The sequence below is a fragment of the Eggerthella sp. AM16-19 genome, assembly GCF_003474385.1.
Taxonomy (GTDB): domain Bacteria; phylum Actinomycetota; class Coriobacteriia; order Coriobacteriales; family Eggerthellaceae; genus Senegalimassilia.
Genome location: NZ_QUCY01000002.1, coordinates 108684 through 166354, shown reverse-complemented (window position 1 = coordinate 166354; position 57671 = coordinate 108684). Strand labels below are relative to the sequence as shown.

The 57671-nt window shown below is 58.6% G+C and carries 47 protein-coding genes and 6 tRNA genes (2 of these 53 cut by a window edge); 37 read left to right on the top strand and 16 right to left on the bottom strand.

Features of this window, described 5'->3' with window-relative positions:
• On the bottom strand, window positions 1-322 hold the 5' portion of the coding sequence (locus DW178_RS01915; RefSeq protein ID WP_118349451.1) for a nucleoside deaminase. The gene continues 182 nt to the left of window position 1, outside the view; the window shows 322 of its 504 coding nt (coding positions 1-322); it begins with the start codon at window positions 320-322; the stop codon falls past the left edge of the window.
• 34 nt (window positions 323-356) lie between these two features.
• On the opposite strand from DW178_RS01915, the gene DW178_RS01910 reads away from it, so the two are divergent.
• Window positions 357-444 (top strand) — tRNA-Ser (locus tag DW178_RS01910).
• 229 nt (window positions 445-673) lie between these two features.
• On the opposite strand, the gene DW178_RS01905 is transcribed toward DW178_RS01910, so the two are convergent.
• The 5 genes from DW178_RS01905 to DW178_RS01890 form a co-directional block, all read right to left on the bottom strand.
• Window positions 674-2020 carry a citrate/2-methylcitrate synthase gene (locus tag DW178_RS01905; protein WP_118349425.1) on the bottom strand — a complete coding sequence of 449 codons (1347 nt, stop codon included), beginning with the start codon at window positions 2018-2020 and terminating at the stop codon, window positions 674-676.
• A 96-nt stretch (window positions 2021-2116) separates the two neighbouring features.
• Complete coding sequence (locus DW178_RS11370; RefSeq protein ID WP_042432320.1) at window positions 2117-2266, bottom strand: DUF5679 domain-containing protein; 150 nt, start codon at window positions 2264-2266, stop codon at window positions 2117-2119.
• Window positions 2267-2398: 132 nt separating this feature from the next.
• Window positions 2399-6097: an aminopeptidase gene (locus tag DW178_RS01900; RefSeq protein ID WP_118349424.1), complete on the bottom strand. Its 3699-nt coding sequence runs from the start codon at window positions 6095-6097 to the stop codon at window positions 2399-2401.
• A gap of 55 nt (window positions 6098-6152) precedes the next feature.
• On the bottom strand, window positions 6153-7103 hold the full coding sequence (locus DW178_RS01895) for a hypothetical protein (protein ID WP_158573965.1): 951 nt from the start codon (window positions 7101-7103) through the stop codon (window positions 6153-6155).
• Window positions 7104-7507: 404 nt separating this feature from the next.
• Window positions 7508-10573 (bottom strand): helicase C-terminal domain-containing protein, encoded by a 3066-nt coding sequence (locus DW178_RS01890; protein WP_118349422.1) that lies wholly within the window; start codon window positions 10571-10573, stop codon window positions 7508-7510.
• 155 nt (window positions 10574-10728) lie between these two features.
• On the opposite strand from DW178_RS01890, the gene DW178_RS01885 reads away from it, so the two are divergent.
• Complete coding sequence (locus DW178_RS01885; RefSeq protein WP_118349421.1) at window positions 10729-11373, top strand: hypothetical protein; 645 nt, start codon at window positions 10729-10731, stop codon at window positions 11371-11373.
• A gap of 468 nt (window positions 11374-11841) precedes the next feature.
• Here the strand turns inward: DW178_RS01885 and DW178_RS01880 are convergent, their stop codons facing one another.
• Window positions 11842-12795, bottom strand: a complete 954-nt coding sequence (locus tag DW178_RS01880; RefSeq protein WP_118349420.1) for a D-alanine--D-alanine ligase — start codon at window positions 12793-12795, stop codon at window positions 11842-11844.
• A gap of 109 nt (window positions 12796-12904) precedes the next feature.
• On the opposite strand from DW178_RS01880, the gene rlmN reads away from it, so the two are divergent.
• Entirely contained in the window at window positions 12905-13951 is a 1047-nt protein-coding gene (gene rlmN / locus DW178_RS01875; protein WP_502695380.1) for a dual-specificity RNA methyltransferase RlmN, read from the top strand.
• Window positions 13952-14287: 336 nt separating this feature from the next.
• On the opposite strand, the gene DW178_RS01870 is transcribed toward rlmN, so the two are convergent.
• From DW178_RS01870 to rpmH, 8 genes are all read right to left on the bottom strand, one after another.
• The gene (locus DW178_RS01870) at window positions 14288-15466 is read right to left on the bottom strand and encodes a ParB/RepB/Spo0J family partition protein (RefSeq protein ID WP_118349419.1); all 1179 of its coding nucleotides are present in this window, start codon (window positions 15464-15466) and stop codon (window positions 14288-14290) included.
• Window positions 15459-16460 carry a ParA family protein gene (locus DW178_RS01865; protein ID WP_353653286.1) on the bottom strand — a complete coding sequence of 334 codons (1002 nt, stop codon included), beginning with the start codon at window positions 16458-16460 and terminating at the stop codon, window positions 15459-15461. Before DW178_RS01865 ends, DW178_RS01870 begins: the two co-directional genes overlap by 8 nt.
• A gap of 153 nt (window positions 16461-16613) precedes the next feature.
• On the bottom strand, window positions 16614-17327 hold the full coding sequence (gene rsmG, locus DW178_RS01860; RefSeq protein ID WP_286168457.1) for a 16S rRNA (guanine(527)-N(7))-methyltransferase RsmG: 714 nt from the start codon (window positions 17325-17327) through the stop codon (window positions 16614-16616).
• Window positions 17328-17423: 96 nt separating this feature from the next.
• Window positions 17424-17963, bottom strand: coding sequence for a Jag family protein (locus DW178_RS01855; RefSeq protein WP_042432302.1), 540 nt, complete (start codon window positions 17961-17963; stop codon window positions 17424-17426).
• Between the two features lie 75 nt (window positions 17964-18038).
• A complete protein-coding gene (locus tag DW178_RS01850; RefSeq protein ID WP_118349417.1) occupies window positions 18039-18830 on the bottom strand; it encodes a YidC/Oxa1 family membrane protein insertase in 792 nt (263 codons plus the stop codon).
• A 54-nt stretch (window positions 18831-18884) separates the two neighbouring features.
• Window positions 18885-19118: a membrane protein insertion efficiency factor YidD gene (yidD, locus tag DW178_RS01845; RefSeq protein ID WP_118349416.1), complete on the bottom strand. Its 234-nt coding sequence runs from the start codon at window positions 19116-19118 to the stop codon at window positions 18885-18887.
• Window positions 19119-19130: 12 nt separating this feature from the next.
• Window positions 19131-19457 (bottom strand): ribonuclease P protein component, encoded by a 327-nt coding sequence (gene rnpA, locus DW178_RS01840; RefSeq protein ID WP_081468856.1) that lies wholly within the window; start codon window positions 19455-19457, stop codon window positions 19131-19133.
• Window positions 19458-19468: 11 nt separating this feature from the next.
• Window positions 19469-19603: a 50S ribosomal protein L34 gene (gene rpmH / locus DW178_RS01835; RefSeq protein ID WP_042432297.1), complete on the bottom strand. Its 135-nt coding sequence runs from the start codon at window positions 19601-19603 to the stop codon at window positions 19469-19471.
• A gap of 1137 nt (window positions 19604-20740) precedes the next feature.
• Between rpmH and DW178_RS01830 the strand changes: the two genes are divergently transcribed.
• The 7 genes from DW178_RS01830 to gyrA all read left to right on the top strand — a co-directional run bounded on the left by DW178_RS01830 (window position 20741) and on the right by gyrA (window position 31722).
• The gene (locus DW178_RS01830) at window positions 20741-21853 is read left to right on the top strand and encodes an ATP-binding protein (RefSeq protein WP_118349415.1); all 1113 of its coding nucleotides are present in this window, start codon (window positions 20741-20743) and stop codon (window positions 21851-21853) included.
• Window positions 21854-21934: 81 nt separating this feature from the next.
• A complete protein-coding gene (gene dnaA / locus DW178_RS01825; protein ID WP_118349448.1) occupies window positions 21935-23686 on the top strand; it encodes a chromosomal replication initiator protein DnaA in 1752 nt (583 codons plus the stop codon).
• Window positions 23687-24051: 365 nt separating this feature from the next.
• On the top strand, window positions 24052-25152 hold the full coding sequence (dnaN, locus tag DW178_RS01820; RefSeq protein ID WP_042432291.1) for a DNA polymerase III subunit beta: 1101 nt from the start codon (window positions 24052-24054) through the stop codon (window positions 25150-25152).
• Between the two features lie 15 nt (window positions 25153-25167).
• Complete coding sequence (gene recF / locus DW178_RS01815) at window positions 25168-26292, top strand: DNA replication/repair protein RecF (protein WP_118349414.1); 1125 nt, start codon at window positions 25168-25170, stop codon at window positions 26290-26292.
• Entirely contained in the window at window positions 26289-26879 is a 591-nt protein-coding gene (locus DW178_RS01810) for a phosphoadenosine phosphosulfate sulfotransferase (RefSeq protein ID WP_118349413.1), read from the top strand. Before recF ends, DW178_RS01810 begins: the two co-directional genes overlap by 4 nt.
• Before the next feature lie 139 nt (window positions 26880-27018).
• Entirely contained in the window at window positions 27019-28980 is a 1962-nt protein-coding gene (gyrB, locus tag DW178_RS01805) for a DNA topoisomerase (ATP-hydrolyzing) subunit B (RefSeq protein ID WP_118349412.1), read from the top strand.
• A gap of 201 nt (window positions 28981-29181) precedes the next feature.
• A complete protein-coding gene (gene gyrA / locus DW178_RS01800) occupies window positions 29182-31722 on the top strand; it encodes a DNA gyrase subunit A (RefSeq protein WP_286168460.1) in 2541 nt (846 codons plus the stop codon).
• 184 nt (window positions 31723-31906) lie between these two features.
• On the opposite strand, the gene DW178_RS01795 is transcribed toward gyrA, so the two are convergent.
• Window positions 31907-32416 (bottom strand): bifunctional nuclease family protein, encoded by a 510-nt coding sequence (locus DW178_RS01795; RefSeq protein WP_118349410.1) that lies wholly within the window; start codon window positions 32414-32416, stop codon window positions 31907-31909.
• Between the two features lie 205 nt (window positions 32417-32621).
• On the opposite strand from DW178_RS01795, the gene DW178_RS01790 reads away from it, so the two are divergent.
• The 27 genes from DW178_RS01790 to DW178_RS01660 form a co-directional block, all read left to right on the top strand.
• Window positions 32622-32698: transfer RNA gene (locus DW178_RS01790), tRNA-Ile, on the top strand.
• Between the two features lie 71 nt (window positions 32699-32769).
• Window positions 32770-32845: transfer RNA gene (locus DW178_RS01785), tRNA-Ala, on the top strand.
• A 114-nt stretch (window positions 32846-32959) separates the two neighbouring features.
• Window positions 32960-33520: a J domain-containing protein gene (locus DW178_RS01780; RefSeq protein ID WP_118349409.1), complete on the top strand. Its 561-nt coding sequence runs from the start codon at window positions 32960-32962 to the stop codon at window positions 33518-33520.
• Window positions 33521-33529: 9 nt separating this feature from the next.
• Window positions 33530-35341: a translational GTPase TypA gene (gene typA / locus DW178_RS01775; RefSeq protein WP_118349408.1), complete on the top strand. Its 1812-nt coding sequence runs from the start codon at window positions 33530-33532 to the stop codon at window positions 35339-35341.
• A gap of 288 nt (window positions 35342-35629) precedes the next feature.
• Window positions 35630-36844 (top strand): peptidylprolyl isomerase, encoded by a 1215-nt coding sequence (locus DW178_RS01770; protein ID WP_118349407.1) that lies wholly within the window; start codon window positions 35630-35632, stop codon window positions 36842-36844.
• 81 nt (window positions 36845-36925) lie between these two features.
• The gene (locus DW178_RS01765) at window positions 36926-37741 is read left to right on the top strand and encodes an ABC transporter ATP-binding protein (protein WP_118349406.1); all 816 of its coding nucleotides are present in this window, start codon (window positions 36926-36928) and stop codon (window positions 37739-37741) included.
• A gap of 73 nt (window positions 37742-37814) precedes the next feature.
• Window positions 37815-37906 (top strand) — tRNA-Ser (locus tag DW178_RS01760).
• Between the two features lie 76 nt (window positions 37907-37982).
• A tRNA-Ser gene (locus DW178_RS01755) sits at window positions 37983-38075 on the top strand.
• A gap of 247 nt (window positions 38076-38322) precedes the next feature.
• Window positions 38323-38796, top strand: a complete 474-nt coding sequence (locus DW178_RS01750; RefSeq protein ID WP_118349405.1) for a MarR family winged helix-turn-helix transcriptional regulator — start codon at window positions 38323-38325, stop codon at window positions 38794-38796.
• Between the two features lie 134 nt (window positions 38797-38930).
• Window positions 38931-39473 carry a hypothetical protein gene (locus DW178_RS01745; RefSeq protein WP_118349404.1) on the top strand — a complete coding sequence of 181 codons (543 nt, stop codon included), beginning with the start codon at window positions 38931-38933 and terminating at the stop codon, window positions 39471-39473.
• Between the two features lie 454 nt (window positions 39474-39927).
• Window positions 39928-40221 (top strand): 30S ribosomal protein S6, encoded by a 294-nt coding sequence (rpsF, locus tag DW178_RS01740; RefSeq protein WP_118349403.1) that lies wholly within the window; start codon window positions 39928-39930, stop codon window positions 40219-40221.
• A gap of 49 nt (window positions 40222-40270) precedes the next feature.
• Window positions 40271-40738 carry a single-stranded DNA-binding protein gene (locus tag DW178_RS01735; RefSeq protein ID WP_118349402.1) on the top strand — a complete coding sequence of 156 codons (468 nt, stop codon included), beginning with the start codon at window positions 40271-40273 and terminating at the stop codon, window positions 40736-40738.
• A gap of 18 nt (window positions 40739-40756) precedes the next feature.
• Window positions 40757-41017: a 30S ribosomal protein S18 gene (gene rpsR, locus DW178_RS01730; RefSeq protein ID WP_042432253.1), complete on the top strand. Its 261-nt coding sequence runs from the start codon at window positions 40757-40759 to the stop codon at window positions 41015-41017.
• 15 nt (window positions 41018-41032) lie between these two features.
• Window positions 41033-41560 (top strand): 50S ribosomal protein L9, encoded by a 528-nt coding sequence (gene rplI, locus DW178_RS01725; protein WP_118349401.1) that lies wholly within the window; start codon window positions 41033-41035, stop codon window positions 41558-41560.
• Window positions 41561-41715: 155 nt separating this feature from the next.
• Window positions 41716-43128: a replicative DNA helicase gene (gene dnaB, locus DW178_RS01720; RefSeq protein ID WP_118349400.1), complete on the top strand. Its 1413-nt coding sequence runs from the start codon at window positions 41716-41718 to the stop codon at window positions 43126-43128.
• Window positions 43129-43163: 35 nt separating this feature from the next.
• Window positions 43164-44450, top strand: coding sequence for a metallophosphoesterase family protein (locus tag DW178_RS01715; RefSeq protein ID WP_118349399.1), 1287 nt, complete (start codon window positions 43164-43166; stop codon window positions 44448-44450).
• Window positions 44450-46627: an ATP-binding protein gene (locus tag DW178_RS01710; protein ID WP_286168456.1), complete on the top strand. Its 2178-nt coding sequence runs from the start codon at window positions 44450-44452 to the stop codon at window positions 46625-46627. Before DW178_RS01715 ends, DW178_RS01710 begins: the two co-directional genes overlap by 1 nt.
• Window positions 46628-46672: 45 nt before the next feature.
• Window positions 46673-47983: an adenylosuccinate synthase gene (locus DW178_RS01705; RefSeq protein WP_042432241.1), complete on the top strand. Its 1311-nt coding sequence runs from the start codon at window positions 46673-46675 to the stop codon at window positions 47981-47983.
• Window positions 47984-48106: 123 nt separating this feature from the next.
• The gene (purD, locus tag DW178_RS01700; RefSeq protein WP_118349398.1) at window positions 48107-49399 is read left to right on the top strand and encodes a phosphoribosylamine--glycine ligase; all 1293 of its coding nucleotides are present in this window, start codon (window positions 48107-48109) and stop codon (window positions 49397-49399) included.
• A 113-nt stretch (window positions 49400-49512) separates the two neighbouring features.
• The gene (locus tag DW178_RS01695; protein ID WP_118349397.1) at window positions 49513-50841 is read left to right on the top strand and encodes a coproporphyrinogen III oxidase family protein; all 1329 of its coding nucleotides are present in this window, start codon (window positions 49513-49515) and stop codon (window positions 50839-50841) included.
• A gap of 334 nt (window positions 50842-51175) precedes the next feature.
• Window positions 51176-51251, top strand: a tRNA-Phe gene (locus DW178_RS01690).
• Between the two features lie 304 nt (window positions 51252-51555).
• Window positions 51556-52026 carry a 5-(carboxyamino)imidazole ribonucleotide mutase gene (gene purE / locus DW178_RS01685; protein ID WP_118349396.1) on the top strand — a complete coding sequence of 157 codons (471 nt, stop codon included), beginning with the start codon at window positions 51556-51558 and terminating at the stop codon, window positions 52024-52026.
• 146 nt (window positions 52027-52172) lie between these two features.
• A complete protein-coding gene (locus tag DW178_RS01680) occupies window positions 52173-54125 on the top strand; it encodes a thiamine pyrophosphate-dependent enzyme (RefSeq protein ID WP_118349395.1) in 1953 nt (650 codons plus the stop codon).
• Window position 54126: 1 nt separating this feature from the next.
• Window positions 54127-54723, top strand: a complete 597-nt coding sequence (locus DW178_RS01675; protein ID WP_118349394.1) for an indolepyruvate oxidoreductase subunit beta — start codon at window positions 54127-54129, stop codon at window positions 54721-54723.
• A gap of 301 nt (window positions 54724-55024) precedes the next feature.
• Complete coding sequence (locus DW178_RS01670) at window positions 55025-56266, top strand: phenylacetate--CoA ligase family protein (RefSeq protein ID WP_118349393.1); 1242 nt, start codon at window positions 55025-55027, stop codon at window positions 56264-56266.
• 148 nt (window positions 56267-56414) lie between these two features.
• Window positions 56415-56594: a hypothetical protein gene (locus tag DW178_RS01665; protein ID WP_147363788.1), complete on the top strand. Its 180-nt coding sequence runs from the start codon at window positions 56415-56417 to the stop codon at window positions 56592-56594.
• Window positions 56595-56794: 200 nt separating this feature from the next.
• Window positions 56795-57671, top strand: the 5' portion of a protein-coding gene (locus DW178_RS01660; protein WP_118349391.1) for a sodium:solute symporter family protein. The gene runs 677 nt beyond the window's last position; 877 of the gene's 1554 nt are visible here — the first part of the coding sequence; the start codon lies at window positions 56795-56797; the stop codon falls past the right edge of the window.

Sequence of the window (57671 nt, the reverse complement as noted above, 5' to 3'; positions counted from 1 at the left end):
GGTCGACCCGAGCCTGGTGCATGAGCCCGGCGCACATGATGCACGGCTCCAGGGTCACGTACACCGTGCAGCCCGTAAGCCTCCACACGCCAAGTTCGGCCGCCGCCATCTTCATGGCAACGAACTCCGCATGCCCTGCGGGATCTTGCTGCGTCTCGCGGATATTGCATGCCCGCGCAATCACGCGAGGCTCGGCAAGCGGTCGACGCGTTGCTTTGTCGATAGGGTGGTACACAACCACAGCGCCGATGGGGACCTCTCCCATAGCCGCCGCACGTTGCGCCTCCTCAAGCGCCATGTGCATGTATTCTTCGTCATTCATAAGCATCATTATATGGTATCCTAGCAAGCTACATGGAGGAATGGCCGAGTGGTTGAAGGCGGCAGTCTTGAAAACTGTTGAGCCGCAAGGTTCCGTGGGTTCGAATCCTACTTCCTCCGCCAGAATGCTATCGCCCGGGTCCCCGGGCGTTTTCTTTTTTGAAACCAAACCAGCCCCAGCTGCCCATTTGCAAAGCAGAGCCACGCGAACGTCGCGACCCGAAAGATAGCGATAGAACTGCTTAGTTTTATGTAACTTTAAACTCTTTCGCCTACTTACTCATCCTAAAACAACGCAAAAGCGCCCGGAAGAGATCCGGGCGCTTCAACAGGGTTTTGCGTTGCGTTGCGCTTAGCGCTCGTCCATAGGGATATACGCGCGCTTCTTGCTGTAGATCGACTTGTACGCGGGACGGATGATGCGCTTGCCCGAGACGATTTCCTCGAAGCGATGCGCAGCCCAGCCCGACATGCGAGCACAGGCGAACAGCGGGGTGAACAGATCCTCCGGAATGCCCAGCATGGAGTACACGAAGCCAGAGTACATGTCCACGTTCGCGCACATGTCCTTTCTCGTGCCTTTCTCATTGAGGATCACCTCGGGTGCCAGGCGCTCGATCTTCTCGAGCAAACGGAATTCGGCTTCGAATTCCGTGCCTATGGCCAGCTTCTCGGCAAAGCGTTTGCAGATGACGGCGCGAGGGTCGGACAGCGTGTACACCGCATGGCCCATACCGTAAACCAGACCGCTCTTGTCGTAAGCCTGCTTGTTCACGATCTTAGCGAGATACGCCGCAACCTCGTCATCGTTCTCCCAATTGACGACGTTGTCTTTGATCTCCTTCTGCATGGCAAGAACCTGGTGGTTCGCGCCACCGTGCTTGCGGCCCTTCAGCGACCCGATCGCCGCCGCGTACGTGGAATACGCATCCGTATCGGCGGACGTCAGCACATGCGTGGTGAACGACGAGTTGTTGCCGCCGCCGTGCTCGGCATGCAGGCACAGCATGATGTCGAGCATACGCGCTTCCTCAGGCGTGAACTGCCTGTCGGGGCGCAGCATGGACAGAATGGTCTCCGCCGTGGACTGACCCGGGATGAAACGATGCATGATCATGGACTCGTTGTTGTAACGCGCGCGAATCGCGTAGTACGTCAGCACCATGATGCGGGGGAGACGGGAGATAAGGGAGATGGCGGTGCTGATTTCGTGCTGGACGGATCGATCCTCAGCGTTTTCGTCGTAGGCGTACAAAAGCAGGATGGTCCGAGCCAGCACGTTCATGATATCGGGAGGGGTGTCGCGCATGATCATGGACGCGGTGAAACCATCGGGCAACTCACGCTGGGCATCGATGGTGGCGATATAGTCGGAAAGCTGCTGCTCCGTGGGAAGCTCGCCCATCAGCAGCAAATAGGACACCTCTTCATAGTTGAATCGGCGATCCTTCGCATCAACGCCCAGAAGGTCGTATAGGTCGTACCCGCGCAGGCGCAGCTCGCCCTCGTCGGCGCGTTTCTCGCCATCGGACATGACGTAGCCATGCACGTTGGAGATGCCCGTCAAACCCGCCAGCACGCCGGTTCCATCGGCATTGCGCAGGCCGCGCTTCACATCGTAGCGTTTGTACTTTTCAGCATCGATAGAATTGATGCTCTTGAAATTCTCGTACAGGTCGATTTTCTGCGTGCCGCCCATTACGTTCCCTTCCTTTCGTGTCATTCATTCCCGCCGCTTCAAAACCAGCAATGCCCGCGCGAGGCGGGCATTGCTGGTTGTTGCTCAAACGATATGCTATTTTGCAGCGCCGATGCGGCAGATGGTGGTGCCGCAGTCAGGGCACTTGCCCTTCGTGATAGGCTTGCCGTTCTTCGTGACGCCCTCAACGGGATCCTTCATGATCTTCTTCGCCTTGCATTTCACGCAATATGCCTCGATAGCCATAGTAAACCTCTCTAGTTGCCGTATAAGAGTGCAGGCGCCGTGAATCGGTGAATGCACTTTCAGTTCGTGCTCGCGCGGGCTGAAATTATAGGCCAGCGGCCGTCCAGTCTGATAACGAGCATGTTACAGGCCTTACATATTCTTCAACAACTCCATAAGAAAGTCCACGTTGGAGGCCAGTTTCTTCTCGTCGATGTTCTCGACGATGTCATCTTGCTGGCCATACAGCGCAGGCTTGCCGCCTTCCATGCCCACCAGATGGGTAACCTGGCAGCCATGCTTCGCCGCATACGATGCAGCGCTTTCCTCGCCGAGCAGCGCACCGGATGCCACCTTGATGCCGGTAGCCTGCGAGGCCTTGCGGATATAACGCTTCATACGCGACGATGCCTTCGAGGGCTTCAAGAAGCCCTCGCGCTCGATCATGGTCAGATCGCCGGCGCCGATAGCATCGATATCGACGATGAACGCACCTCGCAGCTCGGACTGATGAGCTTCCAGGAACGCCTTCATGCCGGAATTCTGAGCAAGCTCGGAGCCCAGAGCCACGAACCACACTTCGGCATCGATGTCCGGGTTGCGGAACTGGTACACCTCGTTGAGCTCCTCGTTGAGCTCAACAGGCGTGGGCACTGCCGCCGCGGCCGCTTCGTCGGCAAGCTCCTCGGAGGACAGGTTGCTGTTCTCCATACGACGTGCGGAGTAAGCGCCGCCATGCCACGGACGGAAGCGGTTGGACCCGGACTGCTCGTCGTCTGCCACGTCGTTGACATTGAACGAATCATCGTACGCAACTTGGGAAGCCTCTTGGCCTGCCGCCTCGACGTCGATCGGCTGAGGCTTCCATGCCTGAGTTGCGCCGAGGTCGTCGCTCTGCAAAGCGGGCAGAGCCTGCGTAGCCCCAGGATACGCTGCAACATTCTGATCGGCTTCGACAGCGTAATCACCCTGATACTCGCCCTGCTCGTAGTGCTCTTCCTGGAAGCTCTCCCAGCCGCCGCGCGCCTTTCCGGCGGCACGGGCCTCGAAGTTGTCGTCCACGTCAAGCCACTCCTGCGGCGTATCCTCTTCGTCGTCCTTGCGATGAAGGAACTTGTCGAACAGGCGGCGGAAGCGTGACTTGGGCATCTCCATGTAGCCAGGTCCCGCAAACGCACCCGTTTCGGTGAAGTGGTCGTCGTAAGCAGAATCATCCGCATCGTCGACGTACATGTCCTCAGGATCCATGGTGCTGGCAAGCTCGCTGCTCACCGGAGCGAACGAGCCGGTTGCACCGGCGGTGCCGAAGCTTGCGGCAGCGCTCACACCCGGCTGGGCCTGAGCAGCATCCGCTGCCTTGATCGAGCCGGACAGCGAAGGCAGGGATGCGAGCAGGGAAGACTTGGAATCCTTCTTCTCACCGGGTTCCCCAGCCTCTTCGCCCTCCTGCTCATGGGAGGCCTTGATATCGGAGGACCCGATGGAGGGAAGCAAGTTCAGTAGGCTGCGCGCCGCGGTCTTGCCGGCGGATTCGACGTCGGCAAGCGGAGCGCGCTGCTTCACTGCCGCCGCAACGGGGGCAGCAGGCGCAGTCGCGGAGACTTCCGGCAAGATGACGGGAGCCACCGGGGCCACGGAGACATCCGGGATATCAAGCGGCTTGGCCTGCAGCTCCGGCACCGTCTCATCTGCGGACTCAGACGCGGGTGCGGGCATAGGCACCGCGGGAGCGTTTGCCGCATCGACACGACCGGCCTCGTTGATGGAAGCCTGCGTCACGTCGACGCGATTGCCCGAGCGAGGAGCGTCGGATTGGCGGGACTGGGCCTCTTCCTGCACCTTGCGCGGATCCAGGAACGCCGGCATGGGAACATCGCCCATCGGGGGGACATCCTCAAGATGGAGCTTCGTGACGTCGATCGGGGGCGTAGCTGCCGTGGCGAAGGGATCGGCAACCTCGGCGGAAGCGACAACTTGGGCCTGAACAGGATCAGGTGCGGAAACCTGCGCGGGAGCAAACTGCGCGACGGGCTGCTGAGCGGTCATCTGCTCGAGTGCGGGCTCTGCCACGGGAGCAGAAGCCTCGGGGACGGGAGCTGCAACCACGGCATCGTTTTGAGGCGCTGCAGGCGCCGTCTCGTCAGCGGAAGCCGTCTCAACCTGCGCATCGAGCTGCACAGCCTGCTGAGATGCGGGGGGCTGGATAGCAGGATGCTCTTGAACAGGTGCCTGCTGCATCTGCGAAGCCTGCTCAACCGCCGACACCGCATTCACGGAGACTTCGGAGGATGCGGCGTTCGCGACCGGTTGCTCGGTTTCGGGCTGCACCGCGGGCTGCACGGGCGCGATGGTCGCCCACTGCGGAGCGCGAACCTCTCGGATAGTGTCGCGATCAATGTCGAAGGAGCGCTCGAGCTCATGCTCCACGATGTTGTTCGCCTTCGCGAAATGACCGGCACTTTCGGCAACCGCGGCATCAAGGGCGCTAGCGTAACGGGAGCGCTGCGCCGGCTTCTCGGCGTTGCGGGGCTTCTTGGCCTTTTCCTGAGCGCGGGCATACCAATCAGGCACGCTTGCCTGCGCTGCGCGCTGTTGCTCCGCGGCGGGCTGCATCTGCTGGGCAGCGGCCTGCTGAGCCGCTGCTTGCTGAGCCGCTGCCTGCTGGGCCTCGAATTCCGCCTGCTGCATTGCCGCCTGCTGGGCCTCGAACTCTGCCTGAGCCTTTTTGGCTTCCTCTGCCTGCTGGGCCTCAAGAGCCTGCTGCTCCTGCTCTGCCGCAAGACGAGCCTGCTCGGCATCGCGGCGGGCGCTCTCGATGGCGCGCGCCTCCATGCGCTGCATTCGAGCTTCCTCTTCAGCTTCTTCGCGATCATGTCGCTCGATCTTCTGGAGATTGCGCTCAACCTCTTCAGCGGTCATGCCGTCGACGGGCTTGCCCGACAACGCCGAGATTGCAGCCTTGGCGGCAATGAGGCTCTCCTCATCCTCCATGGAGGAACAGGGGTGGGAGGAATACACTAACTCGGCACCTTCAGGAACAAGGCCGCTCTCATACGCGGCCTCCGGTCCATGCATCAGGGCATCCTCGCGCTCGGCGATCTCGGCTTCGCTCACGCGGCCTGCGCCGATACGACGAGCCAGCTCAAGCAGGGCGGCAACGCCGGAAGCATTGCAGTTCGCACCCTCGTTGTAAGCAGCAGTCTGATGTAGCGCACCAAGAGCCAGCGGGATAGCAGTGAGCAGCATGGCGATAACGATCAGCAGCGTGAAGATCGTGGTAAGCGTACCTTCGGAAGAACCCAGTGCAACGCCCTTGATGAGTAGCAGCACGGGAAGGGCGACCATCGCACCGAAGGAGATCTTACCGACAAGCGGCATGACCTGAGCCGTGGGACCGGCAAGCTCAGCACGCACCTTGCCGGTGTCATAGCGAGCCACCAGGATAACCTTTCGGCGACGAGCACCTTCGCCATCCTCAGGCGCTGCGGGGGCGTACTTAGCCACAACGTTTTGGCTCACACCTTTTCCCAGAAGCTTCGAGATGATGGGCTTATCCAAATATTCCGCCGCGAACAAGCCGGCGGCTGCAAGGCAACCGATAACCCCGATGATGCTCAGCACGGGCACAATCAACGACAGCAAGGCGAGCACCACAGCTGCGCCGCAGCAAATCATGCTAGGCAGATGAGGGTCGCCGACCCCATTGAAATCCTCGATGTTAGCAGGCAAGCCTGCTTCCTTCTGGAATTGCTCGGTAATGTACAACGCAGCCTGCTGTTCCTCTTCGGTGCCAGCGGGACGGGCGCCGATCTCCTGCGACAGGTATGCGATATGCTCTTTAATATCCGGCATTTTTGTGCCTTTCGTTCCTCAATTACAGCAAGGCATATACGGATTGCAGTATACGCTATTTGCCTTGCGCGCCCAAATAATCACGTATAACTGCATCACTGGCACCGGCAGCCGCGCGCTGTCCGGCATAGCTTCTGATAGCCTCAGCCCACGTTGCGAAATACGCATCTTTGACCAATTGCTTCGGGTCGCTTGGCAAGGCTGCAGCCATCGTCGCAGCCTCCTCTTCGGCAGCGTTATACGCATCGTTTCGCGCGATGGCCTCATCCTTATTTTTCGCGGTGAGGGCCTCGTCAGACTGCACCGCCAAGTCCATCGCTTCCATCCGCTTTTCCACATACTCGATCAGCGGTGAAACATCAGCGGTTGGGCAATCCGCTTGAAGCGACTTGAGCTGACCCAGGCTCCTGGAAAACGTTTCCTTCGCTTCCAAGGTATTTTCTTTGGAAGCATCGACCTCGTTCCGCCCGGCCAGTTTCGTTGCCTCGCGAACCTGGGCATCCGCATCCAGCACCAGCTGCCACGCAGCGTCGCATTCCTTTGCCGCCTGCTCAGCATCTTCCGACGTCTCAACCAGCTGCATGCCTTGCGTTATCATGCCTTGACGCGCCGTTATCGATATCACCGTCTGATTGGCAACTTCGCGGACGGAAGGATCGGAAAGCTTTTCGGAGACGTTGCGCGCCTTTCCATCGGCATCGATCAGCAACTGCTTGGTTTGCTCGACGGAGGACAGGACATCTTGTCTCTTTCCTTCGCTTTCAGCTGCAAAGGGATCATCCACTATCGCGTCTATTTGCAAGATGGTCTCATCAGCTTCGGTAACCAGTCTCAGCGCATCCATAAGCTCGGATTCGTATCCTTGCTGCTCGATGACCTGACAATGCCACGTCCAAACGCCAACGGATACGATTACCAACGAGACGGCTACCACAACGGATACCGCAGCAATCCTTCCCTTGCGTCGACGTGCTTTTCTTCGAGCTATCTCTTGCTCGATAGACATGCGCTTAGCACCAGCCGGCGTTTGGGACGAAGCCTCTTCGCTATAACCTGATGCGTGGGTAGCCTTATTGCGTTGGGTTGCTTGCTTAGCGGATTTCCGTTTAAACCAGACTCCGCTTCGCCGTCTGCGAGCACCACTTTCGGCAGCATGCGAACCGGCCAACGCCCTATGGTTGGATGTTTCACGTGAAACATGTTCGCCTGTTTCACGTGAAACACTCTGGGTATTCGTATCTCTGCGATCGGCAAGCAAATCCCTCAGGCTGAATCGCTGAGTTGTTTCCTTATATTTAGCAGCATCGAGAACGCTGAACGATATCTCGTTGGACGTTCCGTGCGTCCTCTCTTTGATATGAGCTGCTCGGGCGATTTTATCGTCTCGTCTTCTCATATATGCCGCCAGGTTCAGCCTCGGTTCGTTGCCGCCAATTCAGCAACGATTTGAGCGGCGGGCAGCACCTTGATGTTGCTGCTTGGCAAGGAATTCAGGAATACCTTCCCATAGCTCTTCGAAACCAACCTATGATCTGCGAGGATCAGCGCGCCAGTGTCATCGGCACGACGAATCAATCGACCAGCCGCCTGCTTCACCTCGAGCACCGCCGCGGGCAGCACATAATGTCGCCAAGCTTGGTCATCGCGTTCCGCACGCTCGCAAGAGAGCGGATCGGTGGGCTTCATGAAGGGGAGCTTAGGAATGACGACGCCTTTCAGCGTTGCACCCGGGGCATCGAACCCTTCCCAGAAGCTTTTCAGCGCGAACAGCGACAAGTGCTCGTCAGCAAGGAACTCATCACGCAGGCCCTTCACCGACACGCCCCACTTCTGGCACACCAAGCGCAAATCATCGCTTTTCAGTTCAGGTTGAACATAGTCGAAGCAACGCTCCATCTCGCGACGGTTCGTGAACAGCGTGAGCATCGAACCTTGCTGCGCTTTATGCGCCTCAACAAGGAACTTCTGCAGGGTAGCCATATAGCTAGGCTCGTTCGGTTCGGGCATATCGGCCACAACGTACACCGTCATGTTCTTATCAAAGTCATAGCTGGAATCAAGCTGGCAGGTTTTGACCGGAGAGAACTCTCCCTGACCCAAGCCCATAGCGTTCGTGAAGCCATCGAAGCTCCCATTGACAGACAGCGTTGCCGATGCGAACACCACCGAATGCGTAGATGCATAGAGCGTATCGTTCAGCTTTCCGCCGACGTTAACGGGCATGCCTTGCAGCTTTTCTCCGACGCGGTCCTTCTTCCGGCACAACGTTGCAGCATACGCATAGCTTTCGTTGGGGTCCTCAAGGATCACCTGCACCGCATTGACCTGTTCCTTCAAGTCGATGGCCATCGCGGCTATCTCGCGTTGTATCGCGGCTGCGTTCTCGATGTCTTCAAGATATGCCACCAGATTCTGGCAAGCCGCGATCAGCTTCTCGGCAGATTCCCGCATCGCGACGCCCTTGTCCACGATATCGCCGAACGTGGCGGAACTACGGATGTCGCTGTTCACCCACAGCTCAACAATCTCGTAGCCGCGCCCATGCCGGTTCGTATCGAAGAACAGCAGACCCTTCAGGCTGGCACAGAAGGCTTCGGCGGTCTGACGATACGCCTCGCCCGCACTCTTGCCTTTTTGCGTGAGCGTATAGAACAGCGTTTCGCTTTCCTCTTTCGCGCCGTTCAGGACCACACGGCGCTCCGCGCGGGCGAACACGTTCCTACGAGCATCATCTGCCGCTACTCGGCGCGCCTCTCGAAGGATATTCTCAGCATCAAGCTCGATGGAGAAAGCACGGCGCGCCTCGCTTTCGGCACCATGGGCCTCATCGACAGCCCAGTAGCGAACCGGCGGCAGCAAACCGCCGTCGGCAGCCATGTCGCAGAACAGCAGGCTATGATTGGTAACCAGGATGTCGGCAGCTTCGGCACGCTTGCGCGCCCCGTGGACGAAGCACAGGTTACCGAAGAACGGGCACCTGCGGCGCAGGCATTCCTGGCTGCTCGTCGTGATCGCCTTTCGCGGCAGCAAGCGATAGTCAAGCTTCAAACCGTCGATATCGTCGTATTCCGTTTGCTCGATAAACGAAAGCAGCGCCGCCATCGCAGGGGCTTGCGACAGCTCTTTGCCCTGAATCTCCTTCATTGCAGCGCCATCATCCACCACGCTGCGAATCTTACGAAGGCAAGGATAGTGGGAGAATCCCTTCAACGGCGCACACGTCAAAGGCTTTGCATCGGGATCGGATGCGCGCAACGCCTTCGCAAGCGCGGGAACCTCTTTGAACACCAGCTGATCGAGCAAAGCATTCGTTTTGGTTGCCACGCCAACGGTGATGCCGTTTCTCTGCGCGGTAAGCGCCAGAGGAACCAGATACGCCATGGATTTACCGACGCCGGTTCCGGCTTCAACCACAAGATTATCCCCAGAAGCGAACGCATCACGCACCGAAGTGCTCATATCTCGCTGCTCGGCACGCGGCTCGTAATTCTTATACAAGTTGCCCACAAGACCCTCTTGGCTGAAGGCTTTGTCAATCTCCTCGACAGTGGGGTATTCCATGCTGCGCATAGGGTCGGAGGCGATCGCATCCGCATCAACCTTCGGCCTGCTCTCGATCTTGCGAAGACGATCGCGACGAATGGATTGCAGCGAGAACAAATCGAGCTGGCTCGTTGCCCACGAGAGCTGCCCCTCGTTTGTTTCACGTGAAACAATGTCGCGCGCAGCGTCTTCGACCAAGGCGGCTTCATCGGACGCTATGTCAGCAGCATCGCCGGAATGGTCGGCGAAGTACTGGAAAACAACCTGGGTTTCCCACTGCTCAGGCGTTGCAAGGGATGCGATTTTAGCCACAAGGGGCTTCGGCATGGCATCCACCGCAGCCAGCAGAATACGGAACACGGCACACGTAGCCGCAACGTCATCGTCTGCGCGATGCGTGGAAACCGGCGCCCCGAAGGTGCGAACCAAGTCGATAAGTCGATGGGATTTCAGGCGGGGGAGAGCAATGCGAGCAAGATCCAAGGAGTCAAGCCAGGTGTTTTCCAGCAAAGGATAGCCGCTTGGATGTCGCGTGGTGAAGGTGCGATCGAAGGCGGCATTATGGGCCACAAGCTTCGAATCACCAACAAACTCGGCGAGCTGCGTGAGTGCTTCTTCCGGAGAAGGAGCGTCGGCAACGTCCTCGTCATGAATATTGGTCAGATGCGCAACATCTTCTGGAATAGGCTTTCCGGGGTTTACGAACGTTACGAACCAATCGACAATCTCGCCCTTATCCATGCGGGCTGCCGCAATCTGCGTCAACTCATCGTGATTGAACGAGAAGCCGGTTGTCTCGGTGTCTATAACGACGATATCGCGGTCAAGCTCACCGTAATCGCTTTCTTTCGAAGCATCAGCAAGCGATGCATAGCGATCGACGATCGCCTGAGGGGTTCCATCACTGATATACGCGAGCAAATCACCACGCACGGCATATTCCTTATCTCCCACATGGATGCTTCCATGTTTGCTTCTATCACTTTGTAACCTTCTTATTGTAAGTCAGCCGGCATCGATGGATGCCGGGTATTCCGCTTCTTCGTTTGTGTTACGCTTTTTTCACTTCATTTCAGATAGGAGACCCCATGCTGCCTGATTGCTATTTCGGCGCATATGCCCGCTTTGACACCACTTCAAAGAAAGATGCGGCGATTCTGCTTGGATCGAATTGCATCATCGGCGACGTTTTCAATATCGAGTTCAAGCCCTTGAAAGGCCAAATACGCGCATGGGTCGTAAACGATTACGGCGATACCCTAGGCTATCTTGATGAGCAAACGTCCCATAATCTCAATTTGCTTGCCGCTAAAAGCTGGGAAATGCATGCCGTCTTGTCTTTCGTCGCTTTCACCGATCAGCCGGAACCGGGTTTCTACTGGGGCGAAGTCGCGCTCTTCTGTTACGACAAGGTGCATCAATCTGATTTCGATACTTTCATGCGCACGACCATGAAATCGCTTGCGCAAGGCATACGCCCGCGTATCGACATCAAGAATCAAGGTGTGCAATCGATTCTTGATTCCCATGGAACCTGGCAACCTTCGCAGCGAGCTGATATGCCCAAGGGCGACAGCCATACCGCCATTCTCAAGAAATCCCGGGGCTTCACCGACTTGATGGTCCAAAAGAGCAGGGAAGGGAACAAGGGCTGTTTTTTGATCAGCTGGGCATTCTTGCTAGCATTGGTTGCATTGGTGGTGTTCGGCTTAAAAAGCTGCGGGCTGTTTTAGACGCACCCTCCACTAAACTTCGTTGGCCCTTGGCTTTCTTAAAGGATATTTCAAGGGTTCGCTCGACACTACGGAGTTCATCCTGTCATAGGACGACATAAAGTTTTTAGAAGATTATTCGATCTTGAATCACCGCATCGAGATCAACTTTTAAATCAACGGACGACATAATGGCCTGCTCTACGAATAAGAACCCGTCCTCCGAATCAACCTTAACGCTACACAACCCGTTAGAGCATCGCATGGCGCTAAGCTACAAACAGAGGGGCTGACCCCGGAACGCTTCCGGAATCAACCCCTCTGTTTGCCATGTATCCTTTGTCCAATGGCATCCATTTCTGTTTGCCACGTATTCTGTATCCAACGACATCCATTTCTCGAGGGTGCGCTGAATTGTTTTAGGTCGCCTGTTTATGGATGGGCGACCCTTTCAATCGACTGTCAAACAAACTTGTTCTGCAAACCCGTTTATCGCACAGGCTCTTCCAGGGCAAGCTCGATAAGTTTGGTGCACAGCTCGGGGAAGGTCATGCCTGCGGCGCGAGCGGCATCGGGAAGAAGAGACGTAGCCGTCATACCGGGAATGGTGTTCGTCTCCAACGCCCAGCAATCACCGTTGTCTTCCAAGATGAAGTCAGTGCGAGAGGTGCCGCTGCACGAGAGCGCTTTGTGAGCGTTTTCCGCCTCGCGCTGCATAACCTTCGTCACATCGTCGGGGATGCGCGCAGGGCAGATATGCTGAGAGCCGCCCACGGCATACTTCGACTCAAAGTCGTAGAAATCGCTCTTGGGAACGATTTCGATAACGGGCATAGCCTTCGGCTCATGGTTCCCCAGAACAGCGACAGTGAATTCACGGCCCTTGATATAACGCTCGATAAGCGCCTCGTCATCGATATCGAGCGCCTTCTGCAAAGCATCTTCGATGGCTTCCGCGCCCTCCACGATGAACACGCCGATAGCGCTGCCCTCGGTACCGGGCTTCACAACGACCTTCTCGCCCATAGACGAGATGACCTGTTGGATATCAACCTTGTCACCCTTGCTAACCGTCAAGGACGGAGGAGTGGGGATACCCTCGCGCTCGTAGAAGACCTTTGCCTTCACCTTGTCCATGGCAAGCGCGCTCGCCCACACACCAGAGCACGTGTAAGGGATGCCGACGATATCGAGCAAACCCTGCACTGTACCGTCTTCGCCATATTTGCCATGCAGGCAGAGGAACGCCACGTCGAACGGTTCCTCAATCAAACGCTTCAGGTCTTCCTTGTTCGCCGGATCGATATCAGTGACGGAAAAACCCGCCGTCTCCAAAGCTTCGCGAGCACCCTTACCGGATGCCAAGGAAATTTCACGCTCGTTGCTTTTGCCGCCGCATAAAAGAGCGACACGACAAGAACGAGGATCGATACTTGAAGACATGACTCCTTCTTTCTCCTTTAGAGATCGTATTGCTGCAGTATAGCAAAACCCGCACACGGGCTTCACAGCATGCAAGGTAAGCGCTGATGTTTCACGTGAAACAGGTATAATGACCCGCATGAATACACCAATCAAAAACTTCACCCAAAGCGACCTAGCTTCCCTTATGAAGGAACTCGGTCAACCATCCTTTCGCGCGAAACAGCTTTACGAGTGGCTCTACAGCAAAGGCGCTCAAAGTTACGAAGACATGACCAACCTGCCCGCTAAGCTTCGAGCCCAGCTTTCCGAGGAATACCCGTTATACGTGCCAAGCGTGCTAGAGGAGGCCGTTTCCAACGACGGCACCCATAAGCTGCTCCTGGAATACCACGACGGCGTATGCGTTGAAACCGTTGCCATCCCATCACGCAACGGCGACCGTCTTACGGTCTGCTTCTCCACGCAAGCCGGCTGCCCTATGGCGTGTGCGTTTTGCGCGACGGGGAAAGAAGGCCTTACGCGCAATTTAACCGCAGGCGAGATCGTCGATCAGATCGTCACAGTACAGCGCCTTATAGGGCGTCGCGTGACCAATGTCGTCGGCATGGGACAGGGCGAACCGCTGCTGAACTACGACAACGTCTTGGGTGCGCTGCGCATCATCAACGACGAAAAAGGCTTGGGTATCGGAGCGCGTCACATCTGCATCTCCACGTGCGGCATCATTCCTGGAATCGACCGATTCGCGGAAGAGCCCGAGCAGTTCACACTTGCCGTGTCCCTTCATGCAGTACGACAGGATGTACGCCTTGAGCTGATGCCCAAAACCAGCGGTTTCCCCTTGCCAAAGCTTAAGCAAAGCCTGCTGCGTTATATCGAGAAAACGAACCGTCGCGTCACGTTCGAATACATCATGATCGATGGCGTTAACGACACTGATGCGGACCTGACGGCGCTGCTGGACTTCTGCAAGGGATTGCTTTGCCATATAAACCTGATTCCCATCAACTCGATCCCTGAATCACCGTATAAGCCAAGCGCCTCCAAAACCATCGACAAATGGATCGCTGAAACAGGCCGTCACGGGATAGAGACCACGTTGCGAGATTCCAGGGGATCTGATATCGCCGGCGCCTGCGGACAGCTGAAGAACACGTTCACGAACGGACGATAGCAAGTGCGCTTATCAAGTGCGGGCCCCGCAAACGGTAGCAATTGATGCCCTATCGCGTTTGCAAAGGCAGCACAAACCGATTTCATAGCCCTATAACCTCCCGATGCTTTCCTGGATATCACCGAAAGCATCGGGAGGTTTCTTCTTCGCAGACATGACCGCTCACTGAGAACAAAGGCCGCGCTTCCCCGTAATGGCACAAACCCCTAAATCGAAAGCGCACGATATCTATCGGGTTATCAGATCGACAACTCAATATGCCCTTGACTTCTTCAGCACCGGTGACGGCAACGAATACATAATCACTCGTTTACTTTGCTTGAAAATCGAAATCCCTTATGCGAGGTTCGAAGCAAGAATACCCTTGAACAGACGCTCGAGATCGTCTTCGTCCTTAAACTCGATTTCAATCTTATTCTTACCGTTGACGGATTTTACCTTAACCGGCGTATCCAGAACATCCTTAAGCGTACGGGCAACCTTTCGATATTCCTTCGGCACAGGAGTCTTCGGCTTAGCGTTCTCATTTTTCTTTCCGGAGAACAAGCGCGCCAAAGCCTCGGCTTCGCGAACAGACAGCTTTTCCTCAACCAGCTTACGCGTCAGACGCTCGCGTCCTTCTTTCGTGGGAATGGAAAGGATAGCTCGTGCGTGACCGGCGGTAATCTTCTCCTCGAACAGCAACTGTTGGGCTTCCTCGGGAAGCTCCAGCAAGCGCAAGGCATTTGCGACCGTGGAACGACCCTTCGACATCGCCTGAGCAACCTCAGCCTGCGTCATGTTCAATCGTTCCATCATGCGGCGATAACCGTACGCTTCCTCAATGGGATTAAGATCAGAACGCTGGATGTTCTCAATAAGCGCAAGCTCCAGAGCCTTATCATCACTAGCTTCTTTAACTCGAATAGGCACTTGCTGCAAACCTGCCAACTTCGATGCCTGCCAACGACGCTCGCCGGCGATGATCTGATACGTGCCATCCTCAAGCGGACGCACCAGAATCGGCTGCAAAAGCCCGTCTTTTTGGATAGAAGCGGAAAGCTCCTCCAGCTCTTCGCGCTTGAAATTCGTACGAGGCTGATCGGGGTTAGGGGCAATCGCATTGATGCCCACTTCGTTCACTTCACGAGATTGCGCATCGCCGTCGTTTTGCACAGCAGCAGAAGACGTTGCCGTGCGCTCAAACACTTCCTGAACAACAGGACGCGCAGCACGCTGGGCAACCCCCTTGATGGTAACCTCAACGCCGTTTTCAACGATCGACTCAGGCTCCTGCTCTTCATAGGAAGAGCAGGTAACGGCCTCGCGAGCCGTCCGAGGCTCAGGCGATTTTTGCGCGGGAACGGTCTCGCGAATCACTTCACGCTCGGGCTGAGGCTTCGGTTGAGACTGCTGCGGCTGCTCGGCATCCACGCGCACACGTTGCGGCTCCTCCTGAGGAATAGCCTCCTCATAGGCACCGCCCAACAACGAGTTCAGACCACGACCAAGACCACCACGACCATTCCTAGCCACGGGCAATCACTTCCTTAGCAAGACTCATGTACGACTGGGCACCCTTGCCCGAAGGGTCGTACAGGGTTATCGGTTGACCGAAGCTAGGAGCCTCGGAAAGCTTTACGGTACGGGGAATCAGCGTCTCGAACACCAATCGCCCGAAATAGCTGCGCACCTCCTCGACCACTTGGCGGGACAGCGTGGTTCGACCATCGTACATGGTCATAAGCACGCCGTAGATATCCAACGTGGGATTCAAGCGAGTTTTGACACGTTTCATTGAATCAAGGAGTTTTGTCACACCTTCCAATGCATAGAACTCGCATTGAATGGGGATAAGCAGCTTATCGGCGGCAACTAGGGCGTTAACCGTCAGCAAGCCTAGGGAAGGGGGGCAGTCAATGAAAATGTAATCATATTTACCGCGAAGAGCCCCGATGGCATCCTTGAGGCGATTCTCGCGCGCCATCTCGGAAACCAGCTCAACCTCAGCACCGGCAAGGTTGATGGTCGCCGGAACCAAGTCCAAACCCTCGCACACATCGGGGATGATAACCTCTTCGACGGGAACATCGTTGAGCAGCACATCGTAGATGCAATTCTGCACCTGACTCTTCTCGACACCAAGGCCGCTTGAGGAATTACCTTGAGGATCAAGGTCGACAAGAAGCACCTGCTTGCCCATCTCACCAAGCGCGGCGGAAAGATTGATTGCAGTGGTGGACTTACCCACACCGCCCTTCTGGTTGATGATCGCCATGATCTTCGTCTGGCCAACCACATGCTTCACCGGCTTCTTATCGCGGTAGGAGCGAATGGGCATAGGCTCGATTTCGGGGCGAGATTCAACAGGCTGCGGCTCAGGCTCAGACGAGCTATGAGGATCGCGCTCGACCACTTCGATGTGCTCGATGGCTATCTCATCCTCAACGGTATCTTCCTGTACGCGTTGTTCCTGCTGAACCGGCTCAGCTTGCTTTTTATCTTTCCTGAGGCCGTCGAAAAATCCCACAGGAACCCCCTTTCATGGTTTCAGACGCTAGTATACCGTGTTTCGTTTCACGCGTATAAAACCCCAACCCACAATGGGGACTTTTGAACGGAAATCAACGAAACCTCGATAAGAAAAAAGCCGCCCCTACAATATCGGGAACGGCTTATATCGCTACAGCGGCTTTTTCTGAGCCAAACCAGTTCTGCGAGGCAGCTTCAGCTTCGGCTTAGCAACCTTCTCATAGCACAGGATCCTGCGAGAGTAATCATCAAGCTCGTAGGTCTGATCATCGACCAGTTCCATGCCAACCTGTTTGCCGACGACGCGAGCGTGATCAAGCTCATCCTGTTCGACAAGGGCTTTGAAGCAGATAAGACGGCCACCCATCTTCAGCAGCGGGGAAGAGAGCTCCAGCAGAACGGAAAGCTTCGACAGCGCTCGGGCACTAATCGCAGCAAATTCCCCAGCCTGCTCGCGACCGAGATCTTCGATACGGCCAGCATATGTGGATACGTTGTCAAGCCCCAGCTCCCCAATGAAGCCATCAAGGATTTGAACCTTCTTCTGAACGGAATCGACTAGCAACGTAGGCCTACCGGTTTCAATGGCAAGCGGAATACCAGGATAGCCTGCACCCGTTCCAATATCGGCATAGCAGCCTTCGGGACAAGCATTCAAAGCATCAAGACCAAGCAGGGAATCCTGCACATGGAGCACCATGCCATCTTCCCAAGAAGAGATGCGCGTGATGTTCGTGGTCTTGTTGGCTTCGATAACCAACTCCAAATGTCGCCTGAGCAAGTCCTCGTGCATGAACCGTTCCTTCTGTCCTGTTGTTTCACGTGAAACATACTTTAACCCTTCATGCAGCATATTGGACTCCAAGGATATGAACCCCTTGAAAAACAAAGAGGCCGCATCCGAAGATGCGGCCTGGTAGGTTCCTGAAGTATCAGCCAAGAGCCAAATAGAAGCAACTGCCTAGAGCGGAACAACCACAACGTGGCGCGCGGAGCCCTCTCCCTCAGATGCCGTCTCAACGCGCTCGTCGTCACGAAGCGCGATATGCACGATGCGACGCTCATATGGAGTCATGGGGCGAAGCTTCACGCTGCGATGCTGCTTGGCAGCCTTTGCGGCAGCATTACGAGCAATGGACTCGAGCTTCTCTCGCTGACGATTCTTGTAACCCTCAACATCGACGATAACGGGATAACGAAAGCCCATAGTGCGAACGGTAATGGCAGACACCAGGAACTGCAACGCATCAAGGGTCTTACCATGACGGCCGATGAGGACAGCCAGGTCGTCACCGGTGATATCGAGGATAAGCTCGCCTTCATCGCCTTCGTACTCGTCAATGGTAACCTCACCGACATCGAAGTGCTTCAGGATGTCCTGGATAGTTGCGATGGCGGTATCCGCGATGCGATCAAGATCCTCGTCGCTGATGCCGTCTTGTTCGACCTGGGCGTCTTGAGCCTCTTCTGCGGTCAATTCCACGTTCTCTTCTTCTGCCATTTGCAGCTCCTTAGAACTAAAACCACAGTGCGCGGTGTTTCACGTGAAACACCGCGCACCATTACGCAAAATCGATTAAGCATGCTTTTTGGAGGTGTCCTTCTTCTTCGGACGCGGCTTTTTAGCCTTACGGGTGACATCGACCTCGATCGGCTTCACCTCGATGGTCTCCTCCTTCTCCGCATCGCGCTTCTTCATGATGCGCATGGAGATCTGCTGCTGGCACACGCCGATAATGGAGGAAACGCCCCAGAACAGAAGAACGCCAGCGGGGGAGCTCCAGCTGATCCACAGCATGAACAAGCTCATGACGCCAGCCATGATCATGGTCTGGTTACGCTGCGGGTTATCCTTCTGCCCCATCTGCATCAAGATCATGGGCAGGAACGTAGCGCCAGCAAACACGATCATGAGGATGAGGTATGGAAGGAACGTGCCGAAGCCGCCGGCAACCGCACCAGACGGCGTCATAACCAGGTTAGGAACCAGGTTGAAGAACTGGTAACCCTCATCGGAACCCAGATAGTTCGGCATCGCGCGCAGCACCTGGAACAGGGCGATGAAGATAGGCATCTGCAGGAGCATGGGGAGGCAGCCGGCCAAGGGGTTGAACTTAGCATCAGCGTAAAGCTTCTGCATCTCCTCCTGCATGCGCTGCGGGTCGTTGGCGTACTTCGTCTGAATCTCCTGCATCAGAGGCTGAACCTTCTGCATCTGATAAGAAGACTTCGTCTGCTTATGCATCAACGGGGAGATAAGCACACGGAAGATGATGGTCACGATGATGATAGCCAAGCCCCAGTCTTGGCAGAAGCCAAAGAAGAATTGGATTATGTCGAATATCCAGTTCTTGAACACTTCCCACATACTATGGTTTTCCTTCCTTTAACCGACAAAAAGCCGCCGGCTGAAGCCCCGCCCTTACGGAACGGGATCGTAGCCGTGCGGCCCTCCAGGTCGACACCGTAGAATACGTTTTACCGTCAGCCTTAAGCCCTTTGCGAAACCGTAGCGTTGAAACGCGATGAGCCCGTATTCCGAGCACGTCGGGATAAAACGGCAGCACGACGGGAACATAGGCGAGATTGCCGCCCTATAAAAGGTAATGAGAAACATAGCCACCTTGCATGGTATGCTTCCGAAACCTTTCTTCATTCCAATCAGACCCTACCGAATTCCAGCGCGCTTCAGCGCTTCGTCGCATGTTTCGAGCACTTTACTATACTTAGCGCGGCAAATACCCGACTTCGCGAGAAATATCACATCGAGATTCGGAAATGGGCCGCCCAGCTCATGGCAAATAGCTCTCATTCGACGTTTTGCGCTATTACGCCATACAGCGTTACCGGATTTTTTTCCTGCAATAAAAGCAACACGACCGTGAAGGCCGTGCTGCTTCGCTGGTAACACTATGAGCGTAAGGTACGGTGTACGCAGGCGCTTTCCGCTAGAGAACAGATCGGAGATGTCCGCTTTGGACTTGATAGTCTCCAACCGAATACTCTTTACACGCAGAGACGCTTACGACCCTTAGCACGGCGAGCAGCCAGAACCTTGCGGCCGCCCTTGGTTGCCATGCGGGCACGGAAGCCGTGGCACTTGGCACGCTTACGAGTGTTAGGTTGATAGGTGCGCTTCATATCGTTTCCCTTTCATGGTTTAGAGCAACTTGTTGAGTATAACCGGAACGGCCCGACTGTCAAAAGGTTTTTACCTATATATGCCAACCGATGCACAAGATACCCACATTATGAAAGCCCACCTGCGAAAACACGAAGTTTTCCACAACATTGCCAGTGCACCGGAAAACGTTGCTTTCAACAATTCGTTGGGGGATCGAAAACATGGGTCGCAACATCTAGTGGGGACATCTTTTCGACGGCTCGAACGCACCGGTAAGGGAAAAATCGAAAAGGGATTTCCCTTTACGTTGCTTGGGGACGCCAAATCATCTTCATCTAACGGAGACACACTTTCGGCAACCCGAGGGAAATCGCGCGAGAAGCACGCTCCATCATCACCAGCAGCACCTACCCTCAACACATGAGGGGATAGCAGTGGAAAACCAAGGCGGGCAATGAAACGACATTCAACGAAAACGAACCTTGCGACCGATCAATGCTCGGGAAAAGAAGGAAACGCACCCCAAAATCCGCACCTAACGGCTGAAAAAACTTATCTCTCCTCATTGAGCGATTCAGGCGATTGTGGAAAACGTTGAAAACTTGGAATTCATTCGAAAATCGCTGTGGAAAAATATCGAAACGCGCGTTTTCCGGTCGCTCAAAACCGTAAGCAGGCAAGCGCTTGACCAGGCAATTAATCATGTGCATAGTTTTCAACACGCTTCTGAACAGGCATTTTTCCGTTCTTTATGGCACCACTAGGTTGCTTTTCACCAAAACGCACAACTGACCTGGTGCTTTCCGATCCCTGCAGCAAAATCCTCTCACCAGTTGAAAAAAGCCGTCGGAACGGGTCGGAACAACCTGGAATTTCAACAATGTCGAAAACCTTTGCACCTCTGTTTTTCACACTTATTCGAGTTTTCATTCCAGTTTTCAACAATCTTTGAATAGAAAGTGGAAAACAGAGGGAACGGTGAGTTCATCGTTGTGAAAAACTTTCAATCGATAGTGATTTTTCCACATTCGATTCCGGAATTTGCCCAGTTGAATGGAATTCGATGGGAAAAGAAGGTACACTTTTCAAGGATTTTTCCCGAAAATGTGTAAAACTTTGGAAAACAACGAATGTGGAAAGCGGTAAAAGCGCAGATGAGCGAGCAAGAACAGCATCAGGAATCGCCTGAAAACAACGATGATGAGGGTTTCGACTTCACTCACGTGAATTCGGTTGCACGCATCGCCCTATACGACAACTTGCTGAGCGCGCCGCGTGTCACCGAAATCCAGCCCGCTCCCACCGGCGAATTCATCGAAAGCCTGGCAACGAACGTATACCAGCAATCGCAGGCGGCAGGCGGCACCATTCCCTATACGGTTATCCGCGAGGTTTCGGAGAATTTCATACACGCACGATTCCAAGAAGCCACGGTATCCATCCTCGATCATGGCTGCACCATCCGTTTCGCAGACCAGGGGCCGGGCATCGCTTGCAAAGACCGTGCGCAACTGCCCGGATTCACCTCCGCCATCGAGCCCATGAAAAGCTACATCCGCGGCGTAGGATCGGGCCTCCCCATTGTGAAGGAATACCTCGATTTCACCCACGGAACCATCAGCATCGAGGACAACCTCGGCACCGGATCGGTGGTAACCATCAGCGCCAACGGCAGCAATCCTCAGCTCCCCAAGGAACTGGAGATCGACCACGTCGAGGAAGACGAGGATGCAGAGCATCCCGAAACCACGGCACCGCGCTATCGAATCGCCGAGGAGGATCATGAACCCGCATACAACGCCCAGCCCGCATACGCTCAGCCTTCGGCCCAATACGCACCGGGGTTTGCGGCCCAGCCGCCTATGCAGGCATATCAGCAGGCTCCGCAGGTGGCATACGCAGCCCCTCAGCAGTTCGCGCAGCCCGGATATGCGCCAGCTGCTCAGCAGGGCTACATGCAAGCACCAATCCAGCAACCGATGGGATATCCCTACGGCCAGCAACTGCAGCAGCAACCGCAGATCCAGCCCGCGCCGGTGGACGCACAGCCGATCATCGCGTCACTATCCCAGCGCGAGAAGGACTTCCTCGTCATCTACCTGAAAGAAGGGGTGCTGGGTGTATCGGACGTGGTCAAACTGACCGGAGCAGCGCAATCAAGTGTGCATAACACGCTGAAAAAGCTGGAAGGTATCGGCCTTTTGAAAATGTCCGGCAAAAAGCGCATGCTCACGAACCTGGGCATCCAGGTTGCACAGCTGCTGTAAAACACGGCGACTATCAGTTTTCAACAAACCGAAACCGCGCAAGGTGAACACTCCCGAGCGCGCATGATCAAAGGCCTGCTTATGAACACGGAAGAAATCAATCAGCTATGGGCGGAGGTATGCAGCCGCGTTAAAAGCTATGAGGGAATCATAGGCCCCCAGGTGGATGCGCTGTTCAGCCAGCTATTTCCCCAGGCCGCAAGCGACGGGTTCATGATGCTGACCGCTAATACGGAATTCATCAAGAACTTCATCGAGCGCCATTACATCGACCACATCAAGCGCGCCCTCGAAGAGATTCGCGGGGTGCCTTTCGACGTGCTCATCGGCATCGACGAATCGCAGGCTCCTGCACCGCAAGCTGCACCGGCTCCGGCAGCCGCACCCGCTCCGACCGCAGCGGCGGCGGCAGCCCCCGCGCCCACACCGCAAACGACAGCGCAAACCACCGCTACGGCAGCAGCCGATCCCGTCGCCGCACAACAAGCAACAGTCCCTGCAACAGCAACGATGCCGGCAACCGAAGCGCCGCCCGCGATGCCTGCTCAAACTACAACGCAGCCCGCCCCCGGCCAGCCGGCAGCCCAGGCATCCGCCCCGGTTGCAGCGCCGGCTACCGTAATGGAGCATCAAGCCACCGCTGCCCCCATTGCCGCCCCCGCAAGTGCACCGGGGCAACAAGCTGCTCCGACACCCGTTGCTCCCAACCCGGAAGATCCCACCCCGCAGGTCATCTCGACCGATAGCGGCGAGACCGGTCAACCTGCGCCGAACAACTCCGTCACCTCGACGCTCACGTTCGAGAACTTCGTTATCGGCGACTCGAACCGCATGGCGTATTCCATGGCCGTCTCTGTTGCCGAAACCCCGGGCAAACCGCACCTGAACCCGTTGTTCATCTACGGAAGGTCGGGCCTGGGCAAGACGCATCTGCTTCGGGCGATACAGAACTACATCAACAGCAACATGCCCAACCTGCAGGTTGTCTACAAAGACTCGAACGAGCTGCTCGAGGACTACATGGACGCATCAGCGGCGCACGACACGGAGAAGTCTAGCTACAAGAATTTCAAGATGTACTACGAGGAAGCCGACGTCCTCCTCGTCGACGACGTCCAGCAACTGCAGGGCAAGAAACAGACGCTCGACATCATGTTCCAGATATTCAACAAGCTGACAAGCCAAGGCAAACAAGTCGTGCTCTCCGCCGACCGCGCGCCGAAGAACATCGACATCGACGAACGCTATAAGACGCGCTTCAACTCCGGCGGCACGTTCGACATCCAGCCGCCCGAGATCGAGACCAAGCTGAGTATCGTCAAAAGCTTCATCCGCGAATACGAGGATATGGAACAATCCGGGCCTATCAACATGCCCGAAGATGTACAGATATGCATCGCCGAGAGTTCAGGATCGAACATCCGAGAGCTGAAAAGCGCGGTGACCAACGTCATCGTCAAGATGAAATGCGGGGAAGGCTCGGACATCACCGTGGCCGACGTGCGCAAACTGCTGGAGAACCACTTCTCAGGCGGCCCCAGCAAAAGGCTCACCGCAGACGACATCCTGAAGGTGACGGAGGACTTCTTCAAGGTCAGCCACACCGACATCGTGGGAAAGAAGAGGACGCGCAACATCGCCCACGCACGCCAAACCGCCATTTACCTGTGCCGACAGCTGCTCGACATCCCCTACGGGGACATTGGGAAGAAGTTCAACAGGGACCACTCGACCATCATGTATTCGGTAGGCAACATCGAGGCGAAGATGAAGGAGAACCGCGTAGCCCGCGAAGAGATGGAAGCGCTCAGGCAGATCATTCGCGAGCTATAACGCAACACCATCGAGAAAAAACGCAATGTTTCACGTGAAACAACCAGGTTGACCAGGCACTTTAAAGGATTCGGGAAAACATGGGGATAAACATCGTAAAACATGGCGAAAACCATCGAACTCAAGGGGAAAGATAATGTAGTCAATAATCGCGGTGGATGGAGGGAACAGGCAACCCACATTCGAAGTTGAATTACTTTTCAAGGATGACATGGAGTTTTGCGAGTTCTCAACATTTCCACCGCGCTTATTATTACTACTATTCAAAAACCTATTATTAAAAGAAAAGCATTGAAGATAAATAACAACGTTGCATGAACCATCTATCATGGACCAACGTCTTACGTAAAAGGAAAGAGGAGCCAGTGAAATTCAGCATCAACCAATCGGAACTGCAGGATGCGCTCGCCGTTGTGCTCAAGGGCATTGCCACCCGTTCCACGCTGCCCATTCTTTCGGGTATCTATCTTGATGCCCATAACGACAACCTGACGCTGCAAGCAACCGACTTGGAGCTGTCCATTCAATTCACCATCCCTGCCTTGGTGGAAGAGGAGGGCCGCTCGGTATTTCCCGGCAAGCTGTTCTTCGACATCGTGAAGAACCTGCCCGATGCTGCCGTGCATGTTGAAACGGGCGAGGATTCCGCCGTCATCACGTGCGACGCTTCTTCGTTCTCCATCAAGACGTTGGATGCCGAGGACTTCCCGGGATTCCCTCATGTTGATACCCAGCAGGCTATCTCCATTCCGTTCTCCCAATTCTCATCCATGGTCAAGCGCGTGGCGCGCGTGGTATCCAAGGATGAGAGCCGCGCCATCCTCACCGGCGTGCTCATCACGTTCGAGGGCGAAACGCTGAAGATGGTGGCAACCGACTCCTATCGCCTTGCCATCACCGAGGCTCAGCTTGGCGAGCCCGCGGCAGAGGGCTTCCAGGCCGTCATCTCCGGCTCGTTCCTGCAGGAGCTTGCCTCCCTGACGCGTACGGACGACCCGCTGACCATCGCCTTGGCGGAGAACCAGATCGTGGTCACATATCACGACACCGTGTTCATCAACCGTCGCATCGAGGGCAATTTCCCGAACTATCGTCAGCTGCTGCCCGACTCCTATGCGACGCGCGTGCGCCTCAACGTGAGCCACCTTGTCTCCGGCGTGAAGCGTACGTCGATTCTGGGTCAGCAAAGCTCGCCGGTGAAGTTCGCCATCGACGTGGAAAGCCAGACCGTGCAGCTTTCCGCCGCCGCCCAGGATGTGGGCAGCGCTCAGGAGACGCTGGCGTGCCAGGGCGAGGGTGACAACGTCGAGATCGCCTTCAACTACGCATACGTGCTCGACGGCTTGGGTTCGGTGAACACCGATGACGTGTTCCTGGAAGTCCAGTCGGGCATGAAACCGGGCATCTTCAAAGCCGGCGAAGGCGAGAACTTCCTGTACCTGGTCATGCCTGTGCGCATCTCCTAACAACGAAGGCGTTGCATGAGCCTTCGCATCAAAGACGTTTCGTTCGATGATTTCCGCAGCTATGAGCATTTCCGCTTGAGCGACATCGGGTCCCTGACTGTGCTAGTGGGGCCCAATGCCGTCGGCAAAACCAACGTCGTGGAAGGGATTCAGCTGCTTACGGCGCAAACGTCGTTCAGGAATCCCACCGGAGTGCAGCTTGTGCGCGATGGCGCCGATTTTGCGCGCCTGCATGCAACCGCCGCCGACGAGAACAGGTTACTGGAGCTGGGCCTGACGATCGAGGCGGGGAAACGCCGGTTCACCCTCAACGGCAAGCAAAAGCGTACAGCGGACCTGAAGGGAGTCATCCCCTCGGTCACGTTCACCCCTGACGATCTAAATCTGGCGAAGGGTTCGGGTACTACCCGCCGCAACGCGCTCGACTCCGTGGGATCGCAACTTTCGCGCAACCATTACCTGATACGCCGGGACTTCGATAAGGTGCTGCGTCATAAGAACTCGCTGCTGAAAGACGAGGCATCGCCGCTTTTGGTGGAAAGCTTGAACGACTTGATGGTCACCTGCGGTGCTCAGCTGGTGTGCTATCGGGCGGCCCTGTTCGGCAAGCTGGCGGCTTCCATGGCAAGCTATTACGCCGAGATCGTGGGGAACCGGGAAACGTTGTCTGCCCGCTATGCGCCGTCGTGGCTTGCCGAGGGTGAATGGCTCGATGCCGGCGAAACGCTCGATCGCGACGAGGCTCGCGAACGTTTCGCCGCGGCTCTTACGGCGTCGATGGCGCAAGAGCGTGCCCGCCATCGCGCGCTGGTGGGACCTCACGCCGACCGTATCGAGTTCTTCGTCGAAGGGCGCCCGGTGGGCGTGTATGGAAGCCAGGGCCAGCAGCGCTCGGCGGTGCTGGCGTTCAAACTGGCGGAAGTCACGCTTATCTGCGACCTTCTGGGCCAGCAGCCGGTGCTGTTGCTCGATGACGTGATGAGCGAGCTTGATGGGCAGCGCCGCCGCGCGCTGGTGAAGTTCGTCTCAGGGGATATCCAAACGTTTATAACCACGGCGAACCTGGCGTATTTCGACGAGGATCTGCTCGCAGCGGCCCGCGTCGTGCGCTTGCCCCTTGAGCGGAAGGACGGTGAATGATGGCCGATCTCGGCAGCGGGCTGCAGCAATTGCTGCGAAGCCTCGGCGCCTCCGGCGTGCAGGCAGCGCGTTCCCAGCGCGTTGCGGAGGTGCACGTGCGCTGGAAGTGCGCGGTGGAGGCCGTGTATCGCGATTCGGCGCCGCTCGTGCTCGACCATACCAACGGCGTGTACATCATGAAGCCCGAGCAGGCCAATGACCCCATGGCAGCGCGCGTGCCCGCAGGCAAGACCCTGCTCGTGGTGTATTGCGACGATGCCATGATCCGCTCGGATATCGATGCCCGCCAGGAGATGCTGAAGATCCGCCTCAACGAGCAGGGCGAGCATGTGGCCCTGTTCTCCATCAAGCCCGCCCGCTTCGACATGAAGGCCCGCCACCCGTTTCGCGAGGAGGCTGCGCGCGCTGCGCAGCAGGCGGCCCAGGACTCGCGCACCCCGGAGCCGCTTATCAGCTCCGAGGCCGCGGCCCGTTTGCGCGAGCAGGCCGCCTGCGTTGAGGACAGGCGCCTCAGGGAATCTATCCTGAAAGCCTTGGAGGCAAGCGAAAAGCCAGGAAGCTCAAAAAACGGCAAAAGTGGTCTTTAGAGCGAAAATCATGCCTTAGAAGGCATCTGAAGGCCTGTAAAGGGAGTGGAGAGCCCCGGTGCCAAGACTCGTTGTGGTAGAATTATTAGGTTCCAGAACCATCCGGAATCGAAACATTCAATACTAGAGGAGCGTGTCAGTGGCAGCAAAACCTGATCATTACGACGGCTCGGACATTCAGGTCCTCGAGGGCCTTGAACCCGTTCGCAAGCGTCCTGGCATGTATATCGGCTCCACGGGCCCGCGCGGTCTCCACCACCTGGTTTACGAGGTTGTGGACAACGCGGTCGACGAGGCTTTGGCCGGTTACTGCAGCCATATCGAGGTGACCATTCACCCCGACAACTCCATCACCGTCTCCGACGACGGACGCGGCATCCCGGTCGATGAGCATCCCAAGGAGAAGATCCCCACGGTCGAGGTCGTCCTGACCGTTCTGCACGCCGGCGGCAAGTTCGGCGGCGAGGGGTACAAGGTGTCCGGCGGCCTGCACGGCGTGGGCGTGTCGGTTGTGAACGCGCTGTCCACGCGCGTCCAGGTGAACGTGCGCCGCGACGGCAAGGAATACCAGATCGCCTTCGAGCAGGGCAAAACCTGCGAGAAGCTGCACGAGGTGGGCACCTCCGACCACACCGGCACCACGGTCACCTTCTGGCCCGACCCCGAGATCTTCACTGAGACCACCATCTACGATTACAGCGTGCTTGCGGCGCGCTTCCGTGAGATGGCGTTCCTGAACAAGGGTCTGAAGATCACGCTGACCGACGAGCGCGCCAACCCGAGCCTCATCGTGTCGGATGCCTCGCCCGAACCGCATAGCGATGTATTCCAGTACGAAGGCGGCATCATCGACTTCGTGACCTATCTTAACGAGGGCCGCGAAACGCTGAACAAGCCCATCTACTTCGAGGCCGAAAGCGCCGACGGCACGGTCGAGGTGGCCATGCAGTGGTCCACGTCGTTCTCTGCGAACTCCGTCATGGCGTTTGCCAACAACATCAACACGCACGAGGGCGGCACGCACCTCGACGGCTTCAAGCAGGCCGTCACGCGCACCATCAACGAGTACGCGCGCAGCAAGGGCATCCTGAAGGAGAAGGACAGCAACCTCTCCGGCGACGACACTCGCGAGGGTTTGGCCGCCGTCATCTCCGTGAAGCTGCACGACCCGCAGTTCGAGGGTCAGACGAAGACGAAGCTCGGCAATTCCGAGATCCGCCCACTCGTCCAGAACGCCGTCACGCAGGGTTTGGCCGAGTACCTGGAGGAGAACCCCGCGCCGGCCAAGCGCATCATCGGCAAGGCAACGCAGGCCCTGAAGGCCCGCGAGGCCGCCCGCAAGGCTCGCGAGATGACGCGCCGCAAGGGCGTGCTCGACTCGTTCTCCCTGCCGGGCAAGCTGGCGGACTGCTCGTCCAAAAAGCCCGAAGAGTCCGAAATCTTCATTGTAGAGGGCGATTCCGCAGGTGGCAGCGCCAAGCAGGCGCGCGACCGCAAGACGCAGGCCATCCTGCCGCTGCGCGGCAAGATCCTGAACGTCGAGCGCGCCGGCCTGCATCGCGCCCTTTCCAGCGACACCATCAGCTCGCTCATCACGGCCATCGGCACGAACATCGGCGAGGACTTCGACGCCGACCAGGCGCGTTATCACCGCATCATCATCATGACCGACGCCGATGTCGACGGCGCGCACATCCGCATCCTGCTGCTGACGTTCTTCTATCGCTACATGCCCGAGCTCATCAACCGCGGCTATGTCTACATCGCATGCCCGCCCATTTTCGGCGTGAAGAAGAAGAACACCCGCTCCACGAAGATCGAGCGCTATATCTACGACGAGAACAGCCTGAGCCGCGAGCTCGAGGAAATGGGCGGTTCCGAGAAGTTCGACGTGCAGCGCTACAAGGGCCTGGGCGAGATGGACCCCGAGCAGCTGTGGGAAACCACCATGGAGCCTGCTACCCGCACGCTTCTGCAGGTGAGCATCGACGATGCCGCCGAGGCCGAGCGCACGGTCAGCGAGCTTATGGGCGATCAGGTCGAGCCGCGCAAGGAGTTCATCCAGAAGCACGCCCGCGACGTTAGATTCTTGGACATCTAGGAGAATTGAATGGCAGATAACACTGACAACCGCGATGGTCAGGGCGGCGAGGAGCTTCCCGACGACCTGAAGCGCTTGGTCGATGCCTCCGAGGAAGACGCGACGGACGCCGGCGAGCAGGACGTCGAGCAGCCCGAGCCCGGCCATACGGTAACGTCGGGCCCGGTGTCCGAAGAGGACAAGGCCCGTTCGCTTATCGACATGTCCACCGTCGCCAACCCCCACGGCTCCATCATCGAGGATGCAAACGGCGGCGAAGGCACCACCGTTCGTGCGGCGTATCTGGGCAAGGAGATGGCTTCTTCGTTCCTGGAGTATTCCATGAGCGTCATCGTCAGCCGCGCTCTGCCCGATGTGCGCGACGGCCTGAAGCCGGTCCATCGCCGCATCCTGTACGCCATGAACGAGTCCGGCTATACGCCGAACCGTCCTCATATGAAGTCGGCCCGTACCGTCGGCGACGTTATCGGCAAGTATCACCCCCATGGTGACTTCGCCGTGTACGACACCATGGTGCGCTTGGCCCAGCCGTTCAGCATGCGCGTTCCGCTTATCGACGGCCATGGCAACTTCGGCTCCATCGACGGCGACTCGGCAGCAGCAATGCGTTACACCGAGGCGCGTCTGGGCAAGGCGGCCATGGAGTTGTTGCGCGACCTCGACAAGGAAACGGTCGACTTCCAGCCCAACTACGACGAAAGCCTGGAAGAGCCCACGGTCCTGCCCGCGCGCTTCCCCAGCTTGCTGGTTAACGGCTCCAACGGCATCGCCGTCGGCATGGCGACCAACATCCCGCCGCATAACCTCGGCGAGACCATCGACGCCACGTGCATGATGCTCGACAACCCCGAGGTCTCCACCGCCGAGCTCATGACTGCCCTTCCCGGCCCGGATTTCCCGACCGGCGGCATCATCATGGGCAAGAAGGGCATCCTGGATGCCTATGAGACGGGCCGCGGCAGCCTTACCGTGCGCGCGAAGTGCAAGATCGAAGAGGGCAAGAACGGCAAAAACTCCATCGTGGTCACGGAGATCCCGTACCAGGTGAACCGTCAGCGCCTGCTTGAGAAGCTCGGCGAGCTGGTTCGCGAAAAGAAGCTTCCCGAGATCTCGAACATCCACGACGGCGCCGACCGCCACGGCATCGACATCATCATCGAGCTGAAGAAGGACGCCATTCCGCAGGTGGTGCTCAACAAGCTGTATAAGCACACGCAGCTGCAGGTGGGCTTCGGCGTCATCATGCTGGCGCTCGTCGACGGTGTGCCCCGCGTGCTCTCCCTGAAGGAGACGCTGCACTACTACATCGCCCATCAGGAAGACGTCATCGTGCGTCGTACGCGCTACGAGCTCTCCAAAGCCGAGGAGCGCGCCCATATTCTGGAAGGCTATGTGGTTGCACTCGACCACATCGACGAGGTCATCAGCATCATCCGCTCCTCGCAAACCGACAAGGAGGCGGCGGCTCGACTGACCGAGCGCTTCGGCCTTACCGACAAGCAGACCACGGCCATCCTGGAGATGCGTCTGCGCCGCCTGACCGGTTTAGAGCGCGAGAAGATCCAGTCCGAGTTGGAAGAGCTGCGCGAGAAGATCGCGTATTACAACCGCGTGCTCTCCGACCCTCAGCTGGTGCGCGACATCATCAAGGAGGAGTTGCAGGAGATCAAGAAGAAATTCGACACCCCCCGCAGAACGCAGCTCTCCGATGCTGCCAAGGATCTCGATGTCGAAGACCTCATCGCTGAGGAGAGTATGGTGGTCACGGTCACGAAGGCCGGCTACGTCAAGCGCCTACCCGTTGCCACGTACCGTCAGCAGAAGCGCGGCGGCAAGGGCATGCAGGCGGTGAACTTGAAGGATAACGACTACGTCGAGCACCTGTTCGTCGCGTCCACGCACTCCTTCATGCTGTTCTTCTCCACGAAGGGCAAGGTGTACCGCCTGAAGGTCTACGAGCTGCCCGAGGCATCCCGTCATGCGCGCGGCACGGCCATCGTGAACCTGTTGCCGCTCGAGAAGGGTGAGACCATCAGCGCCGTCATCGCGACGAAGGACTTCCCGACCGACGAGTACCTTATGTTCGCCACCGAGTACGGCATGGTGAAGAAGACGTCCATGGAGCAGTACGACCGTACGCGCCGTGACGGCCTTATCGCCATCAACCTCAAGGACGGCGACCGCCTTATCAGTGTGCGCCGCGTGGCTCAGGGTGAGAACGTCATCATGGTGTCGTCCGCCGGCAAGGCCATCATGTGGCCCGAGGACGAAGTGCGCGCCATGGGCCGCGGCACCATGGGCGTGCGCGGCATGAACGCGCCGGCCGATGCCAAGGTGCTCGGCATGGAGATCGCTCGCCCCGAGACCGATTTGTTCGTCATCACCGAGAAGGGCTACGGCAAGCGTACGCCCATCTCCGAGTATCCGTCGCATCATCGCGGCGGTCAGGGCGTCTTCACCATCACCATGACGGAGAAGAAGGGCTTATTGGCCGCTATGAAGATCGTCGGTGCCGACGATGAGATCATGATCATGTCCGAGGAGGGCGTCGTGGTGCGCACCCCCGTCGAGGGCATCTCCGAGCTCGGCCGCTCCACGCAGGGCGTCCGTGTTATGAACGTTGCCGAGGACGATCGCGTGACCGCCGTCGCCATCGCCGCCCACGGCAAGAAGAAACACGCCGCAAATGCCGATGGCGCCGAAGAGCTGGATGAGTCGTCCATCGACGAGATGGAAGAGTAGCCAGCTTCAGGCATACGCAAACAATAGGGAAAGCCGCTCCGTAAGGGGCGGCTTTCTTGTTGCATGGGCATGTTGCCGTACGGCAGCGTGAGATGTTTCACGTGAAACATCTCAATAGGAGGGTGCGGTTGGGCAGGCTGATCACGTGGAGTGTTGGTCTGCGGGTATGGTGGTCGCCGCAGTGCTACGAGAAGTCCTTTGGGTCGAGGTCCTCCAGGAACGAGCGGAACTCCTCAAGCTCCAATTCGGAGGACTCGTCCTCGATGGGCTTTCGAACGATGTAGGGGTAAGAAGCGCGCTCTAGGACGTCCTCGTTGATATAGAGCGGGGCATCTTCGCGCAAAGCAAGGGACAGAGCGTCACTTGGGCGGGCGTCCAGCTCGATGAGCCTCCCGTGTTGGCTCAGCGTGAGCTTCGCGAAAAACAGCGATCCTTTCACCTTGTCGATAAGGACGTGGTCGACGCTTGCATCAAGGTTGGTGAGGGAGTCGAGCAGCAGGTCGTGCGTCGTGGGGCGTGCAACCTTGGTATGCGTGATAGCCAAGTGCAGCTGAGCCGCTTCGGCGGCGCCCACCATAATGGGCACGATGCGCGATACGCCACGCACGGGGCTCTCCTCGATAGGCTGCAGCACAAGGATGGAAGGACCTGGTGCGCTTCCGATAATGATCTTTTGCACGGCGATGGGAACCAAGCCTGCTCCTAACTATAAGCGATTCACTCATATATAATATCGAGCCCTTCAGACCCCTCTTTATATGGGATTATACGCGTGATTAAGGCCCTGACCTGCGGTTTCTTCTGTAAAACAGCGGTTGGAAATAATTTTTCAAAAAGTTGAAAATTCTTCTTGACCATTCTTGGAAGACCTGGTTATAATAGACGAGCACTTTTCGAAGGGGCCCGTAGCTCAGTTGGTTAGAGCGCACGCCTGATAAGCGTGAGGTCGCTGGTTCAAATCCATTCGGGCCCACCAGTATTTGCGATAAACGCTCCACCGTGAGCCGAGTTTGCCGGTGGAGCGTTTATTATTGTAAAGTGCGAGTTGGGGGTTTAGCTCAGCTGGGAGAGCGCGGGCTTTGCAAGCCTGAGGTCAGGGGTTCGATCCCCCTAACCTCCACCATTTAAGATTATTTGCAGGTCCGGAAACGGGCCTGCATTTTTTTACCCGCAGGTCCGGAAACGGGCCTGCTTTCGTATCGAGGTAGGAAACGGTCGAGCTGATAAGCGAGGTGTCATGAACCGTCTGGAAGCATTGCGTGCCTTGGGATTGGATGAGGACGCTACTGACGAGGATATCAAGACCGCTTATCGCGAGACGGCACAGATTTTGCATCCCGACCGCTTCGCCACCAATAAAAAGCTGCAAGACCGGGCAACCGAGCAGTTTAAGAACCTGCAAGAGGCCTACGATTTCCTGACATCGTCCAAAGGTCGCAGGAAAGCTGGCGGCGCCTCGTCCTCGGCGCGTTCGGCGCGCGCGGCCTATGACGATGTCGATGCCCGCCTTGCCGGCATAGCCGCGGCCCGGACGCAGCTGGTGCGCCAACGCGATGCGATGTATGACGAGCGTCGCAACGGCCTTGGCATGGCGGCTATCGGCGGGCTGGTGGCCCTGTTCTGCGGCCGACGTCCTTTTGGGTTGTTCGGTGTGGTTGCCGCCATAGCCGGCACTGCAGCCATCTGGGGCATTGTCCAGGTGGTATCATCGCAACGTTCCATCAACACGCTTACCGAGCATATTGACGAATTGAATAGGGAAGAGCGCAAGATCGCGCAAGAATCTGAAGAGGAGTAGCACACCCGTATGAAGCAAGAAGGCCTTCGCAACGTTGCCATCATCGCGCACGTCGACCATGGTAAGACTACGCTGGTCGACCGTCTGCTGTGGTCGTCCCACGTGTTCCGCGAGAATCAGGAAGTGCAGGAGCGCGTCTTGGACTCCAACGATCAGGAGCGCGAGCGCGGTATCACCATCCTGTCCAAGAACATCTCCATCCACTATAAGGGCGTCAAGATCAACGTCATCGACACGCCAGGCCATGCCGACTTCGGCGGCGAGGTGGAGCGCGTGCTGAACATGGCCGACGGCGCCCTGCTCATCGTCGATGCTTACGAGGGTCCCAAGCCCCAGACGCGCTTCGTGCTCTCCCATGCTCTCGAGCGCGGCCTGCGCATCGTAGTCGTCGTGAACAAGATCGACCGCCCCAACGCCGATCCCGAGGGCGCTGTGGACAAGGTGTTCGACCTGATGGTCGAGCTGGGCGCTTCCGACGAGCAGCTTGATTTCCCCGTGGTGTACGCTTCCGCAGTCAACGGCTATGCCCGTCTGGAGCCCGATGACGGCAACATGGATATGATCCCGCTGCTTGACACCATCATCAACGAGATCCCGTGCCCCGATGTGGACGCCGAGGGTCCGGTGGCCCTGCAGGTCTGCACCGTCGACCACAGCAGCTACGAGGGTCGTATCGGCGTTGGCCGTCTGCACAGCGGCACCCTGCATGAAAAGGAGCAGGTGCTGGTCGTGCAGCCCGACGGTAATCAGTACAACGCCACCATCCGCAAGGTCTACACCTTCGAGAACCTGGGCAAGACCGAGGTTTCCGAGGCCCATGCCGGCGACATCGTGGCCGTGATCGGCGTCGAGGCAGCAGACATCGGCGACGTTATCACCGACCCCGAGAACCCGGTGGAGATGGAGCCCATCGCCGTCGAGGAGCCCACTATGGCGGTCGTGTTCGAGGCTTCCACCAGCCCGCTGGTCGGTCGCGAAGGCGACATCGTCGGCGCCCGTCAGCTCAAGGAGCGTCTCATGCGCGAGAAGGAGAGCAACATCTCCATGCGCATCGATGAGACCGAGGATAAGTCCGGCGTGCGCGTCGCCGGCCGTGGCGTGCTGCATCTGTCCGTTCTCATGGAGACCATGCGCCGCGAAGGCTTCGAGTTCCAGGTCGGCCGTCCGCAGGTCGTGTACAAGAACGACGAGCACGGCAACAAGCTCGAGCCGATCGAGGAAGCAACCGTCGACGTGCCGAACGACTACTCCGGCAAGGCCATCGAGGTCATGGGCACCGCCGGCGGCATCATGGAGGACATGTTCTCCGACGAGAGCATGACTCACCTGACGTTTAGCATCCCGTCCCGCGGCACCATGGGCCTGAAGACCCGCATCCTCAACGCAACGCACGGCGAGGCGGTGCTGTTCCATCACTTCCGCGAGTACGGCCCGTATTCCGGCGAGATGGACGGCCGCAAGAACGGCTGCATGATCGCTATGGCAACCGACAAGGCCGTCGCCTATGCGCTCGATACCCTGCAGCAGCGCGGCCGTCTGTTCGTCAAGCCCGGCGACGAGTGCTACGAGGGCATGATCGTCGGCGAGTCCGCCAAGGAAGGCGACATGGTGGTCAACGTGTCCAAGACGAAGAACCTGGGCAACCAGCGTTCCTCCACTGCGGACAAGGCCATCCAGCTGACCCCGCCGATCACCTTCACGCTCGAAGAGGCGCTGGAGTATATCGAGGATGACGAGCTGGTGGAGGTCACTCCCGAGTCCATCCGCCTGCGCAAGCGCATCCTGAGCACCATCGAGCGCAAGAAGGCGAACAAGAAATAGCGCAAAAGCCATTTCCGTATCGAACTTGCATTCGGACGTGGTGTGATTAAGCGCTGGCAAAGCGCGATAGAATCAGCTTGAACTCCAAAAGGCGGCCTCCGGGCCGCCTTTTCTTATGGGGAAGTACCCCGAATGTTGTAGGAAAACCCAATCTCCTGTGAAACCTGCATGGGCATATTGTGCTGGGAGAAAGGCGTATTCCGCCGTGTGGGAAAATACGCACGAGACATTCGATTTGACCGTGGGACGCGTTTATCCAGCGGTTTTGTGCGTTTGAGGAAGGGTTTTATGAAGGCATCTCGCATTATCTCAACGGTTTGCGCGATGGGTCTTTCGGCGGCGTGCATCATGGGCGTTGCCGGCTGCTCCAGCAATAACCAGAACTCCGGTTCGGGCGCGGTGGCCGCCACCATTAACGGTACCGAAATCTACGAGGACACGGTTACCGACTATATCCAAAGCGTTCGCGAGCAGCAGGGTCTGACCGACGAGGATTCTTGGGGCAACTACCTGGCTCAGATGGGCACCGATCCGGCAGGCGTGCGCGAGCAGATCATCAACACGTACGTCACGCGCGAGCTTATCAACTCCGGCGCCGAGGAAAAGGGCGTTACCGTCGACAGCTCCGAGGTCGATAGCTATGTCGACAAGATGAAGTCCAACTACGACAGCGACGAGAAGTGGCAGTCCGCTCTCGAGCAGGCTGGCATGACCGAGGACGAGTATCGTTCCGAGATCGAGCTGCAGCTGAAGGCAAAGGAGCTGTACAACACCTTCACCTCCAGCGAGGAGCCTTCCAACGACGACATGCTCCAGTACGCGCAGATGTACGCCAGCGCCTACGACGGCGCCAAGCGTTCCAGCCACATCCTGTTCGATTCCGATGACGAGGCAACCGCTCAGGACGTGCTGAACAAGATCAACTCCGGTGAGCTCGACTTCGCCGAGGCTGCCAAGCAGTACTCCAAGGACACGGGTTCCAAGGACGCTGGCGGCGATGTGGGTTGGGATAAGACCAGCTCGTTTGTGAAGGAGTACACGGATGCGCTGAGCGGCCTTGAAAAAGACCAGGTCAGCGGTTTGGTTACCAGCAGCTACGGCATCCATATCATCAAGTGCACCGACGTGTACAACGCTCCGAAGGAGAAAGCCGACGACGGCACCGAGACGGTGAAGATCACCAGCCTCGACCAGATTCCCTCCGAGTGGCAGGAGACCATCAAGCAGTCGCTGCAGTCTCAGGGCCAGACTACGAACTACCAGAACTGGCTGAAGGAGAAGAAGGAGTCTTCTGACCTCAAGATCAACGACATGCCCTCCGGCCTGCCCTACGACGTTGATATGTCCAAGTATCAGACCGAGGATTCCAACAGCACTGATAACGCCGATACCAACGTTTCGGCTGCTGACTCGACGGATGGAGACGCCTCTGCCAGTACCGATGGTTCCGCTGACAACTCCGCCAGCGCTGCCGACGCAGATGGAAAGTCTTCGGCAAACTAGCCTGCAAGGGCGCGTGAAGCAAGTATAAGAAGGGAACCCGTTTCAACGGGTTCCCTTCTTCGTTTGGGAAGGAATGGGTGTATGAGCGAAGAAAACACCGAAGTGCAGCCTCTGTTCGAGCTCAACGATGCCAAGGTCGTGCGAGCGGGCCGTACAATCCTGCACGTTGATAAGTTCTTGCTTGCTAAAGGGGAGAACATCGCGCTTTTAGGTCCGAACGGCGCCGGCAAATCGACGTTCGTGAAGCTGATCACCAGGGAGATGATGCCGCTATACCGTGAGCAGCCTCCGGTGAAGTTCAACGGCAACCCGCGTGCGACGTTGGTGGATGTGCGCAAAACGCTGGGAATCGTGTCATCTACCATGCAGGCGCAGATCAACGTCCATCTACCTGCCGTGGATATTGTGGAAGGCGGCCTGTTCGGCACGCTCGGCCTTCCGCGTCACGTTCATCCGGATGAGCGCACGCACACGAAGGCGCTTGAGGCTATGGAGATGCTGGGCGTGGCGAAGCTTGCCGATCAGGACATCATGACCATGTCGAGCGGTCAGGCACGCCGCGTGCTCTTCGCTCGCGCCCTCGTGCACGATCCGAGCACGTTGTTGCTTGACGAGCCGTGCACGGGCCTGGACCCGGAAGGCATGTACTATGTGCGCTCGAGCATGCGCGACCTTGCAAAGGCGGGCAAGGGTATCGTGCTGATCACCCACTATCCGGAGGACATCATCCCCGAGATCAAACGTTTGGTCCTGGTCAAAGAGGGAAGGTTGTTCGCTGACGGGGCGAAAGAGGAGATGCTGACCGACCAGATGATGAGCTCGCTGTTCGACGTTCCGCTGCAAGTTGCGAAAAATGGCAAAAACAATGAGTATTTTTCTCTTGTGAGTTCGTACTAGATAGTGTAAAATACTTAACCGCTGCATGAGCGCACGAGAGAAAACGTGAATGTAATGCAAGCTGTAAGCAAGCGGAGAGATGACCGAGCTGGCCGAAGGTGCACGATTGGAAATCGTGTATACGCCAAAAGCGTATCTGGGGTTCGAATCCCCATCTCTCCGCCAGATTATCCCGGCGGAACCTTTACGGTAACGCCTTTTTTGTAGGTCGGCATAAATACCCAGCCGACCCACCCCATGCGGAGGGGTGGCAGAGTGGTTGAATGCGGCGGTCTCGAAAACCGTTTCACCGGAAACCCCGGTGACGAGGGTTCGAATCCCTCCTCCTCCGCCAGGAAACTTGAAGCCCTTGCAAATGCAGGGGCTTTTTCATTTTCCGGGCAATTGCATTATTGCTTTGGGATTTTCAAGAAAGAATCTTATTCATGAATAATCATAGGTATGAATATAACCTGGGGAAATAGTAATCCACGGAGTGTTTATGGATAACAGTGTTTCACGTGAAACACTGTGTGGGCAACACTCGTATACTCAGGTTATTCGAAGATCGCCTTACCTTATCGGTATAGAAAGGAACCACCATGAACGAAGCCGCAAAGTCTTTGGCTCAGATGAAGAAAGCAAACAAGCTTGTACGCCTGGCGTTCCGCAAGAACGGTCCGAAGAGCTTTAAGCGTGGTCAGGGCGCACTGCTTCAGGCGCTGTTGGTTGATGATGGCGCTACGCAGCGCGATCTCACCAAGACGCTGGGTATGAATCGCAGCAACCTTAAGGACATCGTGAAGAAGGCTGAGCGCAACGGTTATGTGACCATCGAGTCGGTCGATCAGCCGCGCACCTACACGGTGAAGCTGACCGATCTTGGCCGTGAGCTTGCGGAGAAGCGCGTTGCAGCCAACGATAAGACCGCCGAGGACATCATCTCCTGCTTGAGCGCCGAAGAGGTCGCCCAGCTCGACGCCATCACCGAGAAGCTGATCCTGGCAATGAAGGATAAGGGCATCTGCGGCAAGAAGAAGGGCTACAAGGTGCGCCGCAAGCGTCATCGTCGCTAAAGCCTGAACGCGGATTTTCAGCGGTTCGTTGCAACAACGATATCGCGGGTCGAAAGCCACGCTACACTGGATGCATTATGAAATGCATGCGGGGGCGTGGCTTTCGCATTGTAAAGAATCGAAAGGATACGGCAATGGCAGATCGCGTTGTTGAAAATCAGGATAATGAAGTTCCCGAGATCCCCGAAATCTTGGAAAAGGTGCTGCTGTTCTCGCTGGATGAGGCGAAGCAGAAGCTGACCCAGAGCAACGAAGTGGTCCCCTTCACCGCGCTGGCGGTCAAGGAGAACCTGTTCATCGAGAACCACCCTGGCGAGTCTGTGGAGGCGTGTTTCAACGCAGCTCGTCATACGGTGCAGCATGCCCAGGGCGCGCAGGCTTATGCGCTCTGCTACGACGGTTATGTCGAGGTTGATGAGGGCACGAAGGATGCTCTTATCGCCGAGGGCGGCGTGCCCGGCGCAGATAAAGGCTTTGCTGTGGGCTATCTGTACGAGTGCTCCGAGGATGGTGTTGTCGAGTTCGAGGACGAGCCGGCATACATCGGCGAGGCCCCGAACTTCATGATCGCTCTGAAGGCCCCGGGCGAGTACAGCGACGATGAGATCGACGAGAAGTACACCGCAGAGGATGAGGCTGAGTTCGAAGTGGTGGGCGAGGGTTCCGAAGAGGAATAAACCCAAGCGACTCGGACGATGATTGGTGACGGCGAAACGAATCAGACGATGATTCTTTCCGAAAGCTAGGCATCGCGTTCTTCTGAAAGAATGTCGATAGGAAGCTTGAACGGTATGAAATGGGTAAGCCGTGCAAGCTTATCCGGCTACGCAATGGGCTGGCGATAGACGTGAAGGCGGTTCACCTGCAAGGTTCAGGTGAACCGCCTTCGTCATTTCAACAAGGGTCCTGCAAGATGGAGTACCTATAGTTGGAGATGCGGGCAGATGACGGGCTGTGGAGCAGGGGCCTGCCGTCTGAGGTGCGGCGATGTGTTGAAACGGTGCAGAAGGAAGAAAGCAAGGTGAAAGGCTGGCATTGAGGAATCGGGCTTGATAATATAGTCAGGCTAATTCCTGCCCCGGTGTGCGCCTTCACCAGCCCGGGGCCGTAAAGTCCAAAGGAGGTGAGCTGATGAAGGCTTACGAACTGCTGTTTATTGTTGCTCCGTCTACCGACGAGGAAACCCGTGCAAATACGATGAATCGTATCCAGGGCGTTATCACGTCCGCCGAGGGTTCCGTCGACAACGTTGACGAGTGGGGCAAGCGTAAACTCGCTTACGAGATCAATGGTCTGACCGACGGTGTCTACACCCTCATCGATTTCCACGCTGATCCCGCCGAGGTTGCAGAACTCGATCGCGTGCTGCGCATCTCTGATGTCGTTGTTCGCCACATGATCGTAAAGCGCACCGACCGCGAATAGGATTACGTAGGGGCCCACAGGGTCCCAGCATGAGAAGAGGTAGATACACATGAGCATCAATCGTGTCATGATCAGCGGAAATCTTACGCGCGACGCCGAAATTCGTTCCACGCAAAGCGGTATGGCCATCCTGGGGTTCGGCGTTGCGGTCAACGACCGCCGCAAGAACCAGCAGACCGGCGAATGGGAGGACTACCCGAACTTCGTCGACTGCACCATGTTCGGCACCCGTGGCGAGAAGCTGCAGCCCTACCTTACGAAGGGCACGAAAGTGGCCATCGAGGGCAAGCTTCGTTACAGCTCGTGGGAGCGCGACGGTCAGCGCCGCAGCAAGCTTGAAGTGATCGTCGACGAGTTGGAGTTCATGTCCAGCCGCAACGGTAATAACGCCAACCAGGGTTACGACAACGGCATGACCGCAGGTTATGCGCCGCAGTCCGCTCCGATGGCCGCTCCCGTTGCAGCTCCGATTGTAGATGCCTCTGCTTCGGTTTACGACGAAGACATCCCGTTTTAAGCGAAAGAGGTTTACCAAATGTCCGACTACGCGAAGCAGCCTCGTCGCAAGTACTGCCAGTTCTGCAAAGAGGACGCGGAGTACATCGACTACAAAGATACTCAGATGCTGCGCAAGTATGTTACCGACCGCGGGAAGATCAAGCCGCGCCGCGTGACGGGTGCCTGCACCCAGCACCAGCGTGACATCGCGAACGCCGTGAAGCGCGCTCGCGAGATGGCTCTGATGCCCTACGCGGTTCCCGCAATTAGCGGCCGTGGCGACCGCCGCAATCGCTAGGCGCAAGGAGGAACCATGAAAGTCATCCTGCTCCAAGAGCTCAAGGGCAAGGGCGGCGAAGGCGACGTCGTGGACGTGGCCCCCGGTTTTGCCAACAACTACCTGATGCCGCAGGGCATCGCCATCCTGGCTACGAAGGGCAACCTGAAGCAGCTGGAGATGCGCAAGAACAACATCGCCAAGCGCGAGGCTACTCGTCTGGCCGATGCTGAGAAGCTGAAGTCCGTGCTCGACGGTGCTTCCGTGAAGGTCGACGCGAAGGTCGGCGAAGAGGGCCAGCTGTTCGGCTCCGTCACCGCCACCCAGATCGCCGAGGCCATCAAGGAGGCTCTGGGCGTGGAGATCGACCGCCGTCGCGTCGAGGCTGGCAAGGCCATCAAGACCGCCGGTCAGCACGAGGTCGTCATCTCCATCTACCGTGACATCAAGGCCACGGTTACGCTGCTGGTGGGCATCGACGAGGTTGCTGCCGAGGAAGAGGCCGAAGAGGTCGAGACCGAGGCTGTCGCCGAGGAGGCTGCTGCTGAAGAGGCCGCTGAATAACTCAGCGCTTTAAAGCGAACTAGCAAATCCCTCGCACATTAGTGCGGGGGATTTTTCTATTTGGGGGATGTTAGTGTTCGGGTGACGCTCTGCGGCATCCGCGGCTCAACTCCGAGTGCGGTATGATAAGCCGGGTACAAGAAAGGATGAGCAGCATGCCCGTTGACGTTCCCTACAATCCCGATTTCGCCCCTGAGGTGCCTGAGAGCTCCTCGATTCGCAAAATGGAGCCTCAGAACATAGAAGCCGAGAAATCGGTGTTGGCGGCGTGCCTGCTCAACCAGGAGGCCATCGAGGACGTTGCCGCCAAACTTATCCCTGACAACTTCTATCGAGCTGCCCATCAGCGCATTTTCGAGGCCATGCTCGACCTCTACACGCGTCACATCCCCCTTGACCAGATTTCGGTTGCCGACAACCTGAAGGCCACGGGCCAGTTGGAAGCCGTTGGCGGCCAGGCGTACATCCTGGAGCTTGCCAGCAATTCGTTCGCCCTGGTCAATTGGCAGAATCATGTTGAGATCGTCAAGCGCACATCCATCCTGCGCGATCTGATCCGCGCATCCGGGGAAATCCGCTCGCTTGCCTACGATGCTCCCGACGACCTGGGCGTTGTCGTGGAGCAGGCGGAGAAAACGCTGTTCGCGGTCACGGAGAAGCGCGTGTCCAGCGCGTTCACGGGCATCGATACGTTGCTGGTCGACGCCTTCGAGGAACTGCAGGAGATGGCGGCGCAGGAGAACAAGATCTCAGGCGTAGCATCGGGCTTCAAGGACGTTGACGATCTGTTCCACGGCTTTCGCGGCGGCGACCTGGTCATCCTTGCTGCGCGTCCTGGTGTCGGCAAGACGGCCTTTGCCCTGAACTTGTGCACGAGCGCGGCGAAATTGGGCGCTACCGTGGCGTTTCTGTCGCTGGAAATGAGCGCCTCCCAGCTGGTCCAACGTGTTCTCGCATCCGAGGCGCGCGTGAGCTTGTCGAAGCTGCGTGCCGGCCAGGTGCAGGACGCGGACTGGGCGGCCATCATCGAGGCATCCAGCAACCTTTCCAAACTGAAGATCGAGTTCGACGACACGCCGGCGCTTTCTATCCTGGAGCTGCGCGCGAAGGCGCGCCGTGAGCTGCGCGACGCCGAAAAGGGCCTGATCATCGTCGACTACCTGCAGCTGATGCAGCCGCCGCAGGCGCGCCGTGACGGCAACCGCGCCGTCGAGGTCGCTGAGATTTCCCGTGGCCTGAAGGTGCTCGCCAAGGAAATGGACATGCCCGTCATCGCGCTGTCGCAGCTCTCCCGTGCCGTGGAGATGCGCGGCAAGAAGCGCCCGATGCTGTCCGACCTGCGTGAATCCGGCGCTATCGAGCAGGACGCCGACATCGTCATGTTCATCGACCGAAGCATGGACGAGATGGAGGCGGAAAGCGAGGACCGTCCCGACCTGGGCACGGCAGAGCTGATCGTCGCCAAGCACCGCAACGGTCCCACGCGCGATATCACGCTCGCTTTCAACGCGGAATACACCCGCTTCATGGACTTCATCGACGATTCGCGCGTTCCCGACTATATGTAACGCACGCAACGACGGGGCCGGGGTAAACTGAAGCTATGACTGAGAGCCTGACATTCCTCCACACCGCCGATCTTCACCTTGGCGCGCCCTTCCGCGGCCTTGCCAAGGTGTCGCCTGCATGGGCTGCCCGACTGGTGCAGGCCATTGCCGAAGCGTTCGATCGCGTCATAGACGCGGCTGTTTCCCGCAAGGTCGACTTCGTGGTCGTCTCGGGCGATGTGTTCGACGAGTCGCGCGCATCGTACGGAGACTACCTTCGGTTCTTCGAGGGGATGCGCACGCTGGGAAAAGCGGGCATCCCGGTATACCTGATCACGGGCAACCACGACCCCTACACCTCTTGGCAGCAAAGCGCGTTCTCCTTGCCGGAGAACGTCCACATGTTGCCGGCTGACAAGCCGGGTTTCCAGCTGTTCAGGCGCAATGGGAAGCCGCTTTGCATCATCGGCGGCCGCGGATACTACAACCAATCATGGCCCATAGACGAATGCATCGCCGACGGCATCACGCGCGATGCGGCGCTTGCAGCCCTTCAGCAGCGCGAACCTGACGTCGCGCAGGCTCCCTTCGCCATCGGCATGCTACATACCGGGTTGAACCTCGATCCCGTGAAAGCGCCGGTCAATCCCTCGGTGCTGCTTTCCGCTGGCATGGATTACTGGGCATGCGGGCATATCCATATGCGATACATCCATCCTGGCGAGGATGGCCCCCGCATTGCGTTCTCCGGGTGCATCCAAGGGCGCGACATCAAGGAGACGGGCCCGCGCGGAGCGCAGCTGGTAACGCTTTCCGAAGGCGCGGTCCCGCAGCTTGAATTCATCCCCACGGCAAGCGTGGTATGGCAGCGCCTGCGCGTCGACGTGTCCGATTGCACCACGTTGCCCGAGATCAGCGACCTGATCATCCGGGAGCTGTTCCGGGCGAACGGCAAGGCGCATTGCGAGGAGATGATCTCGCGCATCGCGTTGACGGGCACGACTGCGCTTCACGAGGTGCTCTCCCGCCCCGATGTGCTCGAGGACCTGCGCAAGCACGTGAACGATTCGTATGCGTCGTTCTTTTGCGACACCATGGTTGACGAAACGCAGGAACCGCGCGATAAGCAGGCCCTGCGCGAGGAAGGGCTGTTCCCGGCGGTGTTTTTGCGCGTGGCCGAAACGCAGCGGTCCCTTCCCGAAGAGCAGATAGCCTTCCTGCAGCAGGAGTTCCTCGATCGAGGGCTGCAGATGCCGTCGAGCTGTGCCGGCAAGGTCGGGAAGCTGTCGGAGCAGGCCGAAGACCTGGTGCTCGATATGCTGTCGCAAGGGGAAGAGCGCTAGTGGGCAAGTATCTGGAACATATCAAGATGGACGCGTTCGGCGCGTTCTCCAACCGCCTGATCGGGCCGTTCGGGCCGGGCATGAACGTGGTGTTCGGCCGAAACGAGGCCGGCAAGACCACGTTCGCCCAGTTCGTTGGCGGCGTCTTGTTTGGTTGGGAAGAGGCGCGCGGTCAGCGCAACACCTACAAGCCCGACAATGCGGAACGTGCGGGAACGCTGTTCTTCGCCAACGAGGATGGGTCTGGGGACTCGCAGGCATCGCGCATCCGCAATGTTGATGGCCTGCAGGGCGACACGTCGGTCGTCGACGACATCGACCGCGAAACGTACCGCACCATGTTCAGCTTGACCAGCGACGAGCTGCGCCAGCTGCGCAACACCACCGACGTGACGGCCAAGCTGCTCACGGCCGGCTCCGGCACGGGGGCTTCCCCGGCGCATGCGCTGACCGCGCTGCAGGAGCGCCTGGCGCAGTTCACCTCAAGGGCTGCCGCGTCCGAGAAATCGCTGGTGAAGCTCGAATCGGAGCAGGATGAGCTGCGCCGTCGCATCGCCGCCGAATCCGATCGTGTAGAGCGCCTGAAGCGCGAGGACCACGAGTTCGCCGAGCTGAAGCCGCAGCGCGATGAGTTGCTGGCCAAGATCGGCGACCTGAATACCGCCATCGAGACGCTGAAGGCGAATCGCAAAACGCTGGAGAAGACCGAGGCGGACGAAGCCGAGCTGGAGGAGAAGATCGCGGATTTGCGCGCTCAGGAGGAGAGCCTGCGCTGCGAGCATAGGCTGGCGCAGCGCGAGCACCCCGAAGAGCTGGCGGGCATCACGGCTACCGAGGAGCGCCATTTGCGCGACCGCATCGAGGCGCTTGCCGTCCAGGAGGCGAAGACGGAGCACGCCGTCGACTTGGCACGCGACAACTACGCGACTTCAAGGGCTGCCTACGAGGCGATGCTCGAGACTCAAGACGAGCAGAACGAGGCCATCCGCGCACGCCGTCAGCAGCGCGTGCAGATCGGCCTTTCCGTGGCGCTGCCCGTGGCCTTCATGTTCGCGGGCATCCCGCTGTTCATGCACGGCCGTGAGATAACCAGCCTGTCGTTCACCGCGCTGGGCTTTTTCCTGGTGCTCGTGGCGGTGGTGCTCGCCGCAGCCTCGCTGATCATGCTGTTCAAACCGGGTAGGAAAGGCGACGAGCGCTCCCAGCGCGTTCAGGACCGGCACTGGGTCATGCTGCAGGACAAGAAGAAACTGGAGGCATGCCTGGCCGAGCAGGAGCAGCAACGCCAAGCTGTGCGGGCCGAGCTTGCCGCCATGGGGCTTTCCGAAGCGAAAGACTCCCTGCGTCACGCTCGCGCGCTGCTCGACGAGGCGAAGGACGTTCGTGCGGAGAACGCTCTGTACATGCAGCGCAAGCAGGCGCTCGTGTCGCGCCGCACGGCGTTGGAGGAGTCGCTTGAGAAGGCCCGTGAAACGCGCGAGGGCCTGTACGCGGAGATCGGCATGCGTCGCGAACGCGGAACGCTTGAGGCCGTGGATGCGTTCATCGCCCGCAAGACGCGCCAGCGCGAGGGCCTGATGGAGACGAGCGAGCACCTGAACCGTCGCTATGGCGAGCTTTGCCAACTGCTTTCCCAGGCGAAGGGCGAGCGCAGCTTCGACGAGCTGAAGCTTGAGGCCCAGCAGCTCCAAACGCGCCGCGACGAGGCGGCTATGGAGTTCGCGAAGCTGCTGCTGGCGCGCCATATGCTCGAGGCGGCCATCGCGTCGTGGGAGAGCAAAAGCCAGCCCGAGGTGTACGCCCGCGCAAGCGAGCTGCTCGGCCTGATGACCGACGGCAAGTGGGTGAAGGTGTCTATGAGCGCCGATGGCCGTCTTCAGGTGACCGACGCGCTGCGCACCGTGCGCGAGCCCGTGCACCTGTCATTGGGCACGTGCCAGCAGCTGTACCTGGCGCTGCGCATCGCGCTGCTCGTCACCGCCGACAACGTGGGACGCGCCGTTCCCATCATCGCTGACGACATCCTGGTGAACTTCGATTCCCAGCGCCGCGCAGGCGCGGCGAAGGCGTTGGCCCAGCTGGCGCGTCATCGCCAGATCATTTTGCTGACCTGCCATGAAGAAATCGTTGAAACCATGCGCGTGGCCGATCCGGGCCTTACTGAAGTGGTTCTGTAGTACACTGTGAGGGTTGCGACACTGTTATCGAAAGGATGCGCACACATGCCCAGCACCGTTCTGGTTGGCGCCCAATGGGGCGACGAAGGCAAAGGCAAGATCACCGATCTCATTGCTAGCGAATACGATTATGTCGTCCGTTATCAGGGCGGCAACAACGCAGGCCATACCGTTATCCATGGCGACAAGAAGCTGGCGCTTCACCTGATGCCCTCCGGCGTCATGTACGAGAACGCCATTCCCGTCATCGGCAACGGCGTGGTGGTGGATCCCGGCGTGCTGGTCAAGGAAATGGCCATGCTCGAGGCCGAGGGCATCTCCTGCAAGAACCTCAAGATCAGCTGCGACGCGCATGTCATCATGCCGTACCACAAGGATCTCGACGGCGCCGACGAGAAGAGCCTGGGCGATCACAAGATCGGCACCACCAAGCGCGGCATCGGCCCGTGCTACCAGGATAAGGTTGCCCGCAAGGGTATCCGTATCCAGGACCTCATGGACGAGAAGATCTTCCGCTTGAAGGTAGAGACGGCGCTTATCCAGAAGAACGCCATCCTGGAGAAGATCTACGGCCTGCACACCTACACGGTCGAGGAGATCTGCGAGGAGTACCTGCCGTACGCCCGTATCCTCAAGCCGTATATGGCCGAGACCAGCCAGATGCTGAACAACGCCGTGCGCGAGGGCAAGTCCATCCTGTTCGAGGGCGCGCAGGGCACGCTGCTCGACATCGACCATGGCACGTACCCCTACGTCACGTCCTCTTCCTGCTGCGCCGGCGGCGCAGCTACCGGTTCGGGTGTGGGCCCGGTCAACATCGACCGCGTGTTGGGCATCCAGAAGGCCTACATCACCCGCGTCGGCGGCGGTCCTTTCCCCACCGAGCTGACGTACGCCGAGGACGGCGGCGAAGGCCTTGAGGCCGAGGAAGGCGAGACGTTGTGCCAGGTCGGCCATGAGTACGGCGTGACCACGGGCCGCAAGCGCCGCTGTGGCTGGTTCGACGCCGTCATCGCGCGCTATGCCGCCGATGTCAACGGCCTGACCGACGTGGCCCTGACCAAGCTCGACGTGCTTTCCGCCTTCGACACCATCAAGGTGTGCGTGGCTTACGAGTGCAACGGCGAGCGTTACGATTACTTCCCCATGCAGCAAAGCGTGCTGTTCCACGCCAAGCCGGTTTACGAGGAGCTGCCCGGCTGGAAGGGCGAGGACATCACCGCCTGCCGCACGTTCGACGAGCTGCCGGAGAATGCCAAGAGCTACGTTGAGTATCTCGAGAAGAAGGTGGGCGTGCCCATCAGCATCGTGGCCGTCGGCCCCGATCGCGACCAGACCATCATGCGCGGCTGGTAGGGCGCCGATAAACTTGATGGACTGCTGTCACTGAATAGCGAAGCGAATCCCGTGCGGGGCTGCATGAATCTGCGGTCCCGCACACGCATATTATTCGAGAGCTGGAAATGGAGGGTTAGTTACATGAACATCTTGGTTTTGGGCGGCGGCGGCCGCGAGCACGCCATTGCGTGGGCCTTGGCGAAATCCCCCCGTACCGACAACCTGTACGCGGCCCCGGGCAACGGCGGGACGGACTCCGTCGCGCAGAACGTGGCGGGCCTGAACGCCGAGGACGGCCAGGCCGTCCTGGAGTTCGTGAAGGGCAACGCCATCGACCTGGTGGTCATCGGCCCGGAAGCGCCGTTGGTGGCGGGCGTGGCCGACGTGCTGCGCGAAGCCGGCGTGGCGGTCTTCGGCCCCGATGCGCAGGGTGCGCAGCTCGAGGGCAGCAAGACGTACAGCAAGGAGTTCATGCAGGCCAACGGCATCCCCACGGCTCGCTATGGCAGCTTCACCGAGTTGGAGCCGGCGCTTGAGTATGTGCACGAGCTGGGCGCCCCCGTCGTCGTGAAGGCCGACGGCCTGGCAGCTGGCAAGGGCGTCGTGGTCGCCGATACCATCGAGGTGGCGGAGAACGCCGTGCGCAGCTGCTTCGACGGCGCGTTTGGCTCTGCGGGCTCGAAGGTGCTCGTTGAGGAGTGCCTCACCGGCCCGGAGTGCTCGCTGCTCGCGTTCGTCTCCGGCGGCAAGGCGCACTGCATGGCAACCGCCCAGGACCACAAGCGCGCCTTCGACGGCGACCGCGGCCCGAACACGGGCGGCATGGGCGTGTACTCCCCGGTGCCCATCGTCACCGATGAGGAGCTTGCCGACATGACGCACATGATGAAGGTCGCCGCGGCGGCAACGGCGCGCGAGCCCTTCAAGAACGATTACCGCGGCGTGCTCTACGGCGGCTTCATGCTGACGCCCGAGGGGCCGAAGGTGCTGGAGTACAACGCCCGTTTCGGCGATCCCGAGACGCAGGTCGTCCTGCCGCGTCTGAAGACCGACCTGGTCGACGTCATGATGGCCGTGGCCGAAGGCCGTCCCGACGACATCGAGCTCGAGTGGGACGACCAGTGGGCTGTGTGCGTGGTGCTGGCTTCCGCCGGCTATCCGGGCAAGTACGAGAAGGGCAAGGTCATCCTGGGTGTTGAGGATGCCGAGGCCATGGAAGGCGTGACGGTGTTCCATGCCGGCACCGCCCGCAACGCCGATGGCGAGCTCGTCACTGCCGGCGGCCGCGTGCTGAACGTGGTTGCGCTGGGCAAGACGTTCGACGATGCCCGTGCGAAGGCCTACGAGGCATGCGACGTCATCAACTTCGAGGGCAAGCAGCTGCGCTCCGACATCGGCGCGAAGGCCGCCGCAGGTCGCGGAGCCTGGGCGTAAGGCCGCGCCTTTCGTGCACGGGGAGCGAAGCTTTCGTCGAGATTATATGAGACTGAAACGGTAGGATATAATTCCTACCGTTTTCACTAGGACGAGAAAAGGAGCGCGCGTACATGCTGTCAGAGCGCCTGCTTACGAACGTGGTTCGCCAATGCACAAACCAATACCTGAAGCTCAAACCCACCGATGAGGTGATGATGCCTGCACCTGAGCAGGGGAAACGCTACATGCTGTACATGCACGTGCCGTTCTGCGAGCGCCTGTGCCCGTACTGCAGCTTCAACAGGTTCCCGTTCAGCGAGGATCGCGCCCGTCCGTACTTCGAGAATATGCGCAAAGAGATGCGCATGCTGAAGGATTTGGGCTACGACTTCGACAGCGTCTATATCGGCGGCGGCACTCCCACCATCATGATCGATGAGCTGTGCGACACCATCGACCAGGCGCGCGAGCTGTTCAATATCCAGGAGGTTTCGAGCGAGACGAACCCGAACCACCTGATTCCCAGCTATCTGGACAAGCTGCAGGGCCGCGTGCAGCGCCTGTCCGTGGGTGTGCAAAGCTTCGACGACGGCCTGCTCAAGCAGATGGACCGCTACGACAAGTACGGCTGCGGCCAGGAGATCCTCGAGCGCATCCAGGACGCCAGCCCGTACTTCGTGTCCATGAATGCGGACATGATTTTCAACTTCCCGGCGCAGACTGAGGACATCCTGATCAACGATATCGAGCGCGTCATCGAGAGCGGTTGCACGCAGACCACGTTCTATCCGTTGATGGCTTCACCGTCGGTCGAGCGCAGCCTGGCCCGCACCGTGGGCAAGGTGGACTACGCCCGCGAGCAGAAGTTCTACGAGATCATCAGCGAATTGCTGACGGGCGGTCCCTTGCACCTGTTCGAGCACGGTTCGGCGTGGACGTTCAACAAGAGGAACACGTCGGCTGCCGGCGAGGACGCCATGATCGACGAGTACGTGGTCGATTACGAGGAGTATCCGGCCATCGGTAGCGGCGGAATCACCTACCTGGGTAGCAACCTGTACGTGAACACCTTCAGCGTGAAGGATTACAACAAGTGCATCGAAGCAGGTCATATGTCCATTATGGGCAAAACCACCTTCAGCAAGCGCGATCGCATGCGTTACCGTTTCATGATGCAGCTGTTCGGTCTGCGCCTGGATAAGCGCCAGTTCAAGAAGGACTTCGGCTGCTCGGTGGAGGTCGGCCTGCCGGTGGAGATGGCGTTCATGAAGGCCTCGGGCGCGTTCGCCACCGATAACGCCGACGAGCTGACGTTGACCCCGAAGGGCCGTTATCTGCTGGTCGTCATGATGCGCCAGTTCTTCATCGGCGTGAACAACCTGCGCGACCAGGCTCGTGCCGCGCTTCCCGGCGAGGAAAAGGAGCTGCTGTTCGGCAGCGGCTGCGCCGAGTGCAAGTAGCGGGGTGCGTTGCCGAAAGAACGCGCGAGTCGCGTTTTTGGTGGTTATTTATCGGTCATCTGTTCAGCGAATGTGCACGGATTCGTTGCCGCTGTCGGTTGCGAGCCAGCCAAGTCCTCCTTGGCGTACGGTCTGGTTCAGCGACCGATTTCGCAAGCTGTTGCCGAGCAGTCTTAAGCGAGTTGGCATATCTGCTGGTCACACGTTCGCTTAAGGGCTGGGTTGGGCGCGTTTCCCTGAGGGGGAACGTATCTCAAAAAAGTTCGGAATCGGGGTTGACGAAAAGCGCTCGCTGCCGTAATATACTAACTCGCGTTCGCAACGAACGACTTCTGGTCGGGTAGCTCAGTTGGTAGAGCAGGGGACTGAAAATCCCCGTGCCGAGGGTTCAAGTCCCCCTCCGACCACCATGAAATTTACAGGCTCGATGGTGGAAGCCATCGGGCCTGTTGCTTTCTGGACCTGTTACTCGAGTCTCGCATTCCCGGTTTCATATTTCCGAACCCGTTGCCCGGACCTGCTTTGAGTCTGCTGTTCCGTAGTTGGCAAGCTCTCATGCTAGCTGGAGTTCTTCTCCGACTCCACTTTCACGATTTTGCTTCCTTGGCTTTGGCATGTTTCGGTCTCCCATAATTTGCGTGCGATTTTCCCTATGTTCCTGCTTCCGCGTTACACTGCCTTGGAAAGCAAATCACGTGTTGAAAGGACTGCGAAATGTCTTGCGATCACAAGAATCCCGTCATCGGCATCATCATGGGTTCCGAAAGCGATATGCCCGCCATGGAGCCTTGCATGAAGCAGCTTGAGGAGTTCGGCGTCCCGTACGAGGTGAAGGTTGCCAGCGCGCACCGTAAGCCTGCTGAGGTGCACGAGTGGGCCTCCACTGCGCATGAGCGTGGCATCAAGGTTATCATCGCCGCTGCCGGCAAGGCAGCTCACCTGGGCGGCGTGGTTGCCTCTTACACCCCCGACCCGGTTATCGCCGTTCCCATGAAGACGAGCGACCTTGGCGGCCTGGATTCGCTGCTGTCCATGGTACAGATGCCCTCAGGCGTGCCGGTTGCCACCGTCGCCATCAACGGCGCGAAGAACGCGGCCATCTTGGCGGTGCAGATCATGGGCACCGGCTGCAACGGCGCTCGTCAGAAGATCATCGATATGAAGAAGGCCATGGCCGAGGCGTAAAGCCGGCCACTTGCAAAAGGGCGACGGGGCAACCTGTCGCCCTTTTGCTATCATGAACAGGTATCAAGACGATTCTCTCCACGTTGTTTCACGTGAAACAACGAAGGGAGCGATTCCTGAAACCAGGCTTTGAAGCGGGGAAACATATGACGAAGAAACTGCTTATGGGCAACGAGGCGTTCGCCCATGCCGCACTTGAGGCGGGGGTGCGCGTTGTTGCGGGCTATCCTGGGACGCCGTCGTCCGAGGTGACGGAAACCGTGGCGAAGCTGCATGCTTCCGGCGCCGCTCAGGGCATCCATGTGGAGTGGTCCACGAACGAGAAGAGCGCGCTCGAGCTGCTGGCCGGCGCATCGTATTGCGGTGCGCGCACGCTGTTCACTTGCAAGCAGGTGGGCCTGAACGTGGCAAGCGATCCGCTGATGAGCTTGAACTACGTGGGGGTGAAGGGCGGCACGGTTCTGTTCGTGGCCGACGACCCCGGTCCCATCTCGTCGCAGACCGAGCAGGATACGCGCAGGTTCGGCAACTTCGCCAAGGTGCCGGTGCTCGACCCGGCAACGCCCGATCAGGGCTTCGACATGATGAAGGCGGCGTTCGAGCTTTCGGAACGCTACAAGACGCCGGTCATCGTACGCCCCACCACGCGTGTGTGTCATGCTTCCACGTTCTTCGACGTTGCCGAGGAAACGCACGCCAAGCCCATCCCCGAGGAGGGCTTCGAGCGCGGCCCGCGTTGGGTCATCTTCCCGAAGCGCGCCTTTGAGGGCCATGGAGAAATCAACGAGCGCCTGCGCGCGATTGCCGTCAATTACTCGACGAACCCGGTTTTGAGCGCATTCAATCCCGTCGACGAGCGACGCGTGGCCGGCCAGCTCACTCGTCATGGCATCGTTGCGGGCGGCGTGTCGGCCGCTTATGCGCTCGAGGCTCTGCGTTTGCTCGAGGAGCGCGCGAGCGAGCGCGGCGTGCAGCTGCCGGCATATCGTTTCTGGCAGGTGGGCACTCCCTTCCCGTTCCCTGAGCGCACGTGCGCCGGGTTTACCAAGGGGCTTGCCGATGTGCTCGTGCTTGAAGAGCTGGACCATGTGCTGGAGGACGAGTTGCTGGCGTTCGCGGGCAGGACGCATGCCGAGTACAACACGCACGGCAAGCTGACGGGCGAAGCGCGCGATCGCGGCGAGAACGACGTCGACGACATCCTTGTCCGTCTGGCCGTCTACCTCGGCGTCCCCGAATTGGCGGAGGCAGAAGACGCGGCAACCTACGACAACGCCGACCCCGAGCAGCCCCTGCCGGTCCGCCCGCCGGTGCTGTGCCCGGGCTGCCCGCACCGCGGCAGCTTTTATGCCGTGAAGCGCGCACTGGGTAAGACGCCTGCCGTGTTCTGCGGCGACATCGGATGCTACACGCTGGGCAACGCCATGCCGCTCGATGCGGTGGATACCTGTCTGTGCATGGGCGCCGGCATCACCATGGCGCAGGGCTTCTCCGTGGTCGAGCCGCAGAAGAAGGCCTTGGCGTTCGTCGGCGACTCGACGTTCTTCGCAAGCGGTTTGCCGGGAATCGTGAACGCGGTGTACAACGGCCACGACTTCACGCTGTGCGTGTTGGATAACGCCACCACAGCCATGACGGGCAGCCAGCCGCATCCGGGCACGGGCGTGACGCTGATGGGTGAGCGCCGCAAGCCGGTTTCCATCGAGGCAGTGCTGAGGGCGGTCGGTTTCGAGCGCATCGTGCACGCTGACCCGCTGAACCTGCAGCAGTCCATCGACGCCGCGCGTGAGGCGATCGGTTTCGAGGGGCCGTCCGCCATCATGTTCGAAAGCCCCTGCGTGCAGTTGTTCAAACCAGCGGCTCCCGTTGTGTTGGACGCTCAGCGTTGTACGGGTTGCAAGAAGTGCATCACCGAGATCGGGTGCCCCGGCATCGGCTTCGATATCGACGTTCGCGGCCCGAAAAGCGGGGAGCGTGGTCAGGCGTTCATCGACGCCGGCCAGTGCAACGGGTGCGGGCTGTGCACGCAGGTGTGCCCGTTCGGCTGCATCTCCGTGGTCGATGCCGCATCCGCCGCTAGCGAGAAGAAGGAGGCCTAGCATGCTGAACATCCTGCTCACAGGTGTAGGCGGCCAGGGAACGGTTCTGGCCGCGAAGGTGCTTGCCCAGGCCGCCTTGGAGAAAGGCTGGCAGGTGCGCACGGCTGAGACCATCGGCATGGCGCAGCGCGGCGGCAACGTGGTGTCGCACGTGCGCATCGGCAACAAGGGCGAGCAGGTGCATGCGCCCCTGGTCAGCCGAGGAACCGCCGATCTGATCATCGCGTTCGAGCCGGCGGAGGCCGCGCGCGTGCTGTCCTATCTTGCCCCCGCCGGGACGCTGGTGTTCGCCAGCACCGCGATTCAGCCGGTCACGGCGGCGCTGTCGAAGAACCCGTACCGCGCCAGCGATGTGATCGCGAACATGGAGCGCGCTCTGGCGGGTACGCAGGCGAACCTTGTGCCCGTCGATGATGCTGCGCTTACGAAGGCGGCCGGCAGCCGCAAGGTGCTTAACAGCCTGTTGTTGGCAAAGGCTTTGCAAACCGGATGCGTGCCCATCGATGCCGAAGACCTTCGTGCCGCGATTGCGGCTTGCGTCAAGCCGCGCTTCGTGGATATGAACCTGCAAGCCATCAACGTGGCGGTAGGGGAGTAGCACCGCAAAACCCTGCATTGCAAGCAATGGGACCGCAAATCGGTCCCGTTGCCGGTTTTGGGGGTTGCTTGCGGTTTGGTTTTGCCTACAATGACCAGTATGACTTCGGTATTCGACATCCACTTCTCCTCAGCCGCGCGCAACGCGTTGGCTGGTCGATGGCTTTAGCTTCAAGACCTGTAAGGTTTGGGGCCGATTTGCCGTGCTTTCCCGCAGCCTTTTCGGACTTGAAGCGCCTACGCACTTTTCCTCACGCAGCATGAATAAAACGAAACAAGCCATTTGAACAAGGGAGCATACTATGCAAATGAAGCCGGAGCAGCTTGAGATCATCAAAGAGCAGTTCAAAACCCTGAAGGACCGCTCGGCCTTCTACGCCCGTAAATTCAAGGACATCGATCTGTCCGACGTGCAGACCCAGGAAGATTTCGAGAAGCTGCCCTTCTCGGAAAAGGCCGATTTGCGCGAAGCGTACCCGTTGGGACTGCAGGCGGTGCCGGACGAGAAGATCATCCGCATCCACAGCTCCTCGGGTACCACGGGCACCCCGGTCGTCATCCCCTACACGCAGAAGGACGTCGACGATTGGGCCACCATGTTCGCGCGCTGCTACGAGACGGCGGGCATCACGAACACCGACCGCATCCAAATCACCCCTGGTTATGGCCTGTGGACTGCCGGCATCGGCTTCCAGCTGGGCTGTGAGCGCTTGGGCGCCATGGCCATCCCCATGGGTCCCGGCAACACCGAAAAACAGCTGCAGATGATGCAGGATCTGCATTCCACCGTCATCACGGGCACGTCCAGCTATGCGCTGCTGCTTGCCGAGGAGATTGAGAAGCGTGGCCTGCGCGACAAGCTCGACCTGCGCAAGGGCGTCATCGGATCCGAGCGCTGGGGTGATAAGATGCGCCAGCGCATCTCCAACGAGCTGGGCATCGAGATCTTCGACATCTACGGCCTGACGGAGATTTACGGCCCGGGCATCGGCATCTCCTGCGAAGAGCATCACGGCATGCATATCTGGGAAGACTACGTGTACTGCGAGATCATCGACCCGAAAACCGGCGAGCAGCTGCCCGATGGAGAAGTGGGCGAGCTGGTGCTCACCACGCTGCGCAAGGAAGGCGCGCCGCTCATCCGCTACCGCACGCACGACCTTACGCGCATCATTCCCGGCGACTGCAAGTGCAAGTTCGGCAGCCACCACCCGCGTATCGACATCCTGACGGGCCGCACTGATGACATGGTCAAGGTGAAGGGCTGCAACATGTTCCCCTCCCAGATCGAGGAGGTGCTGCAGTTCACCGACGGCGCATCGTCCGAGTATCAGGTCATGATCGAGGCCATCAACGGCCGCGATGTGCTCACCGTGCTGTTCGAAACGCCGCTTGAAGGCGAGGAGCGCGAGCAATGCGAGCAGCAGCTGGCGGCGATCTTCAAGGCGAAGATCGGCTGCACCCCCGAGGCGAAGGGCGTTCCCATGGGCGAGCTGCCGCGCAGTGAGAAGAAGACGAAGCGTATCTTCGACTCCCGCTATTAAAAGCTTGCGAACAAATTGAATGAGAAGTGAAGCCGGGTCACGTGCCCGGCTTCACTTTTTCTAATTCGAACCGCTTTACTAGGAAATAATGTTGCCGTTCAGGAAAATCCTGGACGGAAAGGCACTTGACTGTGGTAGAGTAGCGCCCATGAGCATCGTGAACGGACATATCACCGCATCCCGCAGCGCTCAGCAGCCCGCTGAGCTGACTGTCATGCTGTGTGCCTTCGAAGTCCAAACGATGCCTTTTGCGGGTAAGACCGCCTGTGAATGCGGTGCGACGAAGCCCGGCCTTCCTTCCTATTATTATTCCTATCGATATCTGTAGCACACGGGGCTTAGCCGCTGCGTGCGTCTGTTAGACGTGGCGTATGTTCGCAGCGAACTCGGGCTTGTGCCGTGTGCGTTTCCAGGTTGGGTGAATCAGATGCGTTCGGTTGCCCAGCCGTGTCCTTGACGAGGGGCAGCTGCTTTCCGAACAGGGAAGATTTCACGGTCTACACGATATCGATCGGTAAAGGAACGATCATGGTCGCAAAAATCTGCATGGTTTTGATTTTCGTCGGCGTGGCGGTTGGCGTCGGCTTGTACTGCCGCCGCACCACCACAAGCGTCGACGGTTTCGTTCTAGGCGGGCGCAACGTCGGCCCTTGGATGAGCGCTTTCGCATACGGCACCAGCTACTTCTCCGCCGTGGTGTTCGTCGGCTATGCCGGCCAGTTCGGTTGGAAATACGGCATCGCCGCCGTGTGGGCCGGCATCGGCAACGCCATCCTCGGTAGTCTTTTGGCCTGGTGGGTGCTCGGTCCGCGCACGCGTGAGATGACGCATCGCCTGGGCGCCACCACCATGCCCGAGTTCTTCGGCAAGCGCTTCAAGTCCAAGGGCCTGCGCATTGCCAGCGCGGCGATCATCTTCGTGTTCCTGATCCCGTACACCGCAAGCGTGTACAACGGCCTGTCCCGCCTGTTCGGCATGGCGTTCGGCCTTCCTTACGAGGTGTGCGTCATCGGCATGGCCGTCATCACGTGCCTATACGTGGTTTTGGGCGGTTACATGGCAACCGTTATGAACGACTTCCTGCAGGGCATCGTCATGCTGTTCGGCATCGTCGCGGTCATCGCGGCGGTCATCCTGAACAACGGCGGCTTCAGCGAGGCGATCACCACGCTGTCGCAGATCCCGGCCGAAGGTTCGCAGATGGCCGGCCCGTTCGTCAGCATGTTCGGCCCCGACCTGTTCAACCTGCTCGGCGTGGTGGTGCTGACCAGCCTTGGTACCTGGGGTTTGCCGCAGATGGTGCAGAAGTTCTACGCTATCAAGTCCGGCCCGGCGGTGAAGCAGGGCGCCATCATCTCCACGCTGTTCGCGTTCGTGGTTGCCGGCGGCAGCTACTTCTTGGGTG

Coding starts and splice junctions, on each gene's coding strand:
- rpmH (WP_042432297.1), bottom strand. CDS start 19,603: ATGAAGCGCACCTATCAACCTAACACTCGTAAGCGTGCCAAGTGCCAC.
- DW178_RS01750 (WP_118349405.1), top strand. CDS start 38,323: ATGAACGAAGCCGCAAAGTCTTTGGCTCAGATGAAGAAAGCAAACAAG.
- DW178_RS01880 (WP_118349420.1), bottom strand. CDS start 12,795: ATGTCTTCAAGTATCGATCCTCGTTCTTGTCGTGTCGCTCTTTTATGC.
- DW178_RS01850 (WP_118349417.1), bottom strand. CDS start 18,830: ATGTGGGAAGTGTTCAAGAACTGGATATTCGACATAATCCAATTCTTC.
- typA (WP_118349408.1), top strand. CDS start 33,530: ATGAAGCAAGAAGGCCTTCGCAACGTTGCCATCATCGCGCACGTCGAC.
- dnaB (WP_118349400.1), top strand. CDS start 41,716: ATGCCCGTTGACGTTCCCTACAATCCCGATTTCGCCCCTGAGGTGCCT.
- DW178_RS01715 (WP_118349399.1), top strand. CDS start 43,164: ATGACTGAGAGCCTGACATTCCTCCACACCGCCGATCTTCACCTTGGC.
- DW178_RS01810 (WP_118349413.1), top strand. CDS start 26,289: ATGATGGCCGATCTCGGCAGCGGGCTGCAGCAATTGCTGCGAAGCCTC.
- DW178_RS01765 (WP_118349406.1), top strand. CDS start 36,926: ATGAGCGAAGAAAACACCGAAGTGCAGCCTCTGTTCGAGCTCAACGAT.
- DW178_RS01830 (WP_118349415.1), top strand. CDS start 20,741: ATGAGCGAGCAAGAACAGCATCAGGAATCGCCTGAAAACAACGATGAT.
- DW178_RS01695 (WP_118349397.1), top strand. CDS start 49,513: ATGCTGTCAGAGCGCCTGCTTACGAACGTGGTTCGCCAATGCACAAAC.
- rpsR (WP_042432253.1), top strand. CDS start 40,757: ATGTCCGACTACGCGAAGCAGCCTCGTCGCAAGTACTGCCAGTTCTGC.
- DW178_RS01905 (WP_118349425.1), bottom strand. CDS start 2,020: ATGGGCGGCACGCAGAAAATCGACCTGTACGAGAATTTCAAGAGCATC.
- rplI (WP_118349401.1), top strand. CDS start 41,033: ATGAAAGTCATCCTGCTCCAAGAGCTCAAGGGCAAGGGCGGCGAAGGC.
- DW178_RS01855 (WP_042432302.1), bottom strand. CDS start 17,963: ATGGCAGAAGAAGAGAACGTGGAATTGACCGCAGAAGAGGCTCAAGAC.
- rpsF (WP_118349403.1), top strand. CDS start 39,928: ATGAAGGCTTACGAACTGCTGTTTATTGTTGCTCCGTCTACCGACGAG.
- rlmN (WP_502695380.1), top strand. CDS start 12,905: ATGACCCGCATGAATACACCAATCAAAAACTTCACCCAAAGCGACCTA.
- DW178_RS01675 (WP_118349394.1), top strand. CDS start 54,127: ATGCTGAACATCCTGCTCACAGGTGTAGGCGGCCAGGGAACGGTTCTG.
- DW178_RS01780 (WP_118349409.1), top strand. CDS start 32,960: ATGAACCGTCTGGAAGCATTGCGTGCCTTGGGATTGGATGAGGACGCT.
- DW178_RS01680 (WP_118349395.1), top strand. CDS start 52,173: ATGACGAAGAAACTGCTTATGGGCAACGAGGCGTTCGCCCATGCCGCA.
- recF (WP_118349414.1), top strand. CDS start 25,168: ATGAGCCTTCGCATCAAAGACGTTTCGTTCGATGATTTCCGCAGCTAT.
- DW178_RS01705 (WP_042432241.1), top strand. CDS start 46,673: ATGCCCAGCACCGTTCTGGTTGGCGCCCAATGGGGCGACGAAGGCAAA.
- DW178_RS01665 (WP_147363788.1), top strand. CDS start 56,415: ATGAGCATCGTGAACGGACATATCACCGCATCCCGCAGCGCTCAGCAG.
- dnaA (WP_118349448.1), top strand. CDS start 21,935: ATGAACACGGAAGAAATCAATCAGCTATGGGCGGAGGTATGCAGCCGC.
- purD (WP_118349398.1), top strand. CDS start 48,107: ATGAACATCTTGGTTTTGGGCGGCGGCGGCCGCGAGCACGCCATTGCG.
- gyrA (WP_286168460.1), top strand. CDS start 29,182: ATGTCCACCGTCGCCAACCCCCACGGCTCCATCATCGAGGATGCAAAC.
- DW178_RS01900 (WP_118349424.1), bottom strand. CDS start 6,097: ATGCCGGATATTAAAGAGCATATCGCATACCTGTCGCAGGAGATCGGC.
- purE (WP_118349396.1), top strand. CDS start 51,556: ATGTCTTGCGATCACAAGAATCCCGTCATCGGCATCATCATGGGTTCC.
- DW178_RS01670 (WP_118349393.1), top strand. CDS start 55,025: ATGCAAATGAAGCCGGAGCAGCTTGAGATCATCAAAGAGCAGTTCAAA.
- DW178_RS01735 (WP_118349402.1), top strand. CDS start 40,271: ATGAGCATCAATCGTGTCATGATCAGCGGAAATCTTACGCGCGACGCC.
- DW178_RS01895 (WP_158573965.1), bottom strand. CDS start 7,103: ATGTCTATCGAGCAAGAGATAGCTCGAAGAAAAGCACGTCGACGCAAG.
- DW178_RS01885 (WP_118349421.1), top strand. CDS start 10,729: ATGCTGCCTGATTGCTATTTCGGCGCATATGCCCGCTTTGACACCACT.
- DW178_RS01745 (WP_118349404.1), top strand. CDS start 38,931: ATGGCAGATCGCGTTGTTGAAAATCAGGATAATGAAGTTCCCGAGATC.
- yidD (WP_118349416.1), bottom strand. CDS start 19,118: ATGAAGAAAGGTTTCGGAAGCATACCATGCAAGGTGGCTATGTTTCTC.
- DW178_RS11370 (WP_042432320.1), bottom strand. CDS start 2,266: ATGGCTATCGAGGCATATTGCGTGAAATGCAAGGCGAAGAAGATCATG.
- DW178_RS01770 (WP_118349407.1), top strand. CDS start 35,630: ATGAAGGCATCTCGCATTATCTCAACGGTTTGCGCGATGGGTCTTTCG.